Origin of the sequence: Tissierella simiarum (assembly GCF_018917865.1) — a bacterium.
GTDB lineage: Bacteria > Bacillota > Clostridia > Tissierellales > Tissierellaceae > Tissierella_C > Tissierella_C simiarum.
On record NZ_JAHLPM010000012.1, the window covers coordinates 1 to 57,671 of the forward strand.

Annotated in this window: 53 protein-coding genes, 1 rRNA gene, 2 pseudogenes and 1 other annotated feature (1 of these 57 running past the window's edge); of the genes and pseudogenes, 47 read left to right on the top strand and 9 right to left on the bottom strand. The window is 31.5% G+C overall.

All coding sequences use genetic code 11. From position 1 onward, the window contains the following. Positions 1-11 precede the first annotated feature (11 nt). The 14 genes from rrf to KQI42_RS13760 all read left to right on the top strand — a co-directional run bounded on the left by rrf (position 12) and on the right by KQI42_RS13760 (position 15,842). A 5S ribosomal RNA gene (rrf, locus tag KQI42_RS13695) occupies positions 12-128 on the top strand. 182 nt (positions 129-310) lie between these two features. Further along, positions 311-739, top strand: coding sequence for a flavodoxin (locus KQI42_RS13700; RefSeq protein WP_216520743.1), 429 nt, complete (start codon positions 311-313; stop codon positions 737-739). Between the two features lie 12 nt (positions 740-751). Continuing rightward, the gene (locus tag KQI42_RS13705; protein WP_216520745.1) at positions 752-1,387 is read left to right on the top strand and encodes a DUF3793 family protein; all 636 of its coding nucleotides are present in this window, start codon (positions 752-754) and stop codon (positions 1,385-1,387) included. Positions 1,388-1,537: 150 nt separating this feature from the next. Beyond that, positions 1,538-2,044 carry a thioredoxin family protein gene (locus KQI42_RS13710; RefSeq protein WP_216520749.1) on the top strand — a complete coding sequence of 169 codons (507 nt, stop codon included), beginning with the start codon at positions 1,538-1,540 and terminating at the stop codon, positions 2,042-2,044. 23 nt (positions 2,045-2,067) lie between these two features. Then, positions 2,068-3,267 (top strand): putative glycoside hydrolase, encoded by a 1,200-nt coding sequence (locus KQI42_RS13715; protein WP_216520751.1) that lies wholly within the window; start codon positions 2,068-2,070, stop codon positions 3,265-3,267. Positions 3,268-3,429: 162 nt separating this feature from the next. After that, complete coding sequence (locus KQI42_RS13720) at positions 3,430-5,697, top strand: vitamin B12-dependent ribonucleotide reductase (protein ID WP_216520753.1); 2,268 nt, start codon at positions 3,430-3,432, stop codon at positions 5,695-5,697. Positions 5,698-5,712: 15 nt separating this feature from the next. Further along, positions 5,713-6,582, top strand: a complete 870-nt coding sequence (locus KQI42_RS13725; RefSeq protein WP_216520760.1) for a radical SAM protein — start codon at positions 5,713-5,715, stop codon at positions 6,580-6,582. A 266-nt stretch (positions 6,583-6,848) separates the two neighbouring features. Next, positions 6,849-8,108, top strand: coding sequence for a uracil-xanthine permease family protein (locus KQI42_RS13730; RefSeq protein ID WP_216520765.1), 1,260 nt, complete (start codon positions 6,849-6,851; stop codon positions 8,106-8,108). Between the two features lie 98 nt (positions 8,109-8,206). Next, positions 8,207-10,915, top strand: coding sequence for a sigma-54-dependent transcriptional regulator (locus tag KQI42_RS13735; RefSeq protein WP_246566598.1), 2,709 nt, complete (start codon positions 8,207-8,209; stop codon positions 10,913-10,915). Positions 10,916-11,154: 239 nt separating this feature from the next. Then, positions 11,155-11,466, top strand: a complete 312-nt coding sequence (locus KQI42_RS13740; protein ID WP_216520767.1) for a PTS sugar transporter subunit IIB — start codon at positions 11,155-11,157, stop codon at positions 11,464-11,466. Between the two features lie 38 nt (positions 11,467-11,504). Continuing rightward, positions 11,505-12,785: a PTS sugar transporter subunit IIC gene (locus tag KQI42_RS13745; protein ID WP_216520769.1), complete on the top strand. Its 1,281-nt coding sequence runs from the start codon at positions 11,505-11,507 to the stop codon at positions 12,783-12,785. Positions 12,786-12,992: 207 nt separating this feature from the next. Further along, entirely contained in the window at positions 12,993-14,327 is a 1,335-nt protein-coding gene (locus tag KQI42_RS21700) for a 6-phospho-beta-glucosidase (RefSeq protein ID WP_343231697.1), read from the top strand. A 110-nt stretch (positions 14,328-14,437) separates the two neighbouring features. Then, positions 14,438-14,770, top strand: a complete 333-nt coding sequence (locus KQI42_RS13755; RefSeq protein WP_216520771.1) for a PTS sugar transporter subunit IIA — start codon at positions 14,438-14,440, stop codon at positions 14,768-14,770. Continuing rightward, positions 14,763-15,842: a DUF871 domain-containing protein gene (locus tag KQI42_RS13760; RefSeq protein ID WP_216520775.1), complete on the top strand. Its 1,080-nt coding sequence runs from the start codon at positions 14,763-14,765 to the stop codon at positions 15,840-15,842. Before KQI42_RS13755 ends, KQI42_RS13760 begins: the two co-directional genes overlap by 8 nt. Before the next feature lie 183 nt (positions 15,843-16,025). Here the strand turns inward: KQI42_RS13760 and KQI42_RS13765 are convergent, their stop codons facing one another. The 5 genes from KQI42_RS13765 to KQI42_RS13785 form a co-directional block, all read right to left on the bottom strand. After that, a complete protein-coding gene (locus tag KQI42_RS13765) occupies positions 16,026-17,195 on the bottom strand; it encodes an NAD(P)-dependent malic enzyme (RefSeq protein ID WP_216520777.1) in 1,170 nt (389 codons plus the stop codon). A 100-nt stretch (positions 17,196-17,295) separates the two neighbouring features. After that, complete coding sequence (locus KQI42_RS13770; RefSeq protein WP_216520779.1) at positions 17,296-18,489, bottom strand: N-acetylglucosamine-6-phosphate deacetylase; 1,194 nt, start codon at positions 18,487-18,489, stop codon at positions 17,296-17,298. Positions 18,490-18,501: 12 nt separating this feature from the next. Then, positions 18,502-19,830: a family 4 glycosyl hydrolase gene (locus KQI42_RS13775; protein ID WP_216520783.1), complete on the bottom strand. Its 1,329-nt coding sequence runs from the start codon at positions 19,828-19,830 to the stop codon at positions 18,502-18,504. A gap of 5 nt (positions 19,831-19,835) precedes the next feature. Next, positions 19,836-20,591 (bottom strand): MurR/RpiR family transcriptional regulator, encoded by a 756-nt coding sequence (locus KQI42_RS13780; RefSeq protein WP_216520785.1) that lies wholly within the window; start codon positions 20,589-20,591, stop codon positions 19,836-19,838. Beyond that, positions 20,591-22,165: a PTS transporter subunit EIIC gene (locus KQI42_RS13785; protein ID WP_216520790.1), complete on the bottom strand. Its 1,575-nt coding sequence runs from the start codon at positions 22,163-22,165 to the stop codon at positions 20,591-20,593. The genes KQI42_RS13780 and KQI42_RS13785 overlap by 1 nt, the downstream gene beginning before the upstream one ends. 383 nt (positions 22,166-22,548) lie before the next feature. Between KQI42_RS13785 and KQI42_RS13790 the strand changes: the two genes are divergently transcribed. The 23 genes and pseudogenes from KQI42_RS13790 (at position 22,549) to KQI42_RS13905 (ending at position 48,488) form a co-directional block, all read left to right on the top strand. Continuing rightward, entirely contained in the window at positions 22,549-23,775 is a 1,227-nt protein-coding gene (locus tag KQI42_RS13790) for a BaiN/RdsA family NAD(P)/FAD-dependent oxidoreductase (protein WP_216520792.1), read from the top strand. Between the two features lie 12 nt (positions 23,776-23,787). Continuing rightward, positions 23,788-24,603 carry an HAD family hydrolase gene (locus KQI42_RS13795; RefSeq protein WP_216520794.1) on the top strand — a complete coding sequence of 272 codons (816 nt, stop codon included), beginning with the start codon at positions 23,788-23,790 and terminating at the stop codon, positions 24,601-24,603. 86 nt (positions 24,604-24,689) lie between these two features. After that, positions 24,690-25,646 (top strand): sugar-binding transcriptional regulator, encoded by a 957-nt coding sequence (locus KQI42_RS13800; RefSeq protein ID WP_216520798.1) that lies wholly within the window; start codon positions 24,690-24,692, stop codon positions 25,644-25,646. Positions 25,647-25,666: 20 nt separating this feature from the next. Continuing rightward, positions 25,667-26,032 carry a transcriptional regulator GutM gene (locus KQI42_RS13805; protein WP_216520800.1) on the top strand — a complete coding sequence of 122 codons (366 nt, stop codon included), beginning with the start codon at positions 25,667-25,669 and terminating at the stop codon, positions 26,030-26,032. 56 nt (positions 26,033-26,088) lie between these two features. Beyond that, positions 26,089-26,622: a PTS glucitol/sorbitol transporter subunit IIC gene (gene srlA / locus KQI42_RS13810; RefSeq protein WP_216520803.1), complete on the top strand. Its 534-nt coding sequence runs from the start codon at positions 26,089-26,091 to the stop codon at positions 26,620-26,622. Positions 26,623-26,641: 19 nt separating this feature from the next. Beyond that, a complete protein-coding gene (gene srlE, locus KQI42_RS13815; protein WP_216520804.1) occupies positions 26,642-27,622 on the top strand; it encodes a PTS glucitol/sorbitol transporter subunit IIB in 981 nt (326 codons plus the stop codon). A gap of 22 nt (positions 27,623-27,644) precedes the next feature. Next, positions 27,645-27,995 carry a PTS glucitol/sorbitol transporter subunit IIA gene (locus KQI42_RS13820; protein ID WP_216520805.1) on the top strand — a complete coding sequence of 117 codons (351 nt, stop codon included), beginning with the start codon at positions 27,645-27,647 and terminating at the stop codon, positions 27,993-27,995. A 243-nt stretch (positions 27,996-28,238) separates the two neighbouring features. Next, positions 28,239-29,534, top strand: a complete 1,296-nt coding sequence (locus KQI42_RS13825) for an NAD(P)H-dependent oxidoreductase (protein WP_216520806.1) — start codon at positions 28,239-28,241, stop codon at positions 29,532-29,534. Positions 29,535-29,768: 234 nt separating this feature from the next. After that, positions 29,769-32,693, top strand: coding sequence for a sigma 54-interacting transcriptional regulator (locus KQI42_RS13830; protein WP_216520807.1), 2,925 nt, complete (start codon positions 29,769-29,771; stop codon positions 32,691-32,693). 4 nt (positions 32,694-32,697) lie between these two features. Further along, the gene (locus KQI42_RS13835; RefSeq protein ID WP_216520808.1) at positions 32,698-33,162 is read left to right on the top strand and encodes a PTS sugar transporter subunit IIA; all 465 of its coding nucleotides are present in this window, start codon (positions 32,698-32,700) and stop codon (positions 33,160-33,162) included. 70 nt (positions 33,163-33,232) lie between these two features. Continuing rightward, the gene (locus KQI42_RS13840) at positions 33,233-33,517 is read left to right on the top strand and encodes a PTS sugar transporter subunit IIB (protein WP_216520809.1); all 285 of its coding nucleotides are present in this window, start codon (positions 33,233-33,235) and stop codon (positions 33,515-33,517) included. 22 nt (positions 33,518-33,539) lie between these two features. Further along, a complete protein-coding gene (locus KQI42_RS13845) occupies positions 33,540-34,886 on the top strand; it encodes a PTS galactitol transporter subunit IIC (RefSeq protein WP_216520810.1) in 1,347 nt (448 codons plus the stop codon). A 63-nt stretch (positions 34,887-34,949) separates the two neighbouring features. Next, positions 34,950-35,597: an L-ribulose-5-phosphate 4-epimerase gene (locus KQI42_RS13850; RefSeq protein WP_216520811.1), complete on the top strand. Its 648-nt coding sequence runs from the start codon at positions 34,950-34,952 to the stop codon at positions 35,595-35,597. 124 nt (positions 35,598-35,721) lie between these two features. Further along, positions 35,722-36,840: an iron-containing alcohol dehydrogenase family protein gene (locus KQI42_RS13855; RefSeq protein ID WP_216520812.1), complete on the top strand. Its 1,119-nt coding sequence runs from the start codon at positions 35,722-35,724 to the stop codon at positions 36,838-36,840. A gap of 59 nt (positions 36,841-36,899) precedes the next feature. Further along, positions 36,900-37,391, top strand: coding sequence for a hypothetical protein (locus KQI42_RS13860; RefSeq protein ID WP_216520813.1), 492 nt, complete (start codon positions 36,900-36,902; stop codon positions 37,389-37,391). 126 nt (positions 37,392-37,517) lie between these two features. Next, a complete protein-coding gene (locus tag KQI42_RS13865; protein WP_216520814.1) occupies positions 37,518-38,474 on the top strand; it encodes a sugar-binding transcriptional regulator in 957 nt (318 codons plus the stop codon). Positions 38,475-38,504: 30 nt separating this feature from the next. Then, a complete protein-coding gene (locus KQI42_RS13870) occupies positions 38,505-39,467 on the top strand; it encodes a thiamine pyrophosphate-dependent dehydrogenase E1 component subunit alpha (RefSeq protein ID WP_216520815.1) in 963 nt (320 codons plus the stop codon). A gap of 13 nt (positions 39,468-39,480) precedes the next feature. Further along, on the top strand, positions 39,481-40,476 hold the full coding sequence (locus tag KQI42_RS13875; protein ID WP_281420459.1) for an alpha-ketoacid dehydrogenase subunit beta: 996 nt from the start codon (positions 39,481-39,483) through the stop codon (positions 40,474-40,476). An 11-nt stretch (positions 40,477-40,487) separates the two neighbouring features. Next, positions 40,488-41,828, top strand: a complete 1,341-nt coding sequence (locus KQI42_RS13885; RefSeq protein ID WP_343231698.1) for a dihydrolipoamide acetyltransferase — start codon at positions 40,488-40,490, stop codon at positions 41,826-41,828. A 25-nt stretch (positions 41,829-41,853) separates the two neighbouring features. Next, the gene (gene lpdA, locus KQI42_RS13890) at positions 41,854-43,560 is read left to right on the top strand and encodes a dihydrolipoyl dehydrogenase (RefSeq protein WP_216520816.1); all 1,707 of its coding nucleotides are present in this window, start codon (positions 41,854-41,856) and stop codon (positions 43,558-43,560) included. Positions 43,561-43,624: 64 nt separating this feature from the next. After that, positions 43,625-43,843: a binding site (T-box leader), on the top strand. Between the two features lie 155 nt (positions 43,844-43,998). Beyond that, complete coding sequence (ileS, locus tag KQI42_RS13895) at positions 43,999-47,106, top strand: isoleucine--tRNA ligase (protein ID WP_216520817.1); 3,108 nt, start codon at positions 43,999-44,001, stop codon at positions 47,104-47,106. Between the two features lie 182 nt (positions 47,107-47,288). Then, positions 47,289-47,443: pseudogene (locus tag KQI42_RS13900) on the top strand (transposase); the annotation flags it as partial. A gap of 505 nt (positions 47,444-47,948) precedes the next feature. Next, positions 47,949-48,488, top strand: a complete 540-nt coding sequence (locus KQI42_RS13905) for a DUF5698 domain-containing protein (protein ID WP_216520818.1) — start codon at positions 47,949-47,951, stop codon at positions 48,486-48,488. 411 nt (positions 48,489-48,899) lie between these two features. On the opposite strand, the gene KQI42_RS13910 is transcribed toward KQI42_RS13905, so the two are convergent. The 4 genes from KQI42_RS13910 to KQI42_RS21415 form a co-directional block, all read right to left on the bottom strand. Then, positions 48,900-50,117, bottom strand: coding sequence for an IS256 family transposase (locus tag KQI42_RS13910; protein ID WP_216520819.1), 1,218 nt, complete (start codon positions 50,115-50,117; stop codon positions 48,900-48,902). A 168-nt stretch (positions 50,118-50,285) separates the two neighbouring features. Beyond that, positions 50,286-50,450, bottom strand: coding sequence for a hypothetical protein (locus KQI42_RS13915; RefSeq protein WP_216520820.1), 165 nt, complete (start codon positions 50,448-50,450; stop codon positions 50,286-50,288). After that, positions 50,450-50,740 carry an IS3 family transposase gene (locus tag KQI42_RS21830; RefSeq protein ID WP_216520923.1) on the bottom strand — a complete coding sequence of 97 codons (291 nt, stop codon included), beginning with the start codon at positions 50,738-50,740 and terminating at the stop codon, positions 50,450-50,452. The genes KQI42_RS13915 and KQI42_RS21830 overlap by 1 nt, the downstream gene beginning before the upstream one ends. Positions 50,741-50,923: 183 nt before the next feature. Further along, on the bottom strand, positions 50,924-51,052 hold the full coding sequence (locus KQI42_RS21415; protein WP_281420461.1) for a hypothetical protein: 129 nt from the start codon (positions 51,050-51,052) through the stop codon (positions 50,924-50,926). Between the two features lie 342 nt (positions 51,053-51,394). Here KQI42_RS21415 and KQI42_RS13925 point away from each other — a divergent pair, with 342 nt between their 5' ends. From KQI42_RS13925 to KQI42_RS13970, 10 genes and pseudogenes are all read left to right on the top strand, one after another. Continuing rightward, positions 51,395-51,604 (top strand): phage integrase N-terminal SAM-like domain-containing protein, encoded by a 210-nt coding sequence (locus tag KQI42_RS13925; RefSeq protein WP_216520821.1) that lies wholly within the window; start codon positions 51,395-51,397, stop codon positions 51,602-51,604. A gap of 126 nt (positions 51,605-51,730) precedes the next feature. After that, positions 51,731-52,261: pseudogene (locus KQI42_RS13935) on the top strand (tyrosine-type recombinase/integrase). A 132-nt stretch (positions 52,262-52,393) separates the two neighbouring features. Then, on the top strand, positions 52,394-52,519 hold the full coding sequence (locus tag KQI42_RS21420) for a hypothetical protein (protein WP_281420462.1): 126 nt from the start codon (positions 52,394-52,396) through the stop codon (positions 52,517-52,519). Continuing rightward, complete coding sequence (locus KQI42_RS13940; protein WP_216520822.1) at positions 52,498-52,770, top strand: hypothetical protein; 273 nt, start codon at positions 52,498-52,500, stop codon at positions 52,768-52,770. The genes KQI42_RS21420 and KQI42_RS13940 overlap by 22 nt, the downstream gene beginning before the upstream one ends. A gap of 335 nt (positions 52,771-53,105) precedes the next feature. Beyond that, positions 53,106-53,957: a 5'-3' exonuclease gene (locus KQI42_RS13945; protein ID WP_216520823.1), complete on the top strand. Its 852-nt coding sequence runs from the start codon at positions 53,106-53,108 to the stop codon at positions 53,955-53,957. A gap of 397 nt (positions 53,958-54,354) precedes the next feature. Beyond that, positions 54,355-54,768, top strand: coding sequence for a hypothetical protein (locus KQI42_RS13950; protein WP_216520824.1), 414 nt, complete (start codon positions 54,355-54,357; stop codon positions 54,766-54,768). Between the two features lie 378 nt (positions 54,769-55,146). Next, the gene (locus KQI42_RS13955) at positions 55,147-56,406 is read left to right on the top strand and encodes a serine hydrolase domain-containing protein (RefSeq protein WP_216520825.1); all 1,260 of its coding nucleotides are present in this window, start codon (positions 55,147-55,149) and stop codon (positions 56,404-56,406) included. A gap of 344 nt (positions 56,407-56,750) precedes the next feature. Next, the gene (locus tag KQI42_RS13960) at positions 56,751-57,149 is read left to right on the top strand and encodes a VOC family protein (RefSeq protein WP_216520826.1); all 399 of its coding nucleotides are present in this window, start codon (positions 56,751-56,753) and stop codon (positions 57,147-57,149) included. Positions 57,150-57,218: 69 nt separating this feature from the next. Beyond that, positions 57,219-57,440 (top strand): hypothetical protein, encoded by a 222-nt coding sequence (locus tag KQI42_RS13965; protein ID WP_216520827.1) that lies wholly within the window; start codon positions 57,219-57,221, stop codon positions 57,438-57,440. Positions 57,441-57,591: 151 nt separating this feature from the next. Beyond that, on the top strand, positions 57,592-57,671 hold the start of the coding sequence (locus KQI42_RS13970) for a hypothetical protein (RefSeq protein WP_216520828.1). It continues 682 nt past the right edge of the window; only the first 80 of its 762 coding nucleotides appear in the window; its start codon is at positions 57,592-57,594; its stop codon lies off the right edge, out of view.

A 57,671-nucleotide genomic window follows, 5' to 3' on the forward strand; every position in this document is an offset into this window, starting at 1 on the left:
ATTAGTTTTCGTCTGGTGACGATAGAGAGAGGGACACACCTGTTCCCATACCGAACACAGAAGTTAAGCCTCTCATCGCCGATGGTACTTGGGTGGTAACGCCCTGGGAGAGTAGGAAGCTGCCAGGCTACATATTAAATAAAAAGTTCTATTTCGTAGGTCGAAGTAGGGCTTTTTTTATTTTTGAAATAAAAACAGTAGATATTTAAAAAATCATATTATATTTAAAGAAATATCCAATATATTATAGTAAAATGGTTTTAAATGATAATCGTTATCATTCAAAACCATTAAAAGGAAGGCGATAAAGGTGAAACAAATTTCTATAATATATTGGACAGGTAGTGGAAATACAGAACAAATGGCTAATTTAATAAGTGAAGGCATAAAGGAAAAGGGAAATACTGTGAAGTTAATTACTGTTGGCGATGCAAGGCTAGAAGATGTAACAGAAGCAGATATAGTTTTGCTTGGATCACCAGCTATGGGTGCTGAAGTAATAGAAGAAGCAGAAATGGAGCCATTCGTAGAATCTATAAAATCTGAAGTTGAAGGTAAAGTATTAGGATTATTTGGATCTTATGATTGGGGAGACGGAGAATGGATGGAAAATTGGGCAGATAGAATGGCATCTTATGCAGCAAAAGTATTTGAAAGAGGATGCATAGCTCATCTATATCCAGAAGGTGAAGATGAAGAAAAATGTAGGGACTATGGTAGAAGAATTGTAGAAGCGTAGATTATAAAGGACATGACTGATTTTAAAATAAACTTTTTTAAAAAACTAGAGCAATTAAATGAAGAAGAGTATGCCGAAAAGTTTATAGGCTATTTGATTTCACCAGTTGTTACTGGAATAAAACCTTCATCTACAATTACTTTAAATGACACTAGAAGAAAGATTTATAGTTATTGGATAGAGAATGGACATAGCATACTTTCACAGTATAATTTAGAAGCAATTACTTTAAAAGAATCACAAGATAGTATAATACTACTAGTTTATGATAGATATAATCTTGATGAACATTTAAGATTGGAAAAGAATAAAAACTTTTTATGTTCTTATGGATATGGAGATCCTATTATCTTAGAAAAATGTCTAAACTGTCTAAAAAATAGAGTAAATGGTGCAGCATTTCCTCATGAAAGTGGCATATTTTTAGGCATACCTTCAGAAGATGTAGTAGGGTTTCTCAATGAAGAAGAATGTTTATTTGAAGGTTATTGGAAAGTATATAGTAATAACTATAAAGTTAAAGAAATATTTTATCTTTATGAAAAGTCAAGAGAAATTTATATTTTTAACACTTTAAGAAATAAAGGCAAAGTGATAAAAAACTTATTTAGGGATCAAAAAAATTTACTATACATGCCTACTAATTGAATTTCAACCCTCCTTAAAAAATCCTTGTTCAATTTAACTGAACAAGGATTTTTGTTTTTTCTCGTAGGTTGTAATGGGTATAAATATATAATATAATGTAGGAAGTCGAGGATTATATTTTTTTGCTGAATAATGCAAGGAGGTTTTATAATGGAAAATAAAAAATTATTTAATAAAGGAATTTCTTTTAGAGAATTCTTAGAAGAAGGAAAAGAAGAACATAGAGAAAAAACTTTAAATATCTTTAAGAATATTAACTTTGAAAATTCTCTTATAGAAAGAATTAAATCTATAAATAAAAAAGTAAATGTATTAATGGTTGCAGAAATATGGTGTCCTGATTGTATGATTAATGTACCAATAGTAGGAAAGATGGAAGAACTAAATAATTATATAAACATATCTATAGTTGATATTGAAAATAATAGAGAATTTTTTAGCAAGTATCAGGAAGAAGGTAATATTAAGATTCCTACTTTTGTGTTTTTTGATGAAGATTTTAATGAAATTGGCCATTTCATAGAAAGGCCTTCCTTAGTTAAAGAAGTGTATGGAAAGAATAATCAGGCAGAGGTAATATTAACAATGAAAAAATATAGAAACTGTGAATTTATAGAAGAAACATTGAAAGAGATTTTAAATATTATTGGCTATTAAAAGATGCTGAGTGGAGGATTACTATGCAGAATAACAAGATGAAAGAAATTTCGATATTCATAATAGCAATAATTATTACTTTCATTTTTATAGGAAACAATAAATCTTATGCTGCTGCTTCTAAGAAGAAAGATTCTATACAGGATATAATAACAGAGGTAGATTATTTAATGCAGCCTTCAACTAACTGGGCTTCATATAAAGAGAAAGTAGCAGTAAAAGGTATTTATATGACGGGTCATACTATAGGATTAAAAAGCAGATTTGATGAATTAATTAATTTCATAGATGAAAGTGAAATAAATGCAGTAATCATAGATATAAAAGATGACAAAGGAGAGATTACTTATAAATCAGATTTAGCTTTTGCTAGTGAAATTGGTGCAGATGAAATAGTGAAAGTTAAAGATTTTAGTGAAGTAATGAGTATATTAAATGATAAAAATATATATCCTATAGCTAGAATAGTTACTTTTAAAGATAGAATTGCTGCTAGTAAAAGACCGGATTTGGCTGTGAAAGCAAAGGATGGTTCTGTTTGGAGAGACAATAAAGGTGACGCTTGGTTAAATCCTTATAATAAGGATAGTTGGGAATATCCAATCAAAATAGCGGAAGAGGCTGCCTTAAAAGGATTTAAAGAGATCCAGTTTGATTATGTTAGATTTCCTACTGATGGAAAAAGATCCTTAATTGATTATGGGAAAGCTGGACAAGAAATGTTAATGCAAGATGCAATAGCAGGATTTTTAAAATATGCTAGGGAAAGATTAGAACCTCTAGGAGTTTATGTATCTGCAGATGTATTTGGTTTAGTGACTACAGTAGAAGATGATATGGGATTAGGACAGCATTTAGAAACATTGGCTACAAGTGTGGATATATTATGCCCTATGGTCTACCCTTCTCACTATGCATTGGGCAGTTATGGAGTTAAATACCCGGATGCAGACCCATATCAAATAATACATACTAGTATGTCCAAAGCTAAAGAAAGAATAGATAATATAAATACGACAGAGAATAAGGCTATACTTCGTCCATGGTTGCAGGATTTCTCAGCACCTTGGCTTAAAAAACAATATGGACCTCATTATACACCTTATGGACCAGAGCAAATTAAAGCTCAAATTAAAGCTACTTATGATTCAAATTTAGAAGAATGGATTTTCTGGAATGCAGGCAATAGGTATACAAAGGATGGATATGAAAGAAATAATTAGAAATAAAGAGGTTACACTAAATATATTAATATTTTTAAAGAAATAAGGATGTTTAGACTTAAGTTAAACATCCTTGTTTTTGACTATTTAAAGTTTAACTGATACAATATATGGTATATAAGAAATAGGAATATACAAATAGTTGTTATTGGAGGTGTGGAAGTGGCGTTTTCAAATAATGCTAAGACTGTTTTAGAAAGAAGATATTTAACTAGAGATGAAGAGGGAAATGTAATAGAAACTATAGAAGGTATGTTTAAAAGAGTTGCAGACCATGTGGCTTTAGCAGATAGTATATATAATAAAGAAGCTGATATAGAAGAATTATCTAATAATTTTTATAATGTAATGATGGAACAAGAATTTATGCCTAATTCACCTACCTTGATGAATGCTGGCAAGGAGCTGGGACAGTTATCTGCTTGTTTTGTATTACCCATAGAGGATTCTATGGAAGGTATATTTGATGCCATAAAGAATGCTGCTCTTATTCATAAAAGTGGCGGTGGAACAGGATTCAGTTTTAGTAGACTAAGACCTAAAGGAGCTACAGTAAAGTCTACTGGTGGGGTAGCTTCAGGTCCAGTAAGCTTTATGAAAGTTTTCAATTCAGCTACAGAAGCTGTAAAACAAGGGGGGACTCGTAGGGGGGCCAATATGGGTATACTAAGAGTAGATCACCCTGATATAATGGAGTTTATAGAATGTAAAAAAGATACTACAGAAATAACCAATTTTAATATTAGTGTTGGACTTACAGAAAAGTTTATGGAGGCTGTAGAAAAAGGAGAGGACTATGAATTAATAGATCCTCACAATGGAAAATCAACTGGAACATTAAATGCCAGAACAGTATATAAACATATTGTAGAAATGGCATGGAGTACAGGAGAACCAGGAATAATATTTTTAGATAGAATTAATAGAAAAAGCACTGTTCCAGGTTTGGGAGAAATGGAAAGTACTAACCCATGTGGCGAACAACCACTTTTGCCATATGAATCTTGTAATTTAGGATCAATTAATTTAGCAAAGATGATTAAAAAAGGTACAAATGGTTATGAAGTAGATTATGATAGATTAGGAGAAGTTGTAGATATTGGAGTACATTTCTTAGATAATGTTATAGATATAAATAGATATCCTTTACAAGAAATTGATGAAATGACAAGGAAAACTAGAAAAATTGGATTAGGAGTTATGGGTTTCGCTGATATGCTTTTCCATTTAGGAATTCCATATAATTCTCAACAGGGAGTAGATTTTGCTCATAAAATAATGAAGTTTATAGATGAAAGGTCGAAGAAAAAATCTCAAGAGTTAGCGGAGATAAGAGGAGTATTTCCAGCTTATGAAGATAGTATATTCTATAATGAAGGAATTAAAATGAGAAATTCAACTACAACTACTATAGCTCCAACAGGAACTATTAGTATTATAGCAGGAGCAAGCAGTGGAGTAGAACCTTTATTTGCTATATCCTTTGTGAGAAATGTTATGGATAATGATAGGTTATTAGAAGTTCATCCCTATTTTGAACAGATAGCTAAAGAAAGAGGGTTTTATTCTGAAGAACTAATGGAGAAGATTGCAGAAGAAGGTACTATTTCACATATAGAGGGAATACCGGAAGATGTAAAAAAAGTATTTGTTACAGCCCATGATGTATCACCTTTCTGGCATATAAAGATGCAAGCGGCTTTTCAAGATAATGTTGATAATGCTGTATCTAAAACTGTAAACTTTAGAAGAGAAGCTACTAGAGAAGACGTTGAAGAAGTATATATGTTAGCTTATAAATTAGGTTGTAAAGGTATAACTATATATAGAGATGGAAGTAGGGAAAACCAAGTATTATCTACCTTAAAGAAACATCCAACAATGGAACCTTTAATTGATGAAAGCGGAGTAAAACCTAGAGAAAGACCTTCTGTTACTCAAGGAATGACTGAAAAAGTTAGAGTTGGATGTGGCAATTTATATATAACTGTAAATTATGATGAAAATGGTATATGTGAAGTCTTTACCAATGTTGGCAGAGCAGGAGGATGTCCAAGTCAATCTGAAGCAACTAGTAGGTTGGTATCTGTAGCATTAAGGTCTGGAATGGACGTTAAAGAAATAATTGAACAGCTTAAAGGTATAAGATGTCATTCAACAATAAGGCAAAGAGCTACAAACAAAGATATAAAAGTATTATCTTGTCCTGATGCTATAGGTAAAGCCTTAGAAAGAGTAATGAACATTTGTGTGGAGATAGAGAATGGTTCTGCAAACGAAATGGTATATGAAATAGAAGAAGAAAAGCTTCAAGAAAAGATAAAAAATTTCGCCAATCCTTCTTCCAATTGTCCCGAATGTGGAAGTAAAATGGGCCATGAAGGGGGATGTGTAATTTGTAAAAACTGTGGATTTTCTAAATGTGGTTAAAGGAGAGATTAAGCTATGAGATATGAAGGAGCACTCTACAGACCTCCTAGTGAGGCATATAGTTTAATAATACAGGCTACTATAGGATGTTCCCATAATAAATGTACTTTTTGTTCTATGTATAAGGGAAAACAATTTAGAATTAGAAATACAGAGGAAATAATAGAAGATTTGGCTTTAGGAAGAAATCATTATAAAAATGTTACACGAATATTCTTAGCTGATGGAGATGCTTTAACCATAAAAACTGAAGAATTAGTAAAAATTCTAAAGTTTATTAAAGAAACTTTTCCAGAATGTGAAAGGGTAGGAGTATATGGTTCTCCAAAGTCTATACTAAATAAAACAAGTGAAGAATTATCTTTATTGAAGTCTTTAGGTTTAGGTATAATTTATCTAGGAATAGAGTCTGGCAGTGATAAAATATTAAAAGCTATTAATAAAGGTGTTAACTCTAAAGAAATAATAGAAGCTGGAAGAAAGGTAGTAGATTCAGACATAGAACTTTCTGTAACTCTTATCTCTGGTATAGGAGGGAAAGAAAATTCCTTAGAACATGGAATAGAGTCAGCTAGAGTTATTAATGAAATTAAGCCTAACTACGTAGGTTTGCTGACATTGTTGGTAGAAGAAGGAACACCCCTTTATGAAGACGTGGAATCTGGTAGATTTCAACTGCTAACACCTAAGGAAGTTCTGTTTGAAACTAAAAATTTAGTAGAAAGATTACAGGTAGAAAATTGTATATTTAGAAGTAATCATGCTTCTAATTATATATCCTTAAGAGGAACTTTAATGAAGGATAAAGATCTAATCTTAAGTCAAATAGAAGAAGGGCTAAAATTAAGCAGGTTAGAAGATAAAGATTTATTTAGAAGATTATAAAAAAATATTGCATATATATCTAAATAGTGTTATAATAGTTGAGAATAAAAAATGAATATAGAATCTTTAAATCAGTCCTGAGAGGCTGGCAAGATTGTAATAAGGTATTATAACCAAATTATGTTTATAAAGCTTCTTGCTGTGCCAGTAAGAAGCTTTTTTATGAGGAAAAACCAATTTTTACAATCTTATCGGACCTTTAAATCAGTCCTGAGAGGCTGATAAGGGGAGGAAAACTCTCCTTTAATTAAAAAGGAGGAATAAAAATGACAGAAAATGTAATCAAAAAAACAGAAGGCTGTGAAACTGTAGAAATAAGGCTATTAAATAATTCAAAAAAAGTGGTTTTGGCATTACAACATCTTATAGCCATGTTTGGTGCAACAGTATTAGTGCCAATATTAACAGGCTTAGATCCATCTATAGCATTATTTTCAGCAGGGCTAGGAACATTGATATTCCATGCTTGCACCAAAGGGAAGGTTCCTGCATTTCTAGGCTCATCCTTTGCATTTATTCCAGTTATATTAACTGTAAAAGAATTGTTTAATGGAGATCTTGCTTATGTTCAGGGTGGAATGGTAGTAGCAGGATTAATTTATATAGTTATGTCATTCTTAATTAAAAAGATAGGAGTAGAAAGGGTACAGAAATATCTTGCTCCACAAGTAGTAGGACCAATGATTATAGTAATAGGAATGAACTTAATACCTACAGCTTTTGGAATGGCTAAAGAAAATTTAATAGTAGCGGCTCTAACTTTAGGTACAACTCTTTTAGTAAACTTTAAAGCAAAAGGATTTATAAAGCAATTAGGTATTTTAGCAGGAGTTATAGTAGGATATACAGTGTCTTTAAAAATGGGTATTGTAAAAACTGAGATTATAGCTCAAAGTTCTATATTCGCTGTACCAGCTTTTAGACTACCTAAGTTTGATATAGGAGCTATAGCAATAATAGCACCAGTAGTATTAGCGGTATTCATGGAACATTTAGGAGATATAACGACTAATGGACAGGTGGTAGGTAAGAACTTTATAGAAGACCCAGGTTTAAATAGAACGTTATTAGGAGATGGACTAGCAACTACAGTAGCAGCGCTTATAGGAGGACCAGCAAACACGACTTATGGAGAAAATACAGGAGTATTGGCTATAACTAAGAATTACGATCCATCAATATTAAGGTTAGCGGCAGTATTTGCCATAGGATTAGGATTTATATCCAAAATAGGCGCTTTTTTATCTACTATACCAAATGCAGTAATGGGCGGAATCAGCTTAATGTTATTTAGTATGATATCCTTAATAGGAGTAAAAACAATAAAAAATGAAAAAGTTAGATTTAACTGGAAAAATATCATAGTAATCGCTACTATCTTAGCCCTTGGTCTTGGAAGTGGATTTATCGAAAAGAAATTTGGAATAACAATAGGAATTCCAATAAATGAAACAGTAAAGATTTCAGGATTAAGTTTTGCAGCTCTAATAGGTATAGTTCTAAATGCTATATTAAATAAAAAATAAATAAATATGAATAAAGCCTGCCTTTTAAGGTAGGCTTTATTCATATTTTTGCATTATTTGGTATAATGTTAGTAAAAGCTCCTATGGAGGGGATATCATTGGGGAAGATTGATGAAATATATGATACATTGCTTAAAATAGAAAGAGATAAAAAAGAAGGAGTATCTGCTATAGATATAGCAGAAATTATAAGATTAGATAGATCTAACGTAAGTAGGTATCTAAATAAATTATACAAACAAAAAAGATTAGAAAAAATTGATGGAAGACCAGTATTATATAGATCAATGAATACTAAGGATAAAGAAAGAAACAATCCAAAAATAGATCTATTACAAGAAAATAGCTTAGAAAAAATAGTAGGGGCTAAGCAAAGTTTGGCTGTACCTATTGAAAAAGCAAAAGCTGCTATTATGTATCCACCTAGAGGTCTTCATACCCTACTTCTTGGAGGAACAGGTGTAGGAAAATCTATGTTTGCAGAATTGATGTATCAATATGCTAGGGAAACGCAGGTAATAGATAAAGAAGCTCCCTTTATTAGATTTAACTGTGCTGACTATGTAGATAATCCAAATCTTTTAATAGCTCAAATATTTGGAGTTAAAAAAGGAGCATATACTGGGGCTGATAGAGATAAGGATGGATTATTGAAACAAGCGGATAGAGGAATCTTATTTTTAGATGAGATTCATAGATTATCTCCTCAGGGTCAGGAAATGTTATTTACTTATATAGATAATGGATTTTTTAGACCTTTGGGAGAAACAGAAAATTTAATTTATGTAAATGTAAGAATTATTGCTGCTACCACAGAAAATCCGAAATCTTATCTTTTACATACTTTTACTAGGAGAATACCTATGATAATAACTTTGCCAACATTACAAGAAAGGAGCTTGTCTGAAAGGTATTCTTTAATAGAAACTTTTATAAAAGAAGAATCTCATAGAGTTGGAAAGAGTATCTACATAAATAAAAATTCGATTATATCGTATTTATTATATGATTGCCCAAATAACATAGGACAGCTAAGAAGTGATATTCAATTAGGATGTGCTAAGGCATTTTTAAATTATAAATCCAATACTAATTCTTATTTACTCATAAATCAAGGAGATTTACCTAATCATGTAAGGAAAGGAATTTTAAAAATAAAAGAGCATAGAAATGAAATAGATGAATTATTAAGTTCAACTTATGACGTATTGAGGTTTAGTCAAAAGGAACAGCAAATTCAACTTAACTATGAAAAAGAAACTATAGGGGAAGATTTTTATAATATTATAGAGGAAAAAATTAATTCTCTTAAAAAAATAGGTATGGATGATCAGGATATAAATGAGATATTAAATATAGATATTGAATCCCATTTTGAAAAATATATTGGAGCCATAACTCAACGATTTAGAAAAGATGAGATAAATAATATAGTAGATAATGAAATACTTATAGTAGTAGAAGAAATATTACTATTGGCACAAAAAAACCTAGAGAAGGATTTTGATGAAAAAATTTATTTCGGATTATCTTTTCATCTAGAGAGAAGCATTGAAAGAATAAAAAAGAGGGAAAAAATATATAATCCAAAATTAAATTTTATTAGAATTAACCATGAAGAAGAATTTTTATTTGCTATGAAGGCAGCTAAAATTATTGATAGTAAATTTAACATAGAAACTCCTGTTGACGAAATAGGATATTTAGCTATGTTCTTTGCAGCAGATTCTTATGGAGAGAATAAAGAAGAGGAACCTAAAGTAGGCGTGATAGTGGCTATGCATGGTAAGAGTACGGCTAGTAGTATGGTAGAGGTAGTTAATAGTCTAATAGGGACGGAACACGTTGTATCTTTAGATATGCCTTTAACTATGAAGCCTCAAATAATGTATGAAATAACCAAGAATAAGATTCAAGAAATAGATAAAGGTAAAGGCGTAGTCATGCTAGTAGATATGGGTTCTTTAACCACTTTTGGAGATATGATCTGGGAAGAAACAGGAATCGAAGTGAGAACCATAGATATGGTAAGTACGCCAATAGTTTTAGATGTATGTAGAAAAGCAATAATGGGTTATAGTTTAGATGAAATAGTAGATTCTTTTAATAAAGAGAACTTATACAGCAAAGGTAGTGTAAATAAAAGGGTTTATAAAAAAGATATTATAATAACTGCTTGTTTTACAGGAGAAGGATCATCTAAAAAAATTGCTAGTATAGTTAAAAGTAAATTGAACAATGAAAATATAGATATATTGCCTATGAATATATTGGATAAAAAGTCTTTTGAAGATAGGGTAAATAATCTTAAAGAGAAATATACTATATTGGCTATAGTAGGAACTGTAGGCATACAATTGGAAGGTATTCCTTTTGTATCTGCTATAGAAATTCTTAATAATTCAGGAATTGAAACTTTAAATAATATAATCAATGAAGAAGAAATGTATGAAAAAATAGGAAGTTCATTAAAGGAACATTTAGTGAATATAGATGGAAGTGTAATTTCAAAGGAAGCTAAAGCTCTTATAAGGGATATTGAAAAAAAATTAAAAGTAAATGTTCCTTTAGATGTAAAAATGGGAATCACTCTTCATACATGCTTTTTAATAGATAATCTTCTTAGTGGAGTTGTTCTTAGAAAGTTTGAAGAATTAGAAGCTTTTAGAAATGAATATATTGATGAAATGAACTTAGTGAAAAAATGTTTAAGAACTATGGAAGTTAAGTATGGAATCTTAATTGGAGATAATGAAATAGCTTATATAGTTAAATTATTTATAGAAAATAACAACAGTGTGCAGTAGTGTGTAGTAATTTGCACACTGTTTTTTATCTTACTATATAAAATTGCACTGTTAGTTTGGAAAATTGAGTTAAATAAAGATGTAAAAGTTCGATTTTTACTAAGAAAAATATACTTTATAGTGAAAATACATAAATTTTTAACCAATTTTGACGAAAATATAAAATTGGCAAGGTATTTGCTATATATAATAGTACACTGATAGATTACACATAAAGGATAATAGAGAGGAGGATTTATATGTATAATATTTTATTAGTTTGTTCAGGGGGGATGTCAACTAGTCTTTTAGTAACTAAGATGGAAAAGTCTGCTAAGGATCAGGGAATAGAAGTATCTATTAAAGCTATAGGTGAGGCAGATTTAAAAAACAACTCAGAAAATATTGATATATTGCTTTTAGGACCACAAGTTAAATATATCTTACCAAGGATAAAAGAAAAGATGGAATCAAAAGGAACTATAGTAGATGTAATAAATACTGTTGATTATGGAACTATGAACGGGGAAAAGGTTTTAAATCATGCTATCAGCATGATTCAAAATAAATAAGTTATCATCTATTATTTAATGAGAAAAGGGGGATTAGCATGAATAGGTTTATAAGTTTTATGGAAAGAAAATTTGTTCCAGTAGCAGCTAAAATAGGGGGACAAAGACATTTAGTTGCAATCCGTGATGGGTTTGTTGCTATTATGGCGCTGATATTGGCAGGTTCTACAGGACTAGTATTAAAAAATACTTTGTTTAAATGGATACCTGCACTAGGGGGACTAATTCCTATCTGTGATCAAGTATGGTGGGGTTCTTTAGCTATTATGACTTTATTAGTTGTTTTTACGGTATCATATAGTTTAGCAAAGAGCTATGAAGTTGATGCTCTTGCAGCTGGAATAGTTGCAGTAGGCTCTTATTTTGCTACCTTACCTCAATCTTATGGAGATGCTGGATGGGGTTTTGTTCATTGGCAATATTTAAACGCAACTGGACTATTTACAGGACTTTTAGTTGCATTAATTGCTACTGAAATATTTGTAAAGTTAGTAAAGAAAGATGTAACTATTAAAATGCCAGAAGGTGTACCACCAGCAGTAGGTAGAGCTTTTGCAGCAGTTATTCCGGGAATGACAGCTATATTTACTTTTGGAATACTATTTTTAATAATCAATAAACTAGGGGGTAATAGTTTATATGATGTAATATATCAGACAGTTCAGAAACCATTACAAGGACTAAGTCAAGGTGTAGGTTCTGCTATGTTAGCAGCTATGTTAATTAACCTATTTTGGTCATTTGGTCTTCATGGAGCAAATATATTGGATCCTATAATGAATGCTTTATATTTACCAGCTCTTGAAGCAAATGCTGCCGCTATACAACAGGGACTAGCAGCTCCTAATGTTATCACTAGAGTTTTCTTTGATTCTTATATACATTTAGGAGGTTCAGGGGCTACATTGGCTCTTATAATTGCTATATTTATTGGTGCAAAAAAGAGAAAAGAATACAGGGAAGTAGCAAAGCTTTCAGCTCCATTAGGTTTATTCCAAATAAATGAATCAGTAATGTTTGGGCTCCCAGTAGTACTAAACCCAATGCTTTTCATACCATTTATAATAACACCAGGTGTGTTGACTCTAATAGCATATCTTGCTACAGCATCTGGATTAGTTCCACCAACATACGTTGCGATTCCTTGGATATCACCAGTAGGTATAGGAGCATTTTTAGCTACAGGTGCTGGAAGTGGTAGTTGGAGAGCTGCATTGTTAGCTATTGTAAACCTTGTAGTTGCAATATTTATCTATTTACCATTTATAAAGTTAGCTGATAGGCAGGTAAGTAAAAAGACAGAAACAAGCAGCAAATAATATATAGGAAGGGGCTCCTGCCCTTTCTTATAACCCATAGAAAAGTCTTACTTTTCCTTAATTTAGACTTACCGTAATGGGTTTCAAAAAAGGTTCTATTAATATATTGATGCCTCATATAGAAGCATTTTTATATAAATAGTCATTTAATAATATAAGTGTTTCTCTTATTTAATAAATTAAATATAGCAGAAAAGGGGAATATCTGTGAATAAATTTAATAAAAAATTTAAAATAGCAACAATAGGAGGAGGATCTTCATATACTCCAGAGTTTTTAGAAGGTCTTATTAAAAGATATGAAGAAATGCCTGTGAATGAGCTTTGGCTTGTAGATATAGAAGAAGGGAAAGAAAAACTGGAGATAATAGGTAACCTTGCAAAGAGGATGGTGGAGAAGGCAGGGGTACCTATGGAGATATATACAACTTTGAATAGAGAAGAAGCTTTAAGGGATGCAGATTTTGTAACAACACAATTAAGAGTAGGACTTCTTAAAGCTAGGGCAATGGATGAAAAGATACCACTGTCTCACGGGATGATAGGGCAAGAAACTAATGGTGCGGGAGGACTGTTTAAAGGTCTTAGGACAATACCTATAATTTTAGAAATAGCAGAAGAAATGACGAGATTATGTCCAGAGGCGTGGCTGATTAATTTTACTAATCCGGTAGGAATGGTAACACAGGCTTTATCTAAGTATTCCAAGCATAGAAAGTTTATAGGACTTTGTAATGTTCCTATTGGAATGGAACGTGGGATAGCTGAGATTATGAATATAAGTCCAGAAAGAGTAAGAATGGACTTTGCAGGATTAAACCATTTAGTATATGGATTTAATATATTTATTGATGAAGAAAATAAAACTGAAGAAGTTTTTAAAAAATATATGGAAAATTCTACTTCTATAAATATGAAAAATATTGATTCTGCTCAATGGGATATGGAATTTTTAAAGGCTTTAAAACTAGTGCCTTGTCCTTATCATAAGTATTATTATAAGACAAAAGATATGCTTCAGCTTCAATTAAATCAATTTAAGGAAGGTAAAACAAGGGCAGAAGAAGTTATTGAAACAGAAAAAGAATTATTTCATCTTTATAAAGATCCTGAATTAAAGGAAAAGCCTATTCAGCTAGAGAAAAGGGGAGGAGCTTATTATTCTGATGCGGCATGTAATCTTATAAGCTCTATATACAATGATAAAGGAGATTTTCAAGTCGTTAATACCTTAAATGGAAACACTTTAAAAGATTTTCCAGCAGACTATGCTATAGAGATAACTTGTAAAATTACAAAAGAAGGGCCTATACCTCATAAATTCATTGACGAATTTCCTATTTCCATAAAAGGACTTATACATCAAATTAAATCCTTTGAAATACTTGGAGGAGAGGCGGCAGTAGAAGGAAGTTATGAAAAAGCCCTTCTTGCTATGGTTATAAATCCTCTTATTTCTAATGATGTAGATGGTCATAAAATATTGGATGAAATGCTAGAGAAAAATAAACAATACCTTCCAAAATTTTTCGGCAAATATTAGTAATTAAACATAAAATTTGTTAAAATAGCTTTAGGATTTTAAAATTTTAAATAATTATAACTATTTATGGGAAATAGACAGCTATGTGAGAATAAAGGAGAGATATATAGATGGATTTAGAACTAATTATAATGAACATAATTAATTATAGCGGAGAAGCCAGAAGTCTTTCTATAGAAGGAATTAGTTATGCAAAGAATGGGAAGATAAAAAAGGCAAGAAACAATATAGAAGAAGCTAATGATAGACTTGCTGAGGCACATAAGAGTCAGACTCAGTTAATACAAGGGGAAGCTAGGGGAGAACAACAAGAGTTGTCTTTACTATTAGTTCATGCCCAGGATCATTTAATGAATGCCTTAACTATAAGAGATATGGCCAATGAATTTATAGACTTATATGAAAAAGTTAATATTGTTGAAGGGAGTATTGGAGATGAATAGATTAGGTGTTTCAATATATCCAGATAAATCAACGATAGAAGATAATAAGGAATATTTAAGTCTAGCTGCAAAGTATGGGTTTAGCAGAGTGTTTTTAAATCTATTATCTGTAAAGGATAAGGAAATCTTAGAAGAGTTTAAAGAAATAGTATGCTATGCTAGAAAATTAAATATGGAAGTAGTAGCTGATGTAGCACCTTTTGTTTTTAAAGATTTGGGAATAGATTATAAAGATCTAAAGATTTTCAAAGATATGGGTCTAACAGGAATAAGGTTAGATACGGGGTTTGGAGGTAATGAGGAAAGTATTATGTCTTTTAATCCTCATGGATTGAAGATTGAGTTAAATATTAGCAGTGGCACTAAATATCTAGATAATATAATGAGTTATATACCAAATAAAGACAGCATTATAGGATGTCATAATTTCTATCCTCATAGATATACTGGATTATCTAGAGAACATTTCATGGAGACTACTAAAACTTTTAAAAATTATGGGCTAAGAACGGCAGCTTTCGTATCTTCAGCTAATGCAACTTTTGGTCCTTGGGCCCTTAATGAAGGATTACCTACTTTAGAGGAACATAGAGATTTACCAATAGAGGTTCAAGCAAAGGATCTATTTAATACAGGTTTAATAGACGATGTGATTATTTCTAATTGTTATGCAACGGAAGAAGAGTTAAAGGTATTAGGGGATTTGAATAAAGATATATTAATTTTAAATGTAGAACTTTTAGAAGGGTTACCAGAGGTAGAACGGAATATAATTTTAAATGAGCTTCATTTTAATCGGGGAGATGTGTCGGAATATATGATTAGGTCTACTCAAAGTAGAGTAAAATATAAAGACCATGAGTTCAAAGTAATAAATCCTAAAGATATGGAAAAAGGAAACATAGTTATAGAAAGTAGTCTTTATGCTCACTACGCTGGAGAAATGCATTTAGTTTTAAAACCTATGAATAATAGTGGAAGAAGCAGTGTGGTGGGAAAAATTGTTGATGAAGAAGTTTACTTATTAGATTATATAAGACCATGGCAGAAGTTTATGTTAAGAGAAAAATAGGGAAATAACGGAGGAAAAGCTATTACTGTGTATAATTCAAATGCTTGGATTATACACAGCTAAAAGCAATCTTTCCTTTTATGTTAATGTTATATTCATATAAAACACCTCCTACTAAGTGGTTTTGCTAATAGGAGGTGTCTAATTCAATAATTTTTTTACTAAAAATAGTTATATAAATATCTAGATCCTAGCTACGCCAGTTTTTCTAGCTGTTTCTTCTACTGCTTTTGCGACTCTTTCTGTTACTCTTTTATCAAATGGATTTGGTATGATATATTCTGGGGTCAATTCATCATCACTGACAAGATTTCCTATTGCATAAGCTGCTGCTATTTTCATTTCTTCGTTAATTTCCTTAGCCTTTGCGTCTAATGCTCCTCTAAAAATACCTGGGAATGCCAAAACATTGTTTATTTGGTTATGAAAATCAGACCTACCAGTAGCTATTACTTTAGCCCCTGCTTCCTTTGCAACATTAGGCATAATTTCAGGGGTAGGATTTGCTAAAGCAAATATAATAGGATCTACATTCATGGATTCTACCATTTCTTTTGTTACTATATCTGGTGCTGATACTCCAATAAATACATCAGCACCTACCAAAGCATCTTTTAAGCTTCCTTGTCTTTTATATTTATTCGTTATATTAGCCATAGCTTCCTTATATTCATTATTATGAGAACCCGAATAAATAATTCCCTGTCTATCACATAATAATATATCCTTAATGCCCATAGTATTAAGCATTTTTGTAATAGCAATACCTGCTGCTCCAGCTCCATTAATTACAACAATTATATCATCAAATTTTTTATTTACTATCCTTAGTGCATTAATAAGACCAGCAATAGTAACTACAGCAGTTCCATGTTGGTCATCATGGAATACAGGTATATCTAGCTCTTTTTTTAACTTTTCTTCAATTTCAAAACATCTTGGTGCTCCAATATCTTCTAAATTAATTCCTCCAAAGGTTGGTGATATTGCTTTTACTATATTAACAATTTCATCTACATTCTTCGTATCGAGGCAAATCGGAAATGCATCTACATTAGCAAATTCTTTAAATAATATAGCCTTGCCTTCCATAACAGGCATAGCGGCCTCTGGTCCAATATCTCCTAAACCTAATACGGCACTACCATCTGTAACTACTGCTACCAAATTACTCTTTGCAGTATACTTATATACATCTTCCTTGTTTTTATGTATTTTTTTGCATGGTTCTGCTACCCCAGGAGTGTAGGCTAAACTTAGGTCTTCTTTGTTTTCTATCTTCAGCTTAGAAATCACTTCTATTTTTCCTACTCTGTCCTCATGTAATTTCAAGCTCGTTTCTTTTATATCCATGTTTCTAACCTCATTTCTATAGTTATATAAATAAAAGTTTATTTATTAAATTGTTAAAGGGGCTGTATTTAAAACTTTAAATACAGCCCTAATAATTATATTACTTAATATTTTGCTTTACACCAGCTACATATACATCTAGAAGGTTCCAGCTATCATCAATTACTAAAATATCTGCATCTTTACCAGTTTCTATAGAACCTTTAGATTCGTATACTCCAATATATTTGGCTGGATTTTCTGATGCCATTTTTACTATATCACTAATAGATGCATGTACATTTTTTACTACATTACGAACAGAGCCAAGAAAACTAAGTTCTAAGTCCTTTACTTTTTCATAGTCAGACTTATTTATATTTTCTTCTCTACCATCATCATAAACTAATTTAATATAATCTCCATTAGGAATAAATGTGCATTTACGAATATAATGATGGAAAGACTCTGTAACATGAGCTAAACCTGTACAATCTGTACTTAGTATAATACCTTCTGGTCCTTTGATTTTATAAACAATTTTAAATGCTTCAGGCTTTACAGTCATTCCTGTTTGCTTGCAAAATTCTGCATACATATCATCAAAGTACATAGCAGCTCCTGCAGTGCCTAATCTTCTATGGTGGAATCCTCTCATACCGCTAAAAGTATGGGTAAATCCTCCTAAACCAAGATCCTTTAATCTTTCAATATCTTCAAACTCTGCAGCACTATGACCTACCGAAATTTGAATTCCTTCCTTGTTTACATATTTAATAAACTCTTCGGAACCTGGAAGCTCTGGTGCCATAGTGATTAGCTTAACATTTTCTTTTCCTGCACTTTTAAAAAATCCATTTAATATTTCTATAGAAGGATTTAAACAATATTCTTCTTTTTGCATACCCTTATATTCTTTATTTATAAATGGACCTTCTAAATGAAAGCCTAGAACACAAGCACCTTTTTCAGGACTCCAACTATCTACTGCTTTCTTTCCTTCTGCAAGATAAGAGTTTATTTGCTCTATAGAGTCGGTTCCAGAAGTGGCTAGGTAAGATGTAACTCCTACCTTTACTAGCTCCTTAGACATATTTTCTATAGATTCCTTAGTACCTTCATGCCAGAAAGATCCAGTGGCCCATCCGTGAAGATGAATGTCTATAAAACCAGGTATAATAACATTATCACTATAATCAATTACGTCTTTAGACATAGGTTCTTGATAAATGCCCGTTATTTTTCCATCTAATATTTCTAAATACCCTCGTTGAAAACCTTCTGGAGTGTAAATATTCTCACAGTATAAATACATTGAATCACCCCTTTATTTCAATTTCCAATATTTACTATTAGCTTCCATTAAATCATCTAATACAGCTTTTGCATGATTTGGATTCACTACAGTTCTATTAAGAGTTAGTGCTTGAATAGCTTTTTGATAATTATTTTCTAAACAAGCTTCTACTGTAAGTTTTTCATAAGCATATTGATTTTCCAATAGACCCTTATAAAAAGTATCTACTTCTCCATAAGGATATGCTTCAGCTCCATTTTTAGTAAGCTCTCCTGCACATTCCACTATGGCATCGGCAGGTAAGTTAGGAATAATGCCTTGATTTCTTACCATAACTACAAATACTTTTCTAAGATCATATGCAATAGATTCTGCAACTTCTACCATCATATTTCCATGAACTTCACCAATAAGGAGTGGTAGTCCTTCTAGTGAATTTTGTTCTCTAGCTTGTCTGCAAATATCTAATACTTGTTTTTCTCTACCCTTTTTAGCTTCATCTGCCCTTGTAAATTCTGGATTACTTTCTTTTGCTATTTCATCTGGGAAGAAATAGTATTGTAAATAAGTGTTAGGTAAATATTCTGGGAAATGAGCCATCATTTTATTAACATTTTTATATGTTTCCAGCCAAGATGGGTCTCTTTGTTCTGCATTAAATGGTTTAAACTCATGATTTGTTAAATAATCCTTTAGCTTTGGAAGTAAATCTTCCTTGGTTGGTGTATGGTAAAGCTTTGTAAACCATCCAAAGTGGTTTAGCCCAAAATATCTAGGTTCAATATCATACATATCTACATCTAATATTTTTGCAAATGATTTGATCATTGAATAAGGCTGATCGCATATATTTAATATTTTCTTATCTTCAGGGAATACTTTATCCAATGCTACGGCAACTATAGCTGCTGGATTTGTATAATTTAATATCCAAGCCTCTGGTGCATATTCTCTTATTTTTTTAACCATATTTATCATTGGCATAATAGACCTCATGCCATAGGCAAAACCTCCTGGTCCGCAAGTTTCTTGCCCTACTAAACCATATTTTAATGGAATTTTTTCGTCATGGCTTCTCATTTCAAAATTTCCTGCTCGCATTTGACAAAATACGTAATCAGTATCTATATATGCCTTGTTTTCATCATCTGTAAATAAGAGTTCAACTTCAGGACAATGTTTCTCCATAACTAGTCTAATATAATCTTTTTGTGCATCTATACGTTCTTTGCTAATATCAAATAATATTAGCTTTTTAAGTGGAAAGCTATCTTTATAATTAACTAAGCTCCCTATTAATGCAGGGGTTCTTGTACTTCCACACCCAACTATTGTAACTACTAATTTTTCTCTGTTCATAAATTTTACTCCTTTCTATGCATGTCGATATACGTTATCAGAATATGGGTTAGTGTGTGTAAGCCAATTCTTGAAATTAGATCATTGTATTTTGTTTCCGTATCATCGGCAAAGCAAAACATATTATAATTAGCTAACTTTTGTAATGAATTGTTAGAGAAAGAAGTTAGTGCAATAACATCTATACTTCTTGCTCTAGCAGCCTTAGTTATATTTAATATTTTTTCTGTTTCTCCAGATAGGGACATGACAAAGATAGTCTCCCCCTCGCCAAGTCCCTCACCTAAAACATCTATAAGATTAGGATCTCTAATCAATATAGACTTTACTTTAAGTAAAGCCAATCTGGAACTTAAAAGGTCTGCAATAGGTTCAGATGCTCCTCTTGCAACAATATATAGCATCTTAGAATTTAATATTTTTTCTACAATAGCCTTTATATTTTTTTCACTTTGAAGTGCTAAGGTTTTGCTTACTTCTCCGTGAATATTACCTAATATATCTTGAAAAGATAGTATTTGATCCTTCTTCTTTTTATTTTGAACGTAATCTTTTACATAATATCTAAGTTCGCTATAGCCATCAAAGCCAAGCTTTTTAGACAGATTGATAACAGAAGTCTTTGAAACATATAGTTTTTCTGCTATCTCATTTGCTGTAAGATGAATTACCTTTTCAGAATTAGTCATAATATATTCTATTATTTTTTTCTCAAGCCCAGTAAGTTCTGAATATCTCTCTGTCAATTTACTTAGATCCACTATTTGACCACCTCACCTTGTAATTGATTATCTACAGCATTTCTAACAAATTCTACATTAGGACCAAATACAATATGTATATGGTTTTTAGTAGGGAAGAATATTCCCGAAGTTCCAGATGTCTTTAATTTTTCTTTATCTACTAATTTCATATCCTTCAAATCTATTCTTAACCTAGTAACACAGTTTTCAACATGAATTATATTACTTCTTCCTCCTAATGCATCTATTACTATAGACGCAACTTCGCCATATCTTTTTTCTTTTAATAAGGAGTTATATTCTATATCTTCTTCTTCTCGACCTGGAGTCGGAATATTCCATTTTTTAATAGCCCAAGTAAATAGAAAATATGTAATAAAGAATAATGGAATACCTACTATTAAGAGATTGTACCATCTTGTATTTTCATACATTAAACCGAAAATAGCAAAATCAAATATTGTTCCTCTAATATACCCTACACCTGTTTTTAATAAGTATAATACTACTGCTCCACCGGCTGCTAATAAAACATAGAGTACATATAGTAATGGAGCAATAAACAGGAATGAGAACTCCATAGGTTCTGTTACATTTCCTAAAAACGGAGTAAGAACCATAGTTATAATAATACCCTTTACAAAAGGTTTGTTTTTAGCATAAGCTGTTTTATACATAGCAAGACCTATTGCCGGAATAATAAATAATGTTACAAGCATTTGGTTTTGTGCCATAAATCTGGTTAGGTCTGGTAACATTTCCCAAGCTTCATGGTTTGGACCTAACTCGAATAAAATTTTATTTAATGCTGGCAATACTCCAACAAAGGTTTCTCCTGCAATTACATAGGTTCCTCCAGCAGGAGTAAATCTAAGTAAGGCACTCCAAACATGGTGAAGTCCAAATGGAATTAAAAGACGTACCATAACTATGTTTAAAAATACTCCAAAAGGTCCACTTAAGATAATAGATGACATTGAAATTAATGCATTAGTTAGCATTTGCCAGAAAAATGGTATAATAAGTCCAATAACCATAGTTACACCAATAGAAATAATTGGTACAGATTTTTTACCACTAAAGAAAGCAAATGCTACAGGAAGTTCAAGATTATAAAAACGATCTGTTAGTATTGCTCCAACAAGACCACTTATAATACCTCCAAGTACATCTAATCTTAAAGTTTGAATACCTAATACCATACCTTGACCAACTTGAGCCATTTCTTCTGCTGATGCAAGGTTTCCTGTTGCTTTTAACCAAATATTAATTGTTGCATTTAAAATTAAATAAGAAATAATAGACGAGAATACGGCTATACCCTTTTCCTTCTTTGACATTCCATAAGCTACACCCATAGCAAACAAGATAGGAAGATTACTGAATATAACGTTTGCAATGTCCCTTAAGCTAGTTAAAATAAGTTGAACAGTAGCATTGCCTAGAAAGGGAACTCTTTCAATCATGTACCCTTGTACTAGAGCTCCAGCTAATCCTAATACCATCCCTACAGGTGCCATTACAGCTATGGGAAGTAATAAGGATCTACCAAAGCGTTGAATTTCTTCACTAGATTTACCACGTTTTGACAATTCCTTCACCTCTTTTTTTCAAAATATTTTGAAACTACCTTTATTTAATATTCTCATACTAAATCCTCAAACACAATAGGTATGGAGGGTTTAGGACCATATTACCTGCTTTTGTCCTTGGTAATTATACATGACTTTAGTCTATGAGTGCAATAAATAGCTATACGATCCTATTTAACTTTATATAACAAAATATATTCTTCAATAGAAACTTTTATGAAATAGGAAAATAATGGGGAAAAAGTTATTTCTGTGTATAATTCAGATCTTTGGATTATACACTGTTTTCTTTTTTGTCAATTTTTATTGTTAAAATAGACAAAACTACTAATAATGTATAAAATAAATAAAGAATAATTAAATTTGGATAAAGGAGTTTTTATATGAGCAATAAAATAATTATTATTGGTGGGGGCGCAGCAGGAATGATGGCTGCACTATCGGCAAGGAGAAATGGTGGTGAAGTACTAATATTAGAAAGAAACGATAGGGTTGGTAAAAAAATTTTAGCTACAGGAAATGGTAGATGTAATTATACCAATCTTAATTTATCAATAAATAATTATCATGGTAAAAATCCAAAGTTTGCCTATAGTCCATTATCACAATTTAATGTAGAAAAAACCATTGATTTTTTTGAAAAACTTGGAATAACTCCAGCTGTAGAAGACAATGGGAAGGTATTTCCTTTATCTTTTCAAAGCTCCAGTGTATTAGATATATTAAGATTTGAGTTAGACTATGAAGGAGTAGAGGTAATAACAGGAGCTTTTGTGGCGGAGATAAAAAAGAAGAATAAGTTCAAAGTAACTTTAAAAGATGGGAAGAGTTTTGAAGGCGATAAGGTGATTATTGCTACTGGGGGAATGGCTTCTCCTAATACAGGTTCTGATGGTAATGGCTATACTTTATGTAAAAGCGTTGGTCATACTATAGTAGATGTTTTTCCTGGATTAGTACAGTTAAAACTTGAAGGCAATTTATTTAATCAGCTAGATGGCGTTAAATTTGTTGGTGCAGCAAGTTTGTATCAAGATAAAAGGCTGATAAAAGAAGATAAAGGGGATATATTATTCACCAACTATGGCATATCTGGACCGCCAATACTACAACTTAGTAGAATCGCTTTAGAGTACTTAAATAAAGGAAAGGAAGTAGAAATTAAAGTATCTATAATTCATACGAAAAGTGAGGAAGAACTATTTGACTATTTAATATATAGATTTGAACTTATGCCAAAGAAGACTATAGAAATTGCTTTAGTTGGACTAATAAATAAAAGGCTTATACTTCCCATTTTGAAAGAAACAACTATAGATAAAAATAAAAATGTAGCAAATTTATCTAAAGAAGAGATATTAAAGATAGCAAAAATACTTACAGATTGGAGATTTAAAGTTATTGGCAGTAAATCTTGGGGAAATGCACAAGTTACTGCAGGAGGAATATCTACTAATGAAATAAATAGTTCTACTATGGAGTCTAAAATTATTAAGGGACTTTATTTAGTTGGAGAAGTAATAGATATTGACGGAGACTGTGGAGGATTTAATCTTCAATGGGCTTGGTCTTCAGGATATATTGCTGGAATAAATGCAGCGAAAAAATAAGGAGGAGTGGAAATGTACAAAATATTAGCATTGGATTTAGATGGAACTTTATTAAATAAGAAACATGAGGTATCAGCTAAAAATAGAGAAATGATAGAAAAAATAAAGGAAAAAGGAATAAAGATAATCTTACTTTCGGGTAGAGAGCCGGGTTCTGTAAAATACTATAGTGAACAGCTGGGATTAGAAGAAATATTATCTGGATTTAATGGAGGTATAATTACAGATAATAAGGGGGAAAAAATTTATTTTAACCAGTGTTTACAAGAAGAATTGGCAAAAGAAACTATATTTTTAAGCGAAAAAATGAATATGTGTAATGTAGTATTCATAGGAAATAAATTATATACACAGGATAAGAAAGATAGCCGATTTAAAACTTTTGAAAAATACACTTTAGTTTCTATAGAAGAAGTAGGCTGTTTATCTACATTTTTAGAGAAAAATAAACTTTGGAGTAATATTAACAAAATATTATTGACTGATGATAATAAAATACTAAATGAATGTAAAGATATATTGGAAGAAAAGGTTGATAATGGTTTAACTATGCAATTTTCACTACCTTTTTTCTTAGAGATATTTAGTAAAGATATATCGAAAGGAGGTGCATTAGAAGAGATTAGTAAATTATATAAAGTTAACAAAGAAGAGATTATAGCCATAGGAGACGGAGAAAATGATATTACTATGATTCAATATGCAGGGTTAGGAGTGGCTATGGATAATGCACCAGAGAATGTAAAGGAAATTGCAGATTTTATTACTTTATCTAATGAAGAAGATGGAGTAAGTAGTGTAATTAAAAAATTTATAGTTAATAAATAAACAAAACTTGACTATTATCGACATTATGATAGAATTTAATTGAAATTATTTTTATATATTGAAAAAAAATTCAAGGCGGTTATAAAATGGAGAAAAAAGGATATAGCGTTAGGCTTATGGTAAAATGTGCCAAAATGTATTATGAAGAAAGTATGAATCAAGGAGAAATATCTGAAAAATTACAAATTTCAAAATCCTCTATATCTAGGATATTATCTGCAGCTAGAGAAGAGGGGATTGTAAAAATTATTGTAGAGAATCCATTAAAGGATGAACATATAGATTTAGAAAAAGAATTGGAAAAGAAATTTAATTTAAAAGAAGTTATTGTAGTAGATAGTAGTGATAAACCAGAAGAAATTAAAAGGGATTTAGGAAGAGCAGCAGCAGAATATTTACAAAGAATTATAAAAGATGGACAGATAGTAGGTATAACTTGGGGAACTACTTTAAGAGAGATTCCCCAATTTGTAAAGAATGATAAGAAGAATAAAGTAACCTTTATTCCTATGTTAGGAGGTATAGGGGAAACAGAAATAGATATACATCCTAATCAAATTGCATTAGAATTAGCAAAAAAATTTAATGGAGATTGTAAGTTATTACATGCACCTTCAATTGTTGATGATTTAAAGAGAAAAGAAACTTTTATTCAAGATAAAAATATTCAAGGGTTCTATGAGTTATTTGATAAGATAGATATTGGAGTGATGGGTATTGGATATCCATTACTTAATTCATCTACCCTTTTAGAAAGCGGATATTATACTATGAATGACATAAAAAGATTAGAAAATGAAGGTGCTGTAGCAGATATTGGTTCACTTTTTATAGACAAAGATGGAAAAGGCGATAAATTTGAATTTAATGAAAGAGTTATAGGAATTGATTTAGAAGGGATTAAAAAGATTCCATTAACTATAGGTATAGCAGGGTCTATTTTAAAAAAGAATGCTATACTAGCTGCAATTAAAGGTAAGTTTATTAAAGTGCTAATAGTGGATGGAATTACTGCTAAGTCCATGTTGGAGGAAACTAATTAATCTAAAAAGTAGGTGATACAATGGTTCATAAGGCTTTAGCCTTCATATTTGGATTGTGGATACTACAAGGATTGATGTCGTACGGTCAAATTGTACATTATAGGAAAACCTTAACCCGATTAAAAACTAAAGGAAGAGTCTTTATTGGACAAGAAAAAGGAAAGCTAAAACCGGGTAGTATAGTTTTATTGGTAGTAGATAATAGCAATAAAATTATAGATGTGCAAGAGATGAAAGGTATATCAGTATTTGATAGGTTTAGAAAAAAAGAGAAGTATATTGGGAAATCCTTGGAAGAATTGGTGGAAGAATTGTCTCAATTTAAAAAAGAAACTGTTACCACAAAGGCTATGAAAAAAGCTTTAAAGGATTTTTCTTTAACTTAAATATTAAATTTAAGGAGGATAGCTGTATTACAATATTTTATTAAAGGAGGAATAGCATGGAATTTCTGGCAAAAGCAGCAGAATGGTTTATTGGTTTGTTCCAAGAAGGTGGAAATACCTTTATGGGCTTAGTTACTGGAATTTTACCTACTTTAATTGTTTTAATCACCTTTGTTAACGCTATCATTAAGTTGGTAGGAGAAGATAAGGTACAAAAAGTTGCAACAATAGCAACAAAAAATATAGTTACTAGATATACTATATTACCTTTACTGTCTGTATTTTTCTTAACAAATCCTATGTGTTATACTTTTGGAAAATTTGTAGACGAAAAATATAAACCAGCCTTTTATGATGCAGCAGTATCCTTTGTTCATCCTATTACAGGACTATTTCCTCATGCTAATGCATCTGAATTATTTGTGTATTTAGGTGTAGCAGAAGGCTTGAAACAACAGGGATTACCTTTAGGTCCAATTGCAGTAAGATATTTTATAGTTGGATTGATAGTAATTTTCTTAAGAGGAGTTACAACAGAAATAATTACTGCAAAAATGATGGACAAGCGAGTAGTGTCTAAGAATAGTTAGTGAATAAGGAGGGATTCTAATGTATAGAGCTGTTAAAATAAGTAAAGGTTCTGGAGGATTTGGTGGACCCCTTGTTATAAAGCCAGAACCAGGAAAGGATAAGATTCTTTCAGTAACTGGTGGAGGTATTAGTCCTGTGGCTGAAAAAATTGCGGAAATGACTGGAGCTACAGCTGTAGATGGATTCAAAACATCTATTCCTGATGGAGAAGTATTACTTGCAGTAGTTGACTGTGGTGGAACTGCAAGATGTGGAGTATATCCTAAAAAAGGAATTTATACAGTAAACTTAACTCCTGTAGGACAATCAGGACCTTTAGCTAAATATATTACTGAAGATATATATGTATCAGGGGTTACTGAAAAGACTTTAGCCTATGCTGATGATAAAGAAGCGTTGCCAACAAAGCAAGAAGTAAGAGCAACAATTGATGCAGCAAAAAAAGCTAAAGCACAGGAACCAGAGAAAAAAGGAAATATTGTAGAAAGAATAGGAAAAGGCGCAGGAAAAGTTGTAGGTATTTTTTATGCAGCAGGTAGAGAGACTATAGATTCTGTAATTAAAAATATTTTACCTTTCATGGCTTTTGTAGCAATGCTTATTGGTATAATACTTAAATCTGGCATAGGCGATTTTATAGCAAAAACAATAGCTCCTTATTCAGGAAGTTTGCCAGGACTGCTAGCTATATCTGTAATTGCAGCATTACCAGTGTTATCACCATTGCTAGGACCTGGAGCTGTAATAGCCCAAGTTGTTGGAGTATTAATAGGAGTTGAGATAGGAAAAGGTAATATTCCACCTCAATATGCATTACCAGCACTATTTGCAATTGACCCACAAGTTGGTTGTGATTTTATACCAGTTGGATTAAGTTTAGGAGAAGCAGAGCCAGAAACTGTTGAAGTAGGTGTACCTGCCATATTATTTTCAAGATTAATAACAGGACCTATTTCAGTAATTATTGCATATTTATTTAGTTTTGGATTATACAGATAATATTTTTTGGAGGAAAGGTTTAATGAAATATAAAGTTGAAGTTGTAAAAATTGGAGATTTAGTTGAAGAATTATTAGGAGAAAATATGTTAATACTGTTTAATTCTAATGCTCCCGAGGAGCTGGCAGAGATATCGGTTTTACACACTACTAACGATTTAAAGGAAGATGTAAAACCTGGTGATATTATTAAAATTGGTGACATAGAATATAGTGTTACTGGCGTAGGTAGTGAAGCTAATAGTACTTTAAAAGAATTAGGACATTGTACTTTAAAATTTAATGGATCAAATACGCCAGAGTTACCTGGAATAATTAACTTAGATGGTGATATACCAAATATAAAAGAAGGAGATACAATATCCATATATTAGTCTTCTTTATGGAATGTATCCCCAAAGGAAATTATACAGTTATAAAATCCTTTCCTTAATGGGGAAGGATTTTCTTCTTTTATTGTACAAGATATAAAAGAAAATATCTATATATTATTGAAAAAATGTAGATAGACCTTTTATTTTAGTTAGTTGACTATTTAATTAAAGAGGTATATAATTTAATTGAAATAAATTTAGAGGTATGAAATAAATTTCACAAGTAAAATAGGGGGAATAAATATGCTAGGTTTAAATACTAAGTTAGGTGAATTGGAATCAAAGAATGAACATATTAAGGTTGCACTAGTTGGAGCAGGTCAAATGGGAAAAGGTATGGTAAGTCAAATGATGCTTATGAAGGGCATGATTCCATCCTTAGTTGTTGATATTAACTTAGAAAATGCTGTTGAATCTTTTACTTTAGCAGGAGTTTCCAAAGATGACATAGTTATAGCTAAAAGTTTGGAAGATATTAATATAGCTATGGAAAGCAATAAATATATTGTATGTGATAATGCTGAATATGCAGCAAAAGCAAACTTAGTTGACGTAGTAGTAGATGCTACAGGTGTACCAGATATAGGAGCTAAAATTGCAATGGATTCTATATTTAATAAGAAGCATATAGTTATGTTAAATGTAGAAGCGGATGTAGTAGTTGGACCAATTTTAAACAAACTGGCTAAAAATGCAGGAGTTGTATATACCGGGACGGCAGGAGATGAACCAGGTGCAGTTAAAGAATTATATGATTTTGCTGATGCTTCAGGGTTTGATATTGTAGCTATAGGTAAAGGAAAAAATAATCCTGTAAATTTAGAATCCAATCCTGATAGTGTTAGAGAACAAGCTTTAAAATCAGGTGTAAGTCCTAAAATGCTAGCTTCCTTTAAAGACGGAACTAAAACCATGGTAGAAATGACGGCTATGGCAAACGCTACCGGATTTATACCAGATGTTAGAGGGGGACATGGACCAGAAGCTGAAGTAAAAGATTTACCACAACTTTATAGACTTAAGGAAGACGGTGGTATTTTAAATCAATATAAAATAGTTGATTATGTAAACGGTATTGCACCAGGAGTATTTATTATAGTAACTACAAAGCTACCTCAAGTTCATCATGAAATGCAATATTTAAGCATGGGGCCTGGACCAAATTATGTACTATATCGTCCATACCATCTAACTAGTTTAGAAACACCTTTAACTGTAGCTAGAGCGGCTATTTATAATGAACCTACAATAATACCTATGGACGGAAGACCTATTGCAGAAACCATAACTGTAGCAAAAAGAGATTTAAAGGCAGGAGAAAAATTAGATGGAATTGGTGGCTTTACTGTATATGGTAGTATAGAAACTTATGAGAAAGCAAAAGAAGAAAAGCTGTTACCAATAGGATTGGTAAATAAAAATACAGTTATTAAAAAGGACATAAAGAAGGGCGAGTATATAACTTATGATATGGTAGATTTAGATACTACTACTTTAATATATAAACTTAGACAGCTACAAGAAGATCTAATAAAATAAAAAATGACATTTAACAAAAAAATCCGATTCTTAGAATCGGATTTTTTTGTTTTTACTGGTAGTTTTGGTAGGAATAAGCGGTAGAAAAAGTAAGACCAATGGGTATAATATGTATAAAGGTGGTTTTATAAGTAATAATACTGGCTGAATATGTTGATTTAACATATTCTTATTTTTGTTTTTAATGTTGGCACGATTATTGCTTATTATAATTTACAAGTGAGGATGATAGTCATGAAGGAAAAATTTTTAAATGTTATTGGTAAAGAAAATATAAAGAATCCTTATACAGACTCAGAGATTGCTAAATTACTTAATGTTAAAAGAGAGACTATAACTTCTTTACGTAATGATTTAGGAATCCCTAATTCTATGGAGAGAAGAAAAAATACCTTAATTGATTTAGTAAATAAGATTTTAAAAGATGATAAAGATATTTCAGAAAGAGAACTAACAAAGAAAGTAAATGATTTAGGGTTTAATGTATCTCGCCATACTATTAGAGAATGTAAAAAGGAGCTGGAAGAAACTAAAGATAAGATGAAGGATGTTTATCTAAAAGAATCTGAAGATGATAATGAAGATCAAGAAACCTACAAAGAAGTATTAGCTTTTGAAAAAATTATTGGTTCTAAAGGGAGTTTAAAGCCTTATGTACAGCAAGCTAAAGCAGCTATGATGTATCCCCCTTATGGACTTCATACTTTAATATTAGGACCTACGGGAGTAGGAAAAAGTGAATTAGCTCAAGCTATGTATAACTTTGGAAGGGAGACTAAAAAAATAGATAGTGATTCTGTTTTTATAGTTTTTAACTGTGCTGACTATGCAGATAATCCTCAATTACTAATGTCTCAACTATTTGGATATGTTAAAGGAGCTTTTACTGGTGCTGATGAAGGAAAGGAAGGGTTGGTAGAAAAGGCTAATGGTGGAGTACTTTTCTTAGATGAAGTTCACAGATTGCCTCCAGAAGGACAAGAGCTATTATTTTATTTAATTGATAAGGGTAAATTTAGGAGACTAGGTGAAACGGATGCTGAGAGAGAAGTAAATTTAATGATTATAGCAGCTACTACTGAAAATCCAGATTCAACACTTTTAGATAGCTTTAGAAGAAGAATACCTATGACTATAGAATTACCTTCTCTTGCTTTGAGATCTTTAGATGAAAGGTTGGAGATGATAAAAGAGTTTCTTAGAAGGGAAACAAATAGAACAAAAAACTCTATTAGAATAACCAACGATGCATTAAAAGCTTTATTACTATACGATTGTCCAGGTAATATTGGGCAGCTTAGAAGTGATATACAAGTATCTTGTGCTAGAAGCTTTTTAAACCATGTAGTTAACCAAACTAATATCATGGAAATAACTATAGAAGAACTTCCTATAAGTGCTAAAAAAGGTTTATTAAAGATTCAGAACAATAGGCTGGAGACAGAAAAATTAATTGGAGTAGGAGATCTAATAATATATGTAGATAATAAACCTATTGAAAGTACTCCTAAGGAAAACCTTTATATTCTTCCTAATGAGATTTACAGTTATATTGAGGAAAGATATATCGAACTGCAAAATGAAAGAATGAATCAAGATTTGATAAATTATATCATAGGAAGTGAAATGGAAGAAAAGTTAGAAAAGCTAATGAGCAAGGTAAAAGAAAATATAAAACCTATAGACAAAAAAGATTTAGCTAATATAGTAGGTATTCAAGTAATTGATATAGTTGAAAAAATAACTAGAATAGCAAAATGGAAATTAGGAATTAATGAAGAAAATTTATACTATGTTTTAGCTACCCATTTAAGTGCCACTATCGAGAGGGTTAAAAAAGGAATAATAATAAGAAATCCTCAGCTAGATAAAATAAAAAAAGACTATAATAAAGAATTTATTGTGGCAAAAGAAATGGTTAACATAATTGAAGAAGAGTTAGATGTAGAACTTACAGAAGATGAGGCAGGATTTATTACTATGTATCTTCGCTTAACAATGGAAGAAGAGAGTAAAATAGAAGGACGAGTAGGTGTAGTCTTAATATCTCATGGTAATGTAGCTTGTGGTATGGGAGAAGTAGCCAATAAATTACTAGGAGTAAATCATGCTAAAGCTATAGAAATGTCTTTAGATGAAAGTCCAGAGCTGGCATTAAAAAGGGCTACAGATCTAGTTAAAAGTGTAGATGAAGGCAAAGGAGTTCTTTTAATGGTAGATATGGGTTCCCTTGCGACCTTTGGAGAATTAATTACCAAATCTACAGGGATTAAAACTAGAACTGTATCTAGGACAGATACTGTAATGGTAATTGAAGCCGTTAGACGCTGTATATTACCGGAAGCTAATTTAGATCAAATAGCAGACTCGCTTGAAAAGGAACCAAAACAAAGAGGAAGAATAAATAAAAAGAATAATTTAGGAAAGCCTAAAATCATATTAACCATTTGTATAACTGGGCAAGGTTCTGCTAAGAAAGTAAAAAAATTGGTTAGCAATATAACTAATCAATATGATGAACAAATAACTATAATTCCTATAGGTGCTATGGATGAAAACATTCAAAGCATTATTGAATCTATACAAAGGGATAATGAAATAATAGCTGTAGTAGGAACTGTAAATCCTAAAATTCAAGGTGTGCCCTATATATCACTAGAGGATATTATAAATGGAGTTGCTGAGGAAAAATTAAAAATTATTATAGATGTACAAGAACAGAATAACGGCGCTTATTATTACAATATCAACACTATATTAGATGCAGATACTACAATTTTTAATATGGATGTTGCTGATAAAAAGGAAGCTATTGAGAGATTAGGCTCACTATTATATGAGCAAGGGTATGTAAATGATAATTTCATAAATGCAACTATTGAAAGAGAAGAATTGGGTCCATCTTTTTTAAGGGAAGGAGTAGCAATTCCTCATGCAGATCCTAGTTTTGTAATTAAGCCAAAGATAGCTTTGGGATTATTAAAAAATCCCATTGATTGGAATGGAAATGAAATAAAAATCGTACTTTTATTGGCAATTAATAATGAATGTATAGATTTAATTAGGGAACTAAAGAGATTTTTTGAAGATGATGATAATTATGTAAATATATTAAATGCAGAAAATTATAATGCTGTAAGACAAGTGCTTGGGAGGTAGTGAAATGACTGATAGTAAAAAAATGTTTAGAGAAGATTTAATTTTGTTTAATATGGAAGCTAAAGATAATAAAGATGCTATTGAACAGTTGGCTAATAAATTATTAAGTAAAGGAATAGTAAAAGAAAGTTTTGTAGAAGCTATAAAGGCGAGAGAAGATAATTATCCAACAGGATTGCCTACTGAAACTATAGGTGTGGCTATTCCTCATACAGATGCTATTCATGTAAATGAAGGAGCGTTAGCTATTGGACTTCTAAAAGAGCCTGTAGCATTTCAAATGATGGGTATGCCTGAAGAAACTGTAAATGTAAGTGTTATATTTATGATGGCTTTAAATGAAGCTCATGGGCATCTAGAAATGTTACAAAAACTTATGGGAATATTTCAAGAAAAGGAATTATTAATTAAAATAAATGAAGCAAAAACTCCAGAAGAAATAGCAGAAGTTTTAAGTGATGTAATATAGTAGTTTTTAAACATTAATTTTTCATATTAGTGTTTTAAATATATATTTCTATTAGAAGGAGGTGAAAAGAATGGCTAAAATACTAGTAGCATGTGGTACAGGTATCTGTACTTCAACAATGGCAGTAGACAGACTAAAAAAAGAGTTAAATGCGAGAGGTAAAGGAAATAATATAACTATTGTTCAATGTAAAGTAGCAGAAATACCTTCAAAGGTAAATGATGTTGACTTAATAGTATGTACAACTCAAGTGTCTGGCAATATTTCTAAACCTGTTGTATCAGGTCTTCCATTCCTTACTGGAGTAGGAGTTGACAAAGTTATAGATGAAGTAATAGAAAAATTAGGACTATAATAAGGTGAGGGGGATTTATCTAATGTCAATCCTAGGTTTTATAGATAAAATTGTAGGTTTAGGGGCACAAGTAATGATGCCTATTATCATAACTATATTTGCTATGGTTTTAGGAGTAAAGTTTGGTAAAGCTCTTAGAGCCGGTCTTACTGTTGGTATTGGATTTGTAGGATTAAACTTAGTAATAGGATTATTAGGTGGCAGTTTAGGACCAGCTGCTCAAGAAATGGTTACTAGACTAGGATTGGATTTAACCATTATTGACGTAGGCTGGCCAGCAGCTGCCGCTATAGCTTTTGCATCAAGGGTAGGAGCTTTAATCATACCCTTGGGCTTAGGTGTAAATGCTATAATGCTATTAACTAATACTACTCAAACTTTAGATATTGATATTTGGGATTATTGGCACTTTGCTTTTACAGGAGCATTAGTAGCAGGTGCTACAGGTAGTACTGCTTATGGATTATTAGCAGCAGCATTAAACATGGTAATAGTAATGGTAATTGCTGACTTAACTGCTCCAGGAATAGAAAAATATCTTGGACTTCCAGGAATTTCATTACCTCATGGATTCTCCGCTGCATATGTACCGATTGCAATCGTTATTAATAAGATAATAGACGTGATTCCTGGAATTAATAAAATAGATATAGATGCAGAAGGATTACAAGAAAAGATTGGTATATTTGGTGAACCTATATTAATGGGTACTTTAATAGGTTTAGCAATAGGTGTTGCAGCAGGATATGATATAAAAGGTGTTTTAGAAATGGGTATAACATTAGGTGCAGTTTTAGTTTTAATGCCTAAAATGGCAGCGATGTTAATGGAAGGTTTAATGCCAGTTTCTGAAGCCGGTCAACAATTAATTCAAAAGAAATTCCAAAACAGAGGGAAAATATATATTGGACTTGACTCTGCAGTAGGAGTTGGTCATCCTGTAACTCTTACAGTAGCATTAATTTTAGTTCCAGTTACAATTCTTTTAGCAGCTATACTACCAGGTAATAAAGTGTTACCTTTCGCTGACTTAGCGGTTATACCATTTGCTTTAGTTATGCTTGTACCTGTTACTAAAGGTAATGTATTTAGAACATTCGTTATAGGACTTTTAATAATATCTTTTGGACTATTAATTGCTACAAATTTAGCACCATTACACACACAAATGGCTCTTAATGCTAACTTCCAATTACCAGAAGGAGCTACTATGATTTCAAGTATTTGTGATGGAGCTAACCCATTAAGCTGGGCATTTACAAAAATTATGGAATTTAAAGTTATAGGTGCAATTATAATGACAGTTATAGCAGTTGGTCTAGCACTTTACAATAGAAATAGGATAATTAAAGAAAACATTAATGCTTAAGCATAATTATATAAACCCAGTATCTACTGGGTTTATATAATACCAAGGAGGGAAAATAAAAATATGTTATTACAAGAATTAAGACAACAAGTTATAGAAAAAGGAATACAACTAAAAGAATATGGACTTATAACTCTTACAGGCGGGAATGTAAGTGGTAGAGATAAGGAAACAGGATTAATTGTAATTACTCCAAGTGGTATGGAATATAGCAAATTAAAACCAGAAGATGTTGTTGTCGTTGATATAGATGGCAACATAAAAGATGGTCATAGAAAACCAAGTTCCGATTTAATTACTCATTTACAAATATATAGAGCTAGAGAAGATATAAATGGAATCATTCATACCCATTCAACTTATGCTAGCTGCTTCGCTATATTAAATGAAAGTATACCTGTAGCTTCTACTACTATGGCTAATGAAGTGGGAGGAGAAGTACCAGTAGCCAAATATGCTCCAGTAGGCTCAGAAGAATTAGGTATAAATATAATTGAAAAAATAGGTAATCAAAAAGCAGTATTACTTCAAAATCATGGAGTGTTTACTTTTGGAGAAGATCCACATCATGCATTAGTAGCTGCTGTAATGTTTGAAGATGCAGCTAAAGCATACTATTTAGCAAAAGCTATTGGCGAACCTGTCTTATTACCTGAAGAAGAAGTTAAGAGGGCCAATGAACTATTTAAAAACGTCTACGGACAAAGATAAATTTATAGAATATGAATACTTTAAAAGGTCCAGTATATTTAATTATCTTAAATACAAATAAGATTTGCTGGATCTTTTTTATTATAAATAATTTAAATAAATATATTGAGAATGGAGTGATACAATGAACTTTTCTTTAAACTTTCCATCTAATTTAATTTTTGGTCCTAATAGTGTGGAAGAAGTAGGTGAAAAAACAAAAGAATTTGGTGAAAAGTGCATTATAGTTACTGGAAAAAATTCAACTAAAAAATCTGGTGCATTGGATAAAGTCCTAAACAGTTTAAGTGCAAATAAAATAACTAGTCTAGTTTTTAATCATATAGTAGATGAACCTAATACCATTATGGTAGATGAAGTTAGGAAATTAGCGGAAGAAGAAAGAGCAGACTTTATTATAGGTCTTGGAGGAGGAAGTCCTCTAGATGTAGCTAAAGCTGCTGCTGGTTTGTATGGACAAGAAGAAGATACTCTAGAATATTTAAATAAGAAACCTTTTGAATATAAAGGAATCCCTTTTATTGCTATTCCTACTACTTCTGGTACAGGAAGTGAAATAACTTTAAATTCTGTTCTATATAATAGTCGGACTAATAACAAGGCTAGTATAGCTCATCCTAAATTTCAATCTAGACTAAGCATAGTGGATCCAATTCTTACATATTCCATGTCTCCAGAGGTCACAGCATCATCAGGAATGGATGCTTTAACTCACGCCATAGAGTCTTATACTTCTAAAACTGCTAATCCTGTTACTAAAGCATTGGCTGGTGAGGCTATAAGGCTTATAGGAAAAAGTATATTAAAAGCTGTTCATAATGGTAATGACAGTGAGGCGAGAACTAACATGGCTTTGGCAAGTACTACAGCTGGTTTAGCTTTTGCACAAACAGGAGTTGGAGTAGCTCATGCTATATCACATCCCTTAGGTGCTATATTTGAAATATCTCATGGTGTTGGAAATGCTATCTTGCTTTCTCCTGTTATAGATTTTAATGATAGAGATTGTCATGAACAATATGTAGAGATAGGAAAATTATTAGGAGGAGAAAAAAGTGCTTCATCTCAAATAAAGAAACTTCTTAGAAATATGCCTATTCCTCAGAATCTAACAGAAGCAGGATATAAAAAGGGTAAAGAAGATTTAATAATAGAAAAGACTTATGAGTCTAGATCTTTAAAAAAGAATCCTAGACAGGTAAATAGAGAGGATATTTTAGAAATAATAGAAAAGTGTTTATAGATAATAGCTTATTTTTAATTTGATGATAAAATTAACTACTTTAGTGGGGAGGAAAAAATTTGAAAACTTACAGTTATAATCCCAGTAGATACTTTTGGGCTGTAACAGCACCTGGTATTTTAATGATTGTAGCTTTAGTTTATGGTATTGTTATATCGTTTCAAAACCCGGGGTTTAATATATACGGTCTAATTGCCTTTATAGCTGTCTACGGTATTAATAATACATTCATATCTATTAGCTATCCCAAAAAAATTATAGATGATGGAGAAAAAATTGAATTTTATGCTTTTGGAAGAAGCCATAGTTATTATTGGAAAGAAATTAAATCCTTAAGAATAAAAGAGTTTTATGGTGGAAAACTGTATTTGAGAGTAGGAAATTCTAATGCTTTTAAAGGTAGATATTGGGTGAAAACTTCTATGTTTAACGATGGTATAGATCTCTATAATAAGTTTAAAGATGCTGAAAAAAGGTTACATCCTGATTTATTAAAATTTCAGCAACGTCCTTCTAATACTAATATATCTAAGAAGAAAAAGAAAAAGTAATAAAAAAGATTTTAACATATGTTAATTCGATTGACATATGTTAGTGATATGTTATAATTATAATCATAGAACAGATATATAAGTAACGTATAAAAATATAGAAGTTTAATAAGGGGGTAAAAGCTCTTGACTATTAACGATACCCGAACTAGAAAGCTTATTGAAATATCCTATATGTATTACATCGATGGGATGAGCCAAAATCAAATAGCCAAAGAATATTCTATTTCCCGTTCAATGGTTTCCATGATGTTGAATGAAGCAAGAGCTAAGGGAATAGTGAAAATAGAAATAAAAGATTCTGGAGATCTATATTGTTTTGATTTACAAAGAAAGCTGGAAAGAATATTTGGAATTAAAAAGGCTATTGTAATACCTATGCTTTCAAAGGATATCAAAAATAATATTACACAATTAGCCGATGCTGCAGTAAATTATTTAACTCAAGTTATAGATAATAATATGATTATAGCAGTGTCTTGGGGTAGAACAGTTTATGAAATTGCAAATAGGATGAAGCCTAATGGAAAAACGAATCTTACAATATCTCCCCTAGTTGGAGGAATAGGAAATGAAATGAATATATATCATGCTAATGTTATTTCAGATACTATGTCTAAAAGATTAGGAGCAGTTTCCTTGGGACTTTACGCACCTGTATTCGTTTCTACTAAAGAAGTAAGGGATATTATATTTAAAGATAAAAGTATAAAAAAAGTATTAGAGACCAGCCAAAATGCAGATATTGCAATAGTAGGTATAGGTAGTATTGTTTCTTCTACTATGGAGGATATAGGTGTATTAGAAAAGGAAGATATTTGTAATTTAAAGGATAATGGAATAATTGGAGATATTAGTACATGTTTTTTCGACAAAAATGGGCAGAGTGTTAAAAATAATATATTTTCAGATAGAACTGTGGCATTATCTATTGAAGAGTTAGAAAAAATTCCAAATATAATAGCTGTAGCTGGAGGCAAAAAGAAAGTGGAAGCTATTCATGGAGCACTAAAAGGAAAACTAATGGATGTATTAGTTACTGATGAAGAAGTAGCAAAAGAAATTTTAAAAAAATATGAATAAGTTTATTCACAAACCTGTAGGAGGGATAAAATGGCTGATATAAGCAAAGATATATTAAAAGAAATGTATAAAAGAATGAATGAAGCTAGAGCCTTTGAAGAAAAGGTAAGTTACTTTTTTGCAAGAGGAATGGTTCATGGAACAACTCACTTATCCATTGGCCAAGAAGCTTCTGGAGTAGCATCTTGTATGGCATTAAATAATGATGATTTAATAACATCTACCCATAGAGGTCACAGCCAAGTTATTGGTAAGGGCATTGATTTAAATAAAATGGTAGCAGAATTATTAGGAAAATATACTGGTTATTGTAAAGGTAAAGGCGGTTCAATGCATATTGCAGACGTTGATGCTGGAAACTTAGGAGCAAATGGTGTAGTAGGCGGAGGACATGGAATATCCGTTGGAGCAGCTTTGACTCAACAAATGAAGAAAACTGGAAAAATAGTGCTTTGTTTCTTTGGAGATGGAGCTTCTAATGAAGGAAGTTTTCATGAAGCTTTAAATTTGGCTTCTGTTTGGAAATTACCAGTTATATTCTATTGTGAAAACAATCTTTATGGTATGAGTGTTCCTCAAGGAAAAGCTATGAACATTAAAGATGTTGCTGATAGAGCTTCTTCTTATGGAATACCAGGATATATTATTGATGGAAATGACGCAGTTGAAGTATATACAAAAGTAGGAGAAGTGGCTAAATACGTTAGAGAAGGAAATGGACCAGTTTTAATTGAAAGTAAAACTTATAGATGGTTAGGTCACTCAAAATCTGATGCTCAAATTTATAGAACTAAAGAAGAAGTGGAAGAATGGAAGAAAAAATGTCCAATTAAGAGACTTAGAAGCTATTTAATCGAAAATAAAATTATGACAGAAGAAGAATTAGATAGAATCGAAAAAGATGCAAAACAAGCTATTGAAGATGCAGTGGAATTTGCAAATAATAGTCCAAATCCACCTATAGAAACTATTACAGAAGATGTATATGCTTAAAGGAGGGAATACCATGAATTACGAAATGAAAGAAATGACCTATAAAGACGCTGTTAATTTAGCAATGCGTGAAGAAATGAGAAGAGATGAAGAAGTATTTTTAATGGGAGAAGATGTAGGTTTATATGGAGGAGCTTTTGGTGTTTCTGTTGGAATGCTAGAAGAATTTGGAGAAGATAGAGTAAGAGATACCCCTATTTCTGAAGCAGTAATTGCAGGTGCAGGTGCAGGTGCTGCGGTAACAGGAATGAGACCTATTGTTGAAATAATGTTTATGGATTTTACTACTATAGCAATGGACTCTTTAGTAAATCAAGCTGCAAAGATGAGATATATGTTTGGCGGAAAAGCTAAAGTGCCAATGACATTAAGATGTCCTGGTGGTTCGGGTACTGGAGCAGCAGCGCAACACTCCCAAAGTTTAGAAGCTTGGTTCTGTCATGTACCAGGATTAAAAGTAGTTGTTCCTGGAACAGCAGCAGATGCAAAAGGACTACTAAAAGCTGCTATAAGAGATGATAATCCTGTAGTATTCGTTGAACAAAAAACTTTATATAAAGAAAAGGGAATGGTTCCAGTAGATGAAGATTTCATTATTCCACTAGGAAAAGGTGAAATCAAGAAAGAAGGAACAGATGTAACTGTAGTTTCTTACGGAAGAATGTTACCTAGAGTATTAAAGGTTGCTGAAGAATTAGAAAAAGAAGGAATTAGTGTAGAAGTAGTAGACCCAAGAACTTTAGTACCCCTAGATAAAGAAATAATTATAAACTCTGTTATTAAAACAGGAAGAGTCGTTTTAGTAAATGAAGCATGTAAGACTGGAGGATATATAGGAGAAATCGCATCAGTTATTGCAGAAAGTGAAGCTTTTGATTATCTAGATGCTCCAATATTGAGATTAGCTGGATTAGACGTACCAATTCCTTATAACCCAGAATTAGAAAAAGCTGCTGTGCCTAGTGAAGAACAAATCAGAGCAGGAATACTGAAAGTTATGAACCGATAGGGGGGATATACGTGATAACAGAAGTAATAATGCCCAAAGCAGGAATGGATATGCAGGAAGGTACTATAGTTAAGTGGATGAAAAAAGAAGGGGAATATGTAGAACAAGGAGAAGTCCTTTTAGAAATAATTACAGATAAAGTAAATATGGAAGTAGAAGCAGAAACTTCTGGTTATTTATTAAAGATATTAAGAAATGCAGGAGAAAAAGTACCTGTAATAACTACTATAGGTTATTTAGGAGAAAAGGATGATAAGGTACCTGAAGGAGAAGGAACCCCTGATATAGCTGAAGATAGCAAAAAAGAAGAAAATGAAGAGGTAGCAAAAACCTTATACAAAGAAGAAATAAGAACTGTTTCTATAGATAAAGTAAGAGCAACTCCTGTAGCTAGAAGAATAGCTAGAGAAAAAGGTATAGACCTATTCAATATAAAAGGTAGTGGACCAAAGGGAAGAATCCAAAAAATAGATGTGGAAAACTACAAAGAAAATGAATTAAAAGTTACACCATTAGCTAGAAGAATAGCTGAAATTGAAGGTGTTGATATAAATACTGTAGCAGGCAGCGGATTGGCTGGAAAAGTAACAAAAGAAGATGTAATGAAAGCATTAGGAAAAGAAGAAATAAAAGAAACTAAGGAAGAAAAAGTAGAAGAAGAAAATACAAAAGTAATACCAATGTCTAACATGAGAAAGATAATAGCTCAAAGAATGAGTGAAAGTTATTTTACAGCTCCAACCTTTACTTTAAACATGGAAGTAGATATGGAAAAATCTTTAGAATTAAGAAAAGAAGTAAAAGACCATATCTTAAAGGAAACTGGAAAGAAGGTAACTATTACAGATATTGTACTTTTAGCTACAACAAAAGCTTTAATGAAACATCCTTATGTAAATGCTAGTTTAGATGGAGACAATATTATTCTTCATGACTATGTCAACTTAGCTGTAGCTGTTGGATTAGATGAAGGCTTATTAACTCCAGTTATAAAGAATGCTCATAAAATGACTTTAACAGAAATGGTTATAGCAGCAAAAGATATACAAGAAAGAACTATGAAAATGAAACTTTCTCCAGACGAACTACAAGGCAGTACTTTTACAGTAAGTAGTTTAGGAATGTTTGGTATAAGCCATTTCAATCCAATAATAAATCAACCAAATAGTGCAATACTAGGAGTAAATGCTATTACTGAGAAAGTAGTTCCTATAGATGGAGAAATTAAGATAAAACCAATGATGACCTTAAGCTTGACCTTAGATCATAGAGTAATAGACGGTGTAATAGGAGCTAAGTTCTTACAAGAAATGAAGTATCTATTAGAAAATCCAATGACCATGTTAATTTAAGGTAGCTTAATAAGGAGGTATTTAAATGGCAACAGAAGTAATAATGCCCAAAGCAGGAATGGATATGCAGGAAGGTACTATAGTTAAGTGGATGAAAAAAGAAGGGGAATATGTAGAACAAGGAGAAGTTCTTTTAGAGATAATTACAGATAAAGTAAATATGGAAGTAGAAGCAGAAACTTCTGGTTATTTATTAAAGATATTAAGAAATGCAGGAGAAAAAGTACCTGTAATAACTACTATAGGTTATTTAGGAGAAAAAGACGAAAAGATTCCTGATGTGGAAGAAGCTCCTAAAGCTAAAGAAGTAGTAGAAAATAAAGAAATAGATAAAAAAGAAGAAATCAACAAAGATGGTAAAAAGGTTTATGATTGTATAGTAATAGGCGGTGGACCTGCTGGATATGTAGCTGCTATAAAGGCAGCTCAACTAGGTGGCAAAGTAGCTATAGTTGAAAAAGGAGTTATGGGAGGAACTTGTTTAAATAGAGGTTGTATCCCTACTAAAACCTATTTAAAAAATGCAGAAATCATTGAAGAAATAAATAGTGCAAACAGAAGAGGAATAAAAATCGAAAATCCTTCTGTAACTGTAGATATGAAGCAATTAATACAATATAAAAATGATGTGGTAATGACTCTTACTAACGGAGTAGTAGGTCTATTAAAGAGTAATCAAATAGATATATATAAAGGAACTGGACGTTTAACAAAAGATAAAAAAGTAACTATAAACAATAAAGAAACTATTGAAGGAAATAAGATAATTTTAGCTGGTGGATCTAAAGTAGCTAAAATCAATATTCCAGGAATGGAAAGTCCTTTAGTATTGACTAGTGATGAAATATTTACGGTAAATGAAGTACCAAAACATTTTGCAGTAATTGGTGGCGGTGTTATTGGTATAGAAATGGGATTAGCTTTTAGAATGTTCGGATCTGAAGTTACAATTATAGAAATGATGGATAGAGTAGTTTCTAATTTAGATAAAGATATTTCTTCATCTTTACATGATGCTTTAGAAAGTAAAGGAATAAAAATATTAACTTCTACAAAGTTAGAAGAAATTGTTGAAGAAGATGGAAAACTAAGATTAAAATTAGAAGGTAAAGAAGATTTAGTTGTAGATAAAGCTTTATTATCCATAGGTAGAGTTCCAGATGTAGAAGCTATAGGAGATATACCCTTTGAAATGGAAAGAGGAAGAATAAAAGTTAATGAATATATGGAAACTAGTGTACCTGGCATATATGCACCAGGAGATATTAACGGTAGAAAAATGTTAGCTCATGCAGCTTCAAAGATGGGAGAAATAGCAGCTTTAAATGCAATGGGCAAAGAAACTAAAGTGAACCTAAAAAATACTCCTTCTGCTATATATACAGTTCCAGAAGCTGGATCTGTAGGACTTACAGAAGAAGAAGCTAAGAAGAAATATGATGTTACAGTAGGAAGATTTAATTTTGTAGGAAATGGTAGAGCTTTAGCTTCAGGCAATACTAAAGGTTTTGTAAAAGTAATTGCTGATAAAAAATATGGAGAAATTCTTGGAGTTCACATTGTTGGACCAGGAGCAGCAGAAATGATTAATGAAGCAGCTGCCTTAATGGAAATGGAAATTACAGTACATGAAGTAGGTCAAATAATCCATGGTCATCCAACTTATTCAGAAGCTTTAGTAGAAGCATGTGCTGATTGTTTAGGTAAAGCTGTTCACCTACCAAAAATGTAATATTTTAAAAGAGAGCTTGACAAAATAGTAAGTATTGATGTATATTAATATTCAAAATATAAAATAAAATGCTAAGATGAGGATAGTAGTAAAGTTAGTTTATTTACAGAGAAATAATCATAGGCTGAAAGATTATTAATAAACCCTTGACGCGAAAATCACCTCTGAGCATAATACCTGAAAGCTAGTAAGGTATTACGTCATGTACGTTATACTATTTTGAGTGACAAGAAGGATTTACTTCTTGTAATGTGGGTGGTACCGCGAAATTTTCGTCCCTAAGTTTTTAACTTAGGGACTTTTTTATGACCTAACTTAGCGAACGGTAGTGAGCTTTAGTAGGTCAAACGCAATGAATGCCAAATCTATGGGAACGTAGCGGGCAAATAGATTTGAGTTGCGAAACTGCGATGATTCTATAATGAAAGGATGACTATAGTGAAAAGGTTTAAAGAATTATCAAACGAACCTGTAAGTGTTAGAGAACAAGAAATCTCTAAGTACTGGCAAGAAATAGACCTACTCCATAAGAGTGTAGATACTAGAGACGAAAAGAAACCCTTCGTATTCTTTGAAGGACCTCCAACAGCTAATGGTAAGCCAGGAATTCACCATGTAATGGCTAGAACATTAAAGGATTTAACTTGTAGATATAAAACAATGCAAGGATATCAAGTAAAGAGAAAAGCTGGATGGGATACTCATGGACTTCCTGTAGAAATAGAAGTAGAGAAAAAATTAAATTTAAAAAACAAACATGATATAGAAACTTATGGACTAGAAGCATTTAATAAACAATGTAGAGAGTCAGTATTCCAATATGAAAAGCTATGGAGAGATATGACTGAAAGAATGGCATATCTAATAGATTTAGATAATCCCTATATAACTTTAGACAATGATTATATTGAATCAGTATGGTGGATTTTAGATAAATTCTATAAAGAGGGCTTAGTATATGAAGGTCACAAAATTTTACCTTACTGTTCTAGATGTGGAACAGGTCTTGCTTCCCATGAAGTAGCCCAAGGCTATGAAGAAATAAAAACGGAAACAGTAATAGCTAAGTTTAAACTAAAAGATAAAGATGAATATTTCTTAGCTTGGACTACAACACCTTGGACTTTGCCAAGTAACGTATCATTGTCAGTTAATCCAGAAGAAATGTATATTAGGGCAAAATGTGATGATGAAATATATTATTTAAGTAAAACATTAGCAGATCGTGTATTGGGCGAAGGACAATATGAAATTCTTGAAGAAATGAAAGGTAAGGACTTAGAGTACGTTGAATATGAGCAACTTATGCCTTTCTTAAGTACAGATAAAAAAGCATTTTTTGTGTTATTAGGAGATTATGTAACTACAGAAGATGGTACAGGAATAGTTCACTCTGCTCCAGCGTTTGGTGAAGAAGATTATGATATATGTATGAAATATAATCTTCCAATATTAAAACCTGTAGACGAAGAAGGTAAATTTACAGATACTCCTTGGAAGGGAACTTTTGTAATAGATGCAGACCCTGAAATTATTAAATGGTTAAGAGAAAATGGAAAATTATATAAGAAAGAAAGAATGGCTCACAACTATCCACATTGCTGGAGATGTCATACTCCACTTTTATACTACGCTAAACCAAGTTGGTATATTGAAATTACTAAGCTAAAAGATAAGTTAATTGAAAACAACAATGGAGTTAACTGGTATCCAGATTTTGTTGGAGAAAAGAGATTTGGAAACTGGTTAGAAAACTTAAATGATTGGGCAATTTCTAGAAGTAGATATTGGGGAACTCCACTACCAATTTGGAGATGTAGTGGTTGTGGTCATATGACTTCAGTAGGATCAAGGGCTGAATTGGTAGAAAAGGCTGTGGAAGATATTGATATGAATATTGAACTTCATAGACCTTTTGTAGACAATGTTCACTTAAAATGTGAAAAATGTAATGGTACAATGACTAGGGAAAAAGATGTAATAGATGTTTGGTTTGATAGTGGTGCTATGCCGTTTGCACAACATCATTATCCATTTGAGAATAAAGATAATTTCGACTTATTATTCCCAGCAGACTTTATCTGTGAAGGTATAGATCAGACAAGAGGATGGTTCTATTCATTACTAGCTATATCAACATTTGTGACAGGTAAGTCACCATATAAGAATGTATTGGTAAATGATTTGGTATTAGATAAAGAAGGAAAGAAAATGTCCAAATCAAAAGGTAATACAGTAGATCCATTCGATTTATTCGATAGATATGGAGCAGATGTTTTAAGATGGTATATAATCTATGTATCACCACCATGGACACCCACAAAATTTGATGAAGACGGTCTTAGAGAAGTAGAAAGTAAATTCTTTAGAAGTATAAGAAATGTATATAATTTCTTCTCTTTATATGCTAATACTGATGGAATAGATCCAAGAGAATTCTTCATCGAATACAATGATAGGCCAGAAATAGATAGATGGATACTTTCAAAATACAACAGCTTGCTTAAAGAAGTAAAAGAAAATATGGATATTTTTGAGTTAACAAAGGTTGTAAGAGATATTCAAGAATTTGTAATAGAAGATCTATCCAACTGGTATATTAGAAGAAATAGAAGAAGATTCTGGTCAACAGAATTAGATGATGATAAAAAAGCAGTATATAATACAACCTATGAAATACTTGTAGGGCTTTGTAAGATAATAGCACCATTTGTACCATTTATTGCAGAAGAACTATATCAAAACTTAACAGGCAATGAATCAGTACATCTAGACTATTATCCAGAAACTGATGAAGAATTAATAAATAAAGAAATCGAAGAAAAGATGGATTTAGTAAGAGATTTAGTAGGACTTGGTCGTGCATCACGTGAAACAGTAAAAATAAAAGTACGTCAACCATTAAAAGAAGTACTATTAGATGGAAAGTATGAAGACAAGATTAAAGATTTAGTTCCACTAATTATGGAAGAATTAAATGTTAAGGAAGTAGTATTTGAGAAGGATTTATCTCAATTTATGAATTACTCCTTAAAGCCAAACTTCAAAGTGGCAGGACCAGTTTTAGGCTCTAAGATCAAAGCCTTTGGTAAAGCTTTAAATGAATTAAATGCCCATGATACAGTAACTAAGCTAGAATCAGGAGAAAAGCTAGTGCTGAATTTAGATGGAGAAGATATAGAAATAGAAAAGGATTATGTAATGGTTACAATCTCCTCTAAAGAAGGATTTGATGTAGCTATGGAAAACAACTTATTTGTTATACTAGATACAACATTAACTCCTGATTTAATCAATGAAGGTTATGCAAGAGAGTTTATATCAAAGGTACAACAAATGAGAAAAAATAATGGCTATGAAGTTTTAGACAATATTAAAATCTTCTATGACGGTAGTGATGAAATAAAAGAAGCCGTTGAAGAATTTGATGAATTTATAAAAGTAGAAACTTTAGCTAAATCTATAGAAAGAGTAACTGATGATTCTCTTGAAAAACAAGATTTAAATGGACAAATGACAGGTATAAGATTAGAAAGAGTAGAATAGAAATGTAGATAAGGTAGATGGCAAAGCTGTCTACCTTTTTTATTGTATAAAGAAAACCACTGGCTAAGCTGGTGAGTTCTGAAGAACTTTAGTGTTGAACAGTTTAACAAAAATACCTCCTTTTGATAAAATAGAATAGGTTTCGCCAGCCAATTCTAAAATCAATGAGGAGGTAATCCGGAATGGATAGTAATAGTTTATTACATACGAAGTGGAATTGTAAGTATCATATAGTTTTTTTGCACCAAAGTTCAGAAGAAAAGAGATTCATGGAAAGAAGAGATCAGAAATAGGTAAAATATTGAGACAGTTATGTGAGTGGAAAGGGGTTCAAATATTCATATAGCTTTATCATTTGTTCTTTGAATTCATTGGTATAGGTTCTTCTTTCTCTTTTAGTCATATAAATGATTCTCCTCTTTATTTATTATCATTAGTTTATATGACATTAATTTAGTTGTTTAGTTTATTATAGTCTATCCAATCGGTGATGGTGTAAGATTGTATACAGCTAAGGTTGATTAAGATGCCCCTATTCTACACTTGTAAGCAATCAAAATATGTAGTATACTAATATAGTTAGATTAATATTTGGAAAGTAGTTAAAGTATAATACAATAATTTTTATAATAATCTTATCGTTATTTTAAAGTTATGATGGTGATAATTCTCATAATCACCACTTGCCTTGTACTTATAGCCCCTAAAAGGTATCGATTTTATCAATCTTGAATTCTCAACATGGATTATTTAAATAGATATACGACCAATTAATTACTAACTAACATACAATTTATATGTTGGTTTTTTTATGATGGAAAAAATTAAAAGGAGGTGTCGTAATGACAGCGAATGTTATATTTGCACTTATGGGTTTGTTTTTAGTAACTGCTTTTACAAATGTTTTAGCAACTTTAAAAACAATATTAATGTCTAAAAAAATTATGAATCCAGTTTATTTATTAGTTTTCGTAGATGCCATGATTTTTGCAACTATTGTTAGCAAAGTCACTAGTTCGGATGGGATTCAATTTACTATATCATATGCCTTAGGCAGAACTGCTGGTGTTTTTATAGGTGGTAAAATTGAAGATAGGTTAGCCCTTGGTATTTTAGAAGTAGATTTATTTTTAAATGATAAAAATAAGGTTATGGAAATAGCAAAGAGACTTAGAGAAACAGGATATACAGTTAATAATTTTCTTGTTGGAGGAAATAATGAGGAAAAAAGATATCAAATTGAAGTTATTATCAAGAGAAAAGAATTCAAAATACTAGAGGATATCATAGAAGAATTTGGTGTAGTAAATCCAACTTTAAAAGTTAAAACTGTAAGTAAAGTGGACGGCAAAATTACAACTACAAGATTTAAAGAAGCTTAGAAAGATTTGTTTATAATGTTGAGTAAAAAAAGTGGACAGTATAAATAATAAAAGCAACTTAAGCAGCAAGATCTCGATATTCCATCGTGCTTAGAGAATGTAAATATCTTTGTGCTTTAGAGAGAATTAATCATCTCTAATCTGACAAGAAATATTAAGCTGGATAAAACTTACAATTAAATATCTTGATTTTATCTTTGCCAAGACTGTTTTAGTTTATGCATTAAATTGAATAGTTTTGGCAATAATTTTATATAAGTGATATTATGACTTTTTATAAATATAAATCTAATTTATATTTATAAAAATGTTGCTATTATTTACAGGAATTATGAGTCCTCATTAACATTATAGTCTATTTAAAGCCTCATAATCCCTGGTGTAGAAGGCTCTCATATGTTTAATGCTATATTAAAGATATGGCTCTATTCTTCCATCAAAGAATATAATTAATTGGTTTAAAATTAAATCCCAATTCTTATATCTATGAGTCCATTTCTTTACAGCATTTTGGCTTGCTAGATAGAGTATCTTTTCTAAAGCTTGATCTGATGGGAACATGGTCTTAGTTTTAGTTACTTTTCTTAGTTGCCTATGGAAGCCTTCTATGATGTTTATGGTGTACATTATAGCTCTAATCTCTAAAGGATACTTGAAGAATGGGGATAATACATCCCAGTTCATTTCCCAGCTTTTGATGGCATAGGGATATTTATTGCCCCATTTTTCATCAAGCTCCGTTAAATTTTCGATTGCTTCCTCCTCATTTATTGCTTTATATACTGATTTAAAATCATTTGCAAACTCTCTTAAATCCTTGTAACTGACATACTTAAATGAGTTTCTCAGTTGATGTATTACACATCTTTGTATCTCAGCTTTAGGATATGCTGCAAGTATTGCTTCTTTTAATCCGGTTAATCCATCTACACTAAATATTAATACATCTTCTAGACCTCTATTTTTCAGGTCATTTAGAACACCTAACCAAAACTTAGATGATTCATTTTCACCTATCCAAATTCCTAAAACATCTTTAAATCCATCTAAATCTACACCTAGCACTACATATGCTGCTTTATTTTTAATCTGTCCATCTTCTCTAACTTTGTAATGTATTGCATCCATAAAAACAAATGGATATATGGGGGCTAAAGGTCTATTTTGCCATTCCTTTATATGAGGAATTATGTTATCTGTCATTTTGCTTACCATTTCCGCTGATAATTCTATTCCATATATATCTTTTATCTGTTCATGAATATCTCTAGTTGACATACCCCTTCCATAAAGGGCAATTACCTTTTCTTCTATGCCTGATATATCTCTTTTGTTTTTAGGTACTACGACTGGCTCAAACTCTCCATTTCTGTCTCTTGGTACTTCTAGTGGGATTTCTCCAAATTGAGTTTTTACAGTTTTTTGAGTGTAGCCATTCCACCTATTATCTGTCTGTTTATTCTTTTTATCTCCCTTAGAATATCCTAATTCTGCTTCGAGCTCTGTTTCTAACATCTCTTGAAGAGCATCCTTAAACATATCTTTTAGATATGAATGAAGATCTCCTGCTGTTTTTAAATTTCCATCATTAATCATATTTCTTAAAACTTCTTTTGGTAATGTTGACATTAAAAATTCTCCTTTCTGGTTTAAATCCTATTTTGATTCTTGCCAGAAAAGAGAATTCTATTTCGCAAAAGCACAGATTATTTTACACTACCCGTGCTTGCTTAGGCTGTTTAATCTTTTTTGTAATCTTCTATTTAGGTATAATATAGCGCTTAAATAAGCTTTCTTTCAATACCCATATTTAAACTCTTTCACATTAGTTACCCACTTCTCATTTGGTTTTAATGCTGTAAATTCTCGATTTAAGATGTTTTCTACAACAAATTGTGGTGTTGACTTTACATATCTTTTCTTCTTTTCACGTATTACTGATTTTAACCCAACTACTCTCATTAATTGATTAACCTCTTATGATTGTAATTTTTCTTTAATTTATGGTTTATGTTCATGGTCATTTTTCTATAACCATAGATCCCACCTGCTTTTTCGTAAATATTAATTATTTCTTTTATTAAAACTTCATTTTCTTTTTCACAATCTGTTCTTTCTCTTCTTAACCATTTGTAATATGATGAATGTGCTATTTTAGCAACTTTACATAGTAGTGAAATGGAATATTTATCTTCTTCATGAAGTTTTTCTATTGCTAAATATTTATTTTCTTGTCTTATTCGGATTAATATCTCCTCCTTCTAGTTCCTGTAACTTTTTTAAGAATGTATTTTCTGCTCTTAATCTTCCATTGTCTTTTTCTAATTTTTTCATTTCAACCCTAATTTTATCTTCTTCCGTTAACTCTGAATAACTTTTTTATGACTTCTTCCATCTGTTAACACATCTTCATCACCTAATTCAAATTTCTTAACCTATTGGTACACTTGGGGATAGGATACACTATATATTTCAGCTGTCATTTGATAATTATGTTCATCTTCAATACAATATATAGTTATTTCAAGTTTTTCTTCTAGTATTGTTTTTCTTCCTTTAGTCATAATATCAGAGGGATGTCTACCTTGTTTTATATATGTAAATTAACGGTATTTATTGAGAAAAGAAGGAATTTAGGAAAAATTGTAGAATAGCGTATGGTAAGAATTAGTAAAAGGAATGATTGACTTATAAATAAAGATATATGGGGAGGGATAATTAATACTGAAAAACTTTATATTAAGTTTGATTATGATGAAGAAAAAATTAAAAGAATAAGGGCAATAGATGGAAGAAGGTGGGAACCTGCCGAAAAGTATTGGACTATTCCATATACTGAAGAAAACATTCATAAAATAATAGAGAGCTTTGATTCTAATATTATTAATTTCCATGAATCAATTAAATTGTCTAATAAGGCTATTGATTTAGAAAAGATGTCAAATAAAATAGAAAAAGAAATAGATGAACACTTGAAACTTAAAGGGTATAGTAAAAAAACTATTAAATCTTATAGGAATAATATTAAAAGATTTCTAAATCATCTTGATAAATCTCCTGAAGAGATAACAAATAAGGATATTAAAGAGTATATGCTTTTTATTTTAGAAGAATAGGAAAGTTCTCATTCTTATGCTAATCAAACCTTAAGCGCAATTAATATATATTTTAAAGAAATCTTAAATAGAAATGATATAGTATATAATTTACCTAGACCTAAAAAGGAAAATAAATTACCAGAGATATTAAGTAAAGAAGAAGTAGCAAAGATATTAAACAATATTCAAAATATTAAGCATAAGGCAATATTGTATTTAGTATATTCTTCGGGGCTAAGAGTTGGAGAAGTAGTTAGGTTAAAAGTAAGTGATCTTGATGAAGATAGAATGTTAGTACATGTAGTACAAGGGAGAGGAAGCAAAGACAGATAGACACTATTATCTCAAGTAGCATTAGATATAGTAAAAAAACATAAAGAAATTGAAGGATCTGAAGATTGGCTATTCCCAGGTGGAAAGAAGAATAGCTTTTTAACAGAAAGGTCAGTACAAAAAGTTTTTCAGGTTGCATGTGATAAAGCTAATATAAAGAGGAATGTATCAGTTTATACATTAAGACATTCCTTTGCTACACATTTACTAGAAAGTGGCACAGATATTAGATATATCCAAAAGTTATTGGGGCATAGTAGTTCAAAAACTACTGAAATATATACTCATGTATCAAAGAATAGTATTAGAAAGATACGTAGTCCTCTAGATGATATATTTTAGCGGAAATGATTTATTTGGGGAGGTGGTTGATGGAGAATGAACTATTATAGTATAATTTTCCCGAACATGAGGTTCGGGAATGCAGGAGTTAGAAGACATGGCGATTTCGGGGCAGTTCTCTGGGGGGTGTTGATGAAAACAAGATATTGCATAACAGTAGATTTATGTGCAGTAAAAAAGTCAAAGGTTAGAAGGAATTGTATATTTAAAGATAATCTTAGAGGAGGTAGATTGTTATGGATATTGGTAGAATATTAATTTTCTTTCCTGCAATGATATTCTTTTTTTATTCGTTTTGGAAACATAAAAAAGATTTCTATTTATTGTGTGGGATTGCGTGTTGGTTGAGCGTATTTTATATTGGAAAGCATAATTTGCATCAAGTCTTTCAAGATTCTACAAAAGCAACTATAAATAGCATCTCTAAATTTTTTCTAATCTTAGTATTTACATTATATTTTATAAAATCATTTAAAGAAATCAAAGAAATCAAAGAAATCAAGAAATAAAATATATAGGTAAAAACATAGTGTTAAGACACATAATTTATATTATGCGAAGAATCGTTGGGGAAAAGACATCGCCACATCTTCTAACAATGTATTTGCACAAGGGTGCACGAGGGCACAATCTTAGGGTAATGTGCACCACATTCCTTCACCGGGTGTGACCACCGCCAAGGAGAATGCGCTGTGGGTCCGGTTCAGGGACGTCGCAAATACGTAGACGTTAATTGAAATCCTATTGAAAGTGAGTTTAGATTTGAAAAATTTAAATAAGAAATTAACATGACGATAGTTGTAAAATACGCAATTTTAAAAAACTAGCGAAGGTGAGCTTGTATATGGAAAAGTTATTATTAGTAGATGGACATAATTTACTGTTTCAAATGTTTTATGGAATGCCTGCAAAAATACTGGGTAAAGATAACAAGCCTATTCATGCAATAGTAGGTTTCCTTGGGGCATTATTAAAAATAATAAAAAATATTGAACCATCCAATATTGTTGTTATTTTTGATGGCGAAAGTGGTAACAACCGTGCAGAAATTAATCCAGAATATAAAGCTAATAGAATGGATTACACCGATATTGAAGAAATTGATAATCCTTTTTCACAGTTAGAAGATATAATGAAATCTTTAGAATACATAAATATAAGGTATTTTGAAACAACTAATGGTTTTGAGGCAGATGATGTTATTGCAAGTTATGTAAAAATGTATAGAGAAAAAATGAAGATATTTATTGTTTCAAATGATACTGATTTTTTACAACTTGTCGATAAGAATGTATCATTATATGTTTATCGTGGTAAAAACACAATCATATATGATGAAGAAAAAGTATTTGAACGGTATGGGGTTAAATCAGCCTTGTTTGCAGATTACAAAGCTCTTATTGGTGATAAGTCTGATAATTTAAAAGGTGTTCCCAAAGTTGGACCTAAAACGGCAACAAAACTAATTAACCAGTATGGTGGTGTGCATAATATTTTAGAAAACTTAACAAATATAAAACTGCCATCAATAAAAGCAACACTTAATGAAAACATCACAAGAGTTAAAGTCAATTTAGATTTGATCAAATTAACTGGAAATGCTCCTTTACCTTTTTTAATTGATGATACTATATATAACTATAATAATGAAAAGTCTACAACTATGAAAATTCTTAAAGATACTGGTATGCTTTAGCGAAATTAGTATAAGAAATAGAATAAAGTATTCACAATGTAAAATATAGGGTTTGGATAGTGGTAATTGGAAGTGTCATACTATCGGACTTCAGTTAACAAGGTATGACTGTTCGTACTGGTAAGGTCACTTTTTTAAGTAGCCAGCACACATGCCTTCGCCTCGTTACCGGGCTTAGGCACGTCAGTCATACAGATACGTTCTCCAAAACCACACGCAGACAACGCGGCATCCTGCCGCGGATTGTATAAGTATATGTGTTGGAGTCTATATTGATTTACATTAGTATTATAATGCGACATTTGAATTGTTTATAAACAATAAGATAAATCAGAATTTGTAGAGTAAGAAGTTCAGTGGGTAACTATGTCTGGCAACATATATAAGAGGTGGAACTATGAAACGAAATAAATATATTTATGCGATTATTGAGGTCTTTATCTTAGTAGTGATTGCCTTGCTAGCATTTACATTTTTGAATACAGAATATCTGTTCCAATGGGTAGCACATAACTGGAAATTCTATTTGGTTTTAAGTGCGATTGTTCCATTGCTACTTTTCTTAAATAAGCAATTTGTTTCAGCATTCATGACCATAGGAATCGTCTTTGGCATTTTTGTCGGGAACTTTCTTGGAAGGTCGATAAAGACATTTAATGAAGGGAAGATTGTTGAAGGTATGAAGGCAGAAGAAGTATACAGACTTCAGCATCATCCTGGATTTGAAATTTGGATTGGCGTGATTCTTTTGTCTATTGTAGTTGGAATTGTTATGCAGATTGCTACTACAAAGAAAAGCACAAATCGGTAAGTTCCAATCTGTAGAATTAAATAAATTAATATAACATTTAGTTGTTTCGCTTTTATTTACTATGTGCAATACGAACCAAGTAGGGATGTTTAAGGGTGCGATGCCCTGTCGCACTCTGAGTCACGAAGCGTGTGGCTTCGTAGAACAATGTATTTGCGTAAAGGTGCACCAAAGTGCAAGCTTAGGGTAATGTGCACCACCTCCCTTTACTGGGAGCAAAGGGAGGTCTATCTCTGGGGTCCAGCTCAGGGATGTCGCAAATACGATTACGTTATAGGAAACGATGATGTCGGGGCTATTCGCTGGGGTCTGTTTGATATAAGGCAAAATGTTACGGAATTGTAGAATATTATGGGTTAAAATGAGGGAGAGAATGTAATGAAAGATAAAGATGTAAAAGATCAAATAAATGAATACCTAGAATTATATACAAAATTTTGGTCCTTCAGTGGTTCTATTGCTGCTATAAAGGATGGGCAAATACTGTTTAAGAAAGCTTATGGATACGCTAATATTGAACACAAGGTTAGAAATACCATAGAGACTAAATATAGAATATGGTCAATTACAAAACAGTTTACAGCTGTAGCTGTTCTAATTCTTGAGGAAAGGGGATTATTAAGGGTAGAAGACAGTTTGAAAAAATATTTTCCTGATTGGGTTGATCTAAACCCCGAAATTACTATTCATCACTTATTAACGCATACTTCTGGAATTTTTAACTATTCAAACCTGCCAAACTCACATAAAATTTTTCAAAAGATGTACCATCAAAAATCTGAATTAATTAAGATGTTTACAAGTAAGCCATTGGATTTTGAACCTGGTACACAGTGGAATTATAGCAATACAGGATATTATCTTCTGGGAATGTTAATTGAAAAACTATCAGGAAAGACCTATAGTCAATTTTTAACTGAAAATATTTTTCTGCCTTTAGGAATGTTTAATACAGGGATAGATGATGAGAAAAAGATTGTTGAAAATAAAGCATCGGGCTACTATTTAAATGGCAATGATTTGATACACTGCAATTATATTAATATGAATTTAATTCTTTCTTCCGGGGCTATGTATTCAACAGTTGAGGATCTATTGACATGGGATCAGGCTCTAAATAATAATAAACTGTTAAGCAGAAAGTCTATTGAAAAAATGAATACTCCATTTAAAAACAACTATGGTTATGGTGTTGCAATAAATATGAATGGCAATAGAAGAGTTGTTCATCATAATGGTGGTTGTGAGGGCTTTTTAGCTGAAATACATAGATATGTAGATGATGATTTTGCTGTTGTGGTTTTGAGTAATTATGGATTTACAGCCGTCAATAAATTATGTAGAGTCGTCACATCTATTGCCTTTGGGGAAAAATATGAAATGCCTGTAAAACCTGAAGCATTCCCTTTGAGTGTTAATGTACTGGAAAGTTACTTAGGCGTTTACGAAGAAGACGGGTTCAAACTAGAGCTTAGAAAAGAAAAGAAGGATATATTTTTAATTATTGATGATGAATATACTTTACCTACCTACTCAATTAGCGAAAATGTTTTACACCATAGATGGATAGATGAAGAATATACTTTCACAAAAGGTGATGATGGGCAATTATATCTTTGGGGCATTAAGAAGAAATAGCTAGGGATGTAGATTAGACAACAAAAGAAGTAAAATTGCACATGAAGTATTTGAGTCTATAAAGCATCATGTGGTATTTTCTAGCAAGGAAAGAAACTTAGGTTTATCATTTTCAAAAAAGTTTTTGCAGTTAGAAAAAATATCTGCCAAAGAAAGCTGTTTATGTAGTATTATACTTATATAACTCCTTTCAAGTTTTGGTGGATTTGTTGCTAGGCGCTTCAATTTTACCATAAATCGGTGAGGAGTTATATTATTTTGTAGAAAAATTATCCCATATTTATACGGGTTGTGGCGTTTTACAAACGCCTATAAAATCATATATATTTTGGAGGGGATAAAGAATGATTTTTGAAATGACTATTCAGGTTCGGGTCTCTAACATTGAGGAAGGGCAGAAGTGGTATGAAACACTCTTAAATAGAAAGCCTGATTTTGTTCCACATGAGGGATTTGCAGAGTGGGAACTAATTTCTGGATGTTGGTTACAGGTCGCAGAAGGAATACTTATTGAAGGTAATGGGCCATTACGTTTGGGAGTAACTAATATTGAAGCTGAAAGAGATAGACTTGTTGAAGCATTAAAAATAAATTATTTTGAAATACACTCAAGACCAGAAGTTCCAGTCAAATGGGGAACTTTTACAGATCCTTGGGGAAATCGTCTTGGTTTTTTTGAATACTTGGATAAGAGCGAAGAACGAGAACGTATTAAGACAATCATTGGAACAATAGAAATTTAATAAATTGTTGTTGAAACTGGTACTTGAAGGAAAAGGGAACTTCGAACAATTTAGAGTCTCCTTTCTTATATGAAAAACAACAAACTTTACGAAAACATCGAACTTATTAAAAGGTTGATTCGTGAGCGGATCGAAGAAGTCGGAGACATCTGCTATCACAGTACCTACGCTGTGGGCTACGCCCTTGGTTCGCAAGAAGCAATAAGCAAGAAAGATGAATCAGCGAACAATCCTGCAAGGCTAAGTCCGTCGAACCGGCGCATCACCGCCTTAAGCCTCTCGGGTTCTTAGATACAAGAACGTTAGATGACACTCCAATGTCAGATCAGAACTCTGGTGAGAATAAATTTTTATTTATTTTAGTTAAATATTATTAGAATTATGTGAAGTAATGAGTATTTATCACGATTAGATAAATCGGAATTTGAAGGAGGGCATTAGAATGAAGTTGCTATATAAAGACCAGGGATATAAATATTCTGCGGAGTCAATTTCAGAGTTCATAAAACAGGATGAGTTTTG

Coding starts and splice junctions, on each gene's coding strand:
- KQI42_RS13705 (WP_216520745.1), top strand. CDS start 752: ATGACTGATTTTAAAATAAACTTTTTTAAAAAACTAGAGCAATTAAAT.
- KQI42_RS13710 (WP_216520749.1), top strand. CDS start 1,538: ATGGAAAATAAAAAATTATTTAATAAAGGAATTTCTTTTAGAGAATTC.
- KQI42_RS13715 (WP_216520751.1), top strand. CDS start 2,068: ATGCAGAATAACAAGATGAAAGAAATTTCGATATTCATAATAGCAATA.
- KQI42_RS13725 (WP_216520760.1), top strand. CDS start 5,713: ATGAGATATGAAGGAGCACTCTACAGACCTCCTAGTGAGGCATATAGT.
- KQI42_RS13730 (WP_216520765.1), top strand. CDS start 6,849: ATGACAGAAAATGTAATCAAAAAAACAGAAGGCTGTGAAACTGTAGAA.
- KQI42_RS13740 (WP_216520767.1), top strand. CDS start 11,155: ATGTATAATATTTTATTAGTTTGTTCAGGGGGGATGTCAACTAGTCTT.
- KQI42_RS13745 (WP_216520769.1), top strand. CDS start 11,505: ATGAATAGGTTTATAAGTTTTATGGAAAGAAAATTTGTTCCAGTAGCA.
- KQI42_RS13755 (WP_216520771.1), top strand. CDS start 14,438: ATGGATTTAGAACTAATTATAATGAACATAATTAATTATAGCGGAGAA.
- KQI42_RS13760 (WP_216520775.1), top strand. CDS start 14,763: ATGAATAGATTAGGTGTTTCAATATATCCAGATAAATCAACGATAGAA.
- KQI42_RS13765 (WP_216520777.1), bottom strand. CDS start 17,195: ATGGATATAAAAGAAACGAGCTTGAAATTACATGAGGACAGAGTAGGA.
- KQI42_RS13770 (WP_216520779.1), bottom strand. CDS start 18,489: ATGTATTTATACTGTGAGAATATTTACACTCCAGAAGGTTTTCAACGA.
- KQI42_RS13775 (WP_216520783.1), bottom strand. CDS start 19,830: ATGAACAGAGAAAAATTAGTAGTTACAATAGTTGGGTGTGGAAGTACA.
- KQI42_RS13790 (WP_216520792.1), top strand. CDS start 22,549: ATGAGCAATAAAATAATTATTATTGGTGGGGGCGCAGCAGGAATGATG.
- KQI42_RS13795 (WP_216520794.1), top strand. CDS start 23,788: ATGTACAAAATATTAGCATTGGATTTAGATGGAACTTTATTAAATAAG.
- KQI42_RS13800 (WP_216520798.1), top strand. CDS start 24,690: ATGGAGAAAAAAGGATATAGCGTTAGGCTTATGGTAAAATGTGCCAAA.
- KQI42_RS13805 (WP_216520800.1), top strand. CDS start 25,667: ATGGTTCATAAGGCTTTAGCCTTCATATTTGGATTGTGGATACTACAA.
- srlA (WP_216520803.1), top strand. CDS start 26,089: ATGGAATTTCTGGCAAAAGCAGCAGAATGGTTTATTGGTTTGTTCCAA.
- srlE (WP_216520804.1), top strand. CDS start 26,642: ATGTATAGAGCTGTTAAAATAAGTAAAGGTTCTGGAGGATTTGGTGGA.
- KQI42_RS13820 (WP_216520805.1), top strand. CDS start 27,645: ATGAAATATAAAGTTGAAGTTGTAAAAATTGGAGATTTAGTTGAAGAA.
- KQI42_RS13825 (WP_216520806.1), top strand. CDS start 28,239: ATGCTAGGTTTAAATACTAAGTTAGGTGAATTGGAATCAAAGAATGAA.
- KQI42_RS13830 (WP_216520807.1), top strand. CDS start 29,769: ATGAAGGAAAAATTTTTAAATGTTATTGGTAAAGAAAATATAAAGAAT.
- KQI42_RS13835 (WP_216520808.1), top strand. CDS start 32,698: ATGACTGATAGTAAAAAAATGTTTAGAGAAGATTTAATTTTGTTTAAT.
- KQI42_RS13840 (WP_216520809.1), top strand. CDS start 33,233: ATGGCTAAAATACTAGTAGCATGTGGTACAGGTATCTGTACTTCAACA.
- KQI42_RS13845 (WP_216520810.1), top strand. CDS start 33,540: ATGTCAATCCTAGGTTTTATAGATAAAATTGTAGGTTTAGGGGCACAA.
- KQI42_RS13850 (WP_216520811.1), top strand. CDS start 34,950: ATGTTATTACAAGAATTAAGACAACAAGTTATAGAAAAAGGAATACAA.
- KQI42_RS13855 (WP_216520812.1), top strand. CDS start 35,722: ATGAACTTTTCTTTAAACTTTCCATCTAATTTAATTTTTGGTCCTAAT.
- KQI42_RS13870 (WP_216520815.1), top strand. CDS start 38,505: ATGGCTGATATAAGCAAAGATATATTAAAAGAAATGTATAAAAGAATG.
- KQI42_RS13875 (WP_281420459.1), top strand. CDS start 39,481: ATGAATTACGAAATGAAAGAAATGACCTATAAAGACGCTGTTAATTTA.
- lpdA (WP_216520816.1), top strand. CDS start 41,854: ATGGCAACAGAAGTAATAATGCCCAAAGCAGGAATGGATATGCAGGAA.
- KQI42_RS13905 (WP_216520818.1), top strand. CDS start 47,949: ATGACAGCGAATGTTATATTTGCACTTATGGGTTTGTTTTTAGTAACT.
- KQI42_RS13910 (WP_216520819.1), bottom strand. CDS start 50,117: ATGTCAACATTACCAAAAGAAGTTTTAAGAAATATGATTAATGATGGA.
- KQI42_RS13915 (WP_216520820.1), bottom strand. CDS start 50,450: ATGAGAGTAGTTGGGTTAAAATCAGTAATACGTGAAAAGAAGAAAAGA.
- KQI42_RS21415 (WP_281420461.1), bottom strand. CDS start 51,052: ATGACTAAAGGAAGAAAAACAATACTAGAAGAAAAACTTGAAATAACT.
- KQI42_RS21420 (WP_281420462.1), top strand. CDS start 52,394: ATGAAAACAAGATATTGCATAACAGTAGATTTATGTGCAGTAAAAAAG.
- KQI42_RS13940 (WP_216520822.1), top strand. CDS start 52,498: ATGGATATTGGTAGAATATTAATTTTCTTTCCTGCAATGATATTCTTT.
- KQI42_RS13945 (WP_216520823.1), top strand. CDS start 53,106: ATGGAAAAGTTATTATTAGTAGATGGACATAATTTACTGTTTCAAATG.
- KQI42_RS13950 (WP_216520824.1), top strand. CDS start 54,355: ATGAAACGAAATAAATATATTTATGCGATTATTGAGGTCTTTATCTTA.
- KQI42_RS13955 (WP_216520825.1), top strand. CDS start 55,147: ATGAAAGATAAAGATGTAAAAGATCAAATAAATGAATACCTAGAATTA.
- KQI42_RS13960 (WP_216520826.1), top strand. CDS start 56,751: ATGATTTTTGAAATGACTATTCAGGTTCGGGTCTCTAACATTGAGGAA.
- KQI42_RS13965 (WP_216520827.1), top strand. CDS start 57,219: ATGAAAAACAACAAACTTTACGAAAACATCGAACTTATTAAAAGGTTG.